45 protein-coding genes, 3 rRNA genes and 1 riboswitch (2 of these 49 only partly in view) are annotated in these 57,671 nt (G+C 71.6%); of the genes, 27 read left to right on the plus strand and 21 right to left on the minus strand.

Annotation, left to right across the window (positions count from 1 at the left end; genetic code table 11):
* On the plus strand, positions 1 to 10 hold the 3' portion of the coding sequence (locus tag CFP65_RS34040) for a gluconokinase (protein ID WP_104819789.1). Its footprint begins 539 nt before the window's first position; only the last 10 of its 549 coding nucleotides appear in the window; its start codon lies beyond the left edge, outside the window; it ends in the stop codon at positions 8 to 10.
* Positions 7 to 1,398, plus strand: coding sequence for a gluconate:H+ symporter (locus CFP65_RS34045; protein WP_104819790.1), 1,392 nt, complete (start codon positions 7 to 9; stop codon positions 1,396 to 1,398). The genes CFP65_RS34040 and CFP65_RS34045 overlap by 4 nt, the downstream gene beginning before the upstream one ends.
* A 55-nt stretch (positions 1,399 to 1,453) precedes the next feature.
* Here CFP65_RS34045 and CFP65_RS34050 read toward each other — a convergent pair whose 3' ends face one another.
* Complete coding sequence (locus CFP65_RS34050) at positions 1,454 to 2,644, minus strand: citrate/2-methylcitrate synthase (protein WP_104819791.1); 1,191 nt, start codon at positions 2,642 to 2,644, stop codon at positions 1,454 to 1,456.
* 134 nt (positions 2,645 to 2,778) lie between these two features.
* On the opposite strand from CFP65_RS34050, the gene CFP65_RS34055 reads away from it, so the two are divergent.
* Complete coding sequence (locus CFP65_RS34055) at positions 2,779 to 4,056, plus strand: citrate synthase (RefSeq protein WP_104819792.1); 1,278 nt, start codon at positions 2,779 to 2,781, stop codon at positions 4,054 to 4,056.
* A 49-nt stretch (positions 4,057 to 4,105) separates the two neighbouring features.
* Here the strand turns inward: CFP65_RS34055 and CFP65_RS34060 are convergent, their stop codons facing one another.
* The 7 genes from CFP65_RS34060 to mmuM all read right to left on the minus strand — a co-directional run bounded on the left by CFP65_RS34060 (position 4,106) and on the right by mmuM (position 12,363).
* Positions 4,106 to 4,897: a TSUP family transporter gene (locus CFP65_RS34060; protein ID WP_104819793.1), complete on the minus strand. Its 792-nt coding sequence runs from the start codon at positions 4,895 to 4,897 to the stop codon at positions 4,106 to 4,108.
* Entirely contained in the window at positions 4,894 to 5,844 is a 951-nt protein-coding gene (locus tag CFP65_RS34065) for a TauD/TfdA family dioxygenase (protein ID WP_104819794.1), read from the minus strand. Before CFP65_RS34065 ends, CFP65_RS34060 begins: the two co-directional genes overlap by 4 nt.
* 164 nt (positions 5,845 to 6,008) lie before the next feature.
* Positions 6,009 to 7,604 (minus strand): glycerol-3-phosphate dehydrogenase/oxidase, encoded by a 1,596-nt coding sequence (locus tag CFP65_RS34070; RefSeq protein ID WP_104819795.1) that lies wholly within the window; start codon positions 7,602 to 7,604, stop codon positions 6,009 to 6,011.
* Between the two features lie 153 nt (positions 7,605 to 7,757).
* Positions 7,758 to 9,284: a glycerol kinase GlpK gene (gene glpK, locus CFP65_RS34075; protein ID WP_104819796.1), complete on the minus strand. Its 1,527-nt coding sequence runs from the start codon at positions 9,282 to 9,284 to the stop codon at positions 7,758 to 7,760.
* A gap of 148 nt (positions 9,285 to 9,432) precedes the next feature.
* The gene (locus CFP65_RS34080) at positions 9,433 to 10,152 is read right to left on the minus strand and encodes an MIP/aquaporin family protein (RefSeq protein ID WP_104819797.1); all 720 of its coding nucleotides are present in this window, start codon (positions 10,150 to 10,152) and stop codon (positions 9,433 to 9,435) included.
* Positions 10,153 to 10,484: 332 nt separating this feature from the next.
* Positions 10,485 to 11,249: an IclR family transcriptional regulator gene (locus CFP65_RS34085; RefSeq protein ID WP_104819798.1), complete on the minus strand. Its 765-nt coding sequence runs from the start codon at positions 11,247 to 11,249 to the stop codon at positions 10,485 to 10,487.
* A gap of 187 nt (positions 11,250 to 11,436) precedes the next feature.
* The gene (gene mmuM, locus CFP65_RS34090) at positions 11,437 to 12,363 is read right to left on the minus strand and encodes a homocysteine S-methyltransferase (RefSeq protein ID WP_104821325.1); all 927 of its coding nucleotides are present in this window, start codon (positions 12,361 to 12,363) and stop codon (positions 11,437 to 11,439) included.
* A gap of 113 nt (positions 12,364 to 12,476) precedes the next feature.
* Between mmuM and CFP65_RS34095 the strand changes: the two genes are divergently transcribed.
* Both CFP65_RS34095 and CFP65_RS34100 read left to right on the plus strand, forming a co-directional pair.
* Positions 12,477 to 13,025: an NUDIX domain-containing protein gene (locus tag CFP65_RS34095; protein WP_104819799.1), complete on the plus strand. Its 549-nt coding sequence runs from the start codon at positions 12,477 to 12,479 to the stop codon at positions 13,023 to 13,025.
* A gap of 37 nt (positions 13,026 to 13,062) precedes the next feature.
* On the plus strand, positions 13,063 to 15,168 hold the full coding sequence (locus tag CFP65_RS34100; RefSeq protein WP_104819800.1) for an acetoacetate--CoA ligase: 2,106 nt from the start codon (positions 13,063 to 13,065) through the stop codon (positions 15,166 to 15,168).
* A 101-nt stretch (positions 15,169 to 15,269) separates the two neighbouring features.
* Here CFP65_RS34100 and ptsP read toward each other — a convergent pair whose 3' ends face one another.
* On the minus strand, positions 15,270 to 16,940 hold the full coding sequence (ptsP, locus tag CFP65_RS34105; RefSeq protein WP_104819801.1) for a phosphoenolpyruvate--protein phosphotransferase: 1,671 nt from the start codon (positions 16,938 to 16,940) through the stop codon (positions 15,270 to 15,272).
* 128 nt (positions 16,941 to 17,068) lie between these two features.
* A complete protein-coding gene (locus CFP65_RS34110; RefSeq protein ID WP_104819802.1) occupies positions 17,069 to 17,518 on the minus strand; it encodes a PTS glucose transporter subunit IIA in 450 nt (149 codons plus the stop codon).
* Between the two features lie 719 nt (positions 17,519 to 18,237).
* Here CFP65_RS34110 and CFP65_RS34115 point away from each other — a divergent pair.
* From CFP65_RS34115 to CFP65_RS34185, 15 genes are all read left to right on the plus strand, one after another.
* Positions 18,238 to 19,759: ribosomal RNA gene (locus CFP65_RS34115) — 16S ribosomal RNA — on the plus strand.
* A 279-nt stretch (positions 19,760 to 20,038) separates the two neighbouring features.
* Positions 20,039 to 23,161, plus strand: a 23S ribosomal RNA gene (locus CFP65_RS34120).
* An 87-nt stretch (positions 23,162 to 23,248) separates the two neighbouring features.
* Positions 23,249 to 23,365, plus strand: a 5S ribosomal RNA gene (gene rrf, locus CFP65_RS34125).
* The 16S, 23S and 5S rRNA genes sit together here, the layout of an rRNA operon.
* Positions 23,366 to 23,475: 110 nt before the next feature.
* Positions 23,476 to 24,084 (plus strand): CDP-alcohol phosphatidyltransferase family protein, encoded by a 609-nt coding sequence (locus tag CFP65_RS34130; RefSeq protein ID WP_104819803.1) that lies wholly within the window; start codon positions 23,476 to 23,478, stop codon positions 24,082 to 24,084.
* Positions 24,085 to 24,254: 170 nt separating this feature from the next.
* Positions 24,255 to 26,750, plus strand: a complete 2,496-nt coding sequence (locus CFP65_RS34135; RefSeq protein ID WP_104819804.1) for a mannose-1-phosphate guanyltransferase — start codon at positions 24,255 to 24,257, stop codon at positions 26,748 to 26,750.
* 121 nt (positions 26,751 to 26,871) lie between these two features.
* The gene (locus CFP65_RS34140; RefSeq protein ID WP_371682494.1) at positions 26,872 to 27,804 is read left to right on the plus strand and encodes a DUF881 domain-containing protein; all 933 of its coding nucleotides are present in this window, start codon (positions 26,872 to 26,874) and stop codon (positions 27,802 to 27,804) included.
* Positions 27,801 to 28,133, plus strand: a complete 333-nt coding sequence (locus tag CFP65_RS34145; protein ID WP_073927316.1) for a small basic family protein — start codon at positions 27,801 to 27,803, stop codon at positions 28,131 to 28,133. Before CFP65_RS34140 ends, CFP65_RS34145 begins: the two co-directional genes overlap by 4 nt.
* Positions 28,134 to 28,144: 11 nt before the next feature.
* Positions 28,145 to 29,092, plus strand: a complete 948-nt coding sequence (locus CFP65_RS34150) for a DUF881 domain-containing protein (protein ID WP_254552710.1) — start codon at positions 28,145 to 28,147, stop codon at positions 29,090 to 29,092.
* A 181-nt stretch (positions 29,093 to 29,273) separates the two neighbouring features.
* Positions 29,274 to 30,140 carry an FHA domain-containing protein gene (locus CFP65_RS34155; protein ID WP_174805599.1) on the plus strand — a complete coding sequence of 289 codons (867 nt, stop codon included), beginning with the start codon at positions 29,274 to 29,276 and terminating at the stop codon, positions 30,138 to 30,140.
* A gap of 110 nt (positions 30,141 to 30,250) precedes the next feature.
* Entirely contained in the window at positions 30,251 to 30,955 is a 705-nt protein-coding gene (locus tag CFP65_RS34160) for a MerR family transcriptional regulator (RefSeq protein ID WP_217368315.1), read from the plus strand.
* A 116-nt stretch (positions 30,956 to 31,071) separates the two neighbouring features.
* Complete coding sequence (locus CFP65_RS34165) at positions 31,072 to 31,542, plus strand: bifunctional nuclease family protein (RefSeq protein WP_104819807.1); 471 nt, start codon at positions 31,072 to 31,074, stop codon at positions 31,540 to 31,542.
* A 258-nt stretch (positions 31,543 to 31,800) separates the two neighbouring features.
* Complete coding sequence (locus CFP65_RS34170) at positions 31,801 to 32,490, plus strand: MerR family transcriptional regulator (RefSeq protein WP_254552711.1); 690 nt, start codon at positions 31,801 to 31,803, stop codon at positions 32,488 to 32,490.
* Positions 32,491 to 32,550: 60 nt separating this feature from the next.
* Positions 32,551 to 33,237: a vancomycin high temperature exclusion protein gene (locus tag CFP65_RS34175; RefSeq protein WP_104819808.1), complete on the plus strand. Its 687-nt coding sequence runs from the start codon at positions 32,551 to 32,553 to the stop codon at positions 33,235 to 33,237.
* Between the two features lie 29 nt (positions 33,238 to 33,266).
* The gene (locus tag CFP65_RS34180) at positions 33,267 to 34,700 is read left to right on the plus strand and encodes a DNA polymerase IV (RefSeq protein ID WP_104819809.1); all 1,434 of its coding nucleotides are present in this window, start codon (positions 33,267 to 33,269) and stop codon (positions 34,698 to 34,700) included.
* 97 nt (positions 34,701 to 34,797) lie between these two features.
* Positions 34,798 to 36,129 carry a serine hydrolase gene (locus CFP65_RS34185; RefSeq protein ID WP_104819810.1) on the plus strand — a complete coding sequence of 444 codons (1,332 nt, stop codon included), beginning with the start codon at positions 34,798 to 34,800 and terminating at the stop codon, positions 36,127 to 36,129.
* Between the two features lie 186 nt (positions 36,130 to 36,315).
* Here the strand turns inward: CFP65_RS34185 and CFP65_RS34190 are convergent, their stop codons facing one another.
* A complete protein-coding gene (locus CFP65_RS34190; RefSeq protein ID WP_104819811.1) occupies positions 36,316 to 37,785 on the minus strand; it encodes an MFS transporter in 1,470 nt (489 codons plus the stop codon).
* 191 nt (positions 37,786 to 37,976) lie between these two features.
* Complete coding sequence (locus CFP65_RS34195; protein WP_104819812.1) at positions 37,977 to 39,026, minus strand: PRC and DUF2382 domain-containing protein; 1,050 nt, start codon at positions 39,024 to 39,026, stop codon at positions 37,977 to 37,979.
* Positions 39,027 to 39,251: 225 nt separating this feature from the next.
* A riboswitch (glycine riboswitch) is annotated at positions 39,252 to 39,358 on the plus strand.
* Between the two features lie 236 nt (positions 39,359 to 39,594).
* Here CFP65_RS34195 and gcvP point away from each other — a divergent pair.
* Positions 39,595 to 42,480, plus strand: coding sequence for an aminomethyl-transferring glycine dehydrogenase (gcvP, locus tag CFP65_RS34200; RefSeq protein WP_104819813.1), 2,886 nt, complete (start codon positions 39,595 to 39,597; stop codon positions 42,478 to 42,480).
* Between the two features lie 132 nt (positions 42,481 to 42,612).
* Here gcvP and CFP65_RS34205 read toward each other — a convergent pair whose 3' ends face one another.
* Positions 42,613 to 42,807: a DUF5999 family protein gene (locus tag CFP65_RS34205; protein ID WP_104819814.1), complete on the minus strand. Its 195-nt coding sequence runs from the start codon at positions 42,805 to 42,807 to the stop codon at positions 42,613 to 42,615.
* Between the two features lie 253 nt (positions 42,808 to 43,060).
* Positions 43,061 to 43,822: a hypothetical protein gene (locus CFP65_RS34210; protein WP_104819815.1), complete on the minus strand. Its 762-nt coding sequence runs from the start codon at positions 43,820 to 43,822 to the stop codon at positions 43,061 to 43,063.
* Positions 43,823 to 44,170: 348 nt separating this feature from the next.
* Here CFP65_RS34210 and CFP65_RS34215 point away from each other — a divergent pair, with 348 nt between their 5' ends.
* Both CFP65_RS34215 and CFP65_RS34220 read left to right on the plus strand, forming a co-directional pair.
* Positions 44,171 to 45,670 carry a glutamate--cysteine ligase gene (locus CFP65_RS34215; RefSeq protein WP_104819816.1) on the plus strand — a complete coding sequence of 500 codons (1,500 nt, stop codon included), beginning with the start codon at positions 44,171 to 44,173 and terminating at the stop codon, positions 45,668 to 45,670.
* A gap of 107 nt (positions 45,671 to 45,777) precedes the next feature.
* Positions 45,778 to 46,563 carry a CPBP family intramembrane glutamic endopeptidase gene (locus CFP65_RS34220; RefSeq protein WP_254552712.1) on the plus strand — a complete coding sequence of 262 codons (786 nt, stop codon included), beginning with the start codon at positions 45,778 to 45,780 and terminating at the stop codon, positions 46,561 to 46,563.
* A 52-nt stretch (positions 46,564 to 46,615) separates the two neighbouring features.
* Here CFP65_RS34220 and CFP65_RS34225 read toward each other — a convergent pair whose 3' ends face one another.
* The 4 genes from CFP65_RS34225 to CFP65_RS34240 form a co-directional block, all read right to left on the minus strand.
* Positions 46,616 to 47,440, minus strand: a complete 825-nt coding sequence (locus CFP65_RS34225) for a PhzF family phenazine biosynthesis protein (RefSeq protein ID WP_104819818.1) — start codon at positions 47,438 to 47,440, stop codon at positions 46,616 to 46,618.
* A gap of 9 nt (positions 47,441 to 47,449) precedes the next feature.
* Positions 47,450 to 48,013 carry an HAD domain-containing protein gene (locus tag CFP65_RS39420; RefSeq protein ID WP_158702498.1) on the minus strand — a complete coding sequence of 188 codons (564 nt, stop codon included), beginning with the start codon at positions 48,011 to 48,013 and terminating at the stop codon, positions 47,450 to 47,452.
* On the minus strand, positions 48,010 to 49,260 hold the full coding sequence (locus CFP65_RS34235; protein ID WP_254552713.1) for an MFS transporter: 1,251 nt from the start codon (positions 49,258 to 49,260) through the stop codon (positions 48,010 to 48,012). The genes CFP65_RS39420 and CFP65_RS34235 overlap by 4 nt, the downstream gene beginning before the upstream one ends.
* A gap of 221 nt (positions 49,261 to 49,481) precedes the next feature.
* The gene (locus CFP65_RS34240; protein WP_104819820.1) at positions 49,482 to 50,741 is read right to left on the minus strand and encodes an NADH:flavin oxidoreductase/NADH oxidase family protein; all 1,260 of its coding nucleotides are present in this window, start codon (positions 50,739 to 50,741) and stop codon (positions 49,482 to 49,484) included.
* Positions 50,742 to 50,833: 92 nt separating this feature from the next.
* On the opposite strand from CFP65_RS34240, the gene CFP65_RS34245 reads away from it, so the two are divergent.
* Together CFP65_RS34245 and CFP65_RS34250 are read left to right on the plus strand one after the other, a co-directional pair.
* Positions 50,834 to 51,412: a TetR/AcrR family transcriptional regulator gene (locus CFP65_RS34245; RefSeq protein WP_104819821.1), complete on the plus strand. Its 579-nt coding sequence runs from the start codon at positions 50,834 to 50,836 to the stop codon at positions 51,410 to 51,412.
* Positions 51,409 to 52,383 carry an alpha/beta hydrolase gene (locus CFP65_RS34250; protein WP_104819822.1) on the plus strand — a complete coding sequence of 325 codons (975 nt, stop codon included), beginning with the start codon at positions 51,409 to 51,411 and terminating at the stop codon, positions 52,381 to 52,383. The genes CFP65_RS34245 and CFP65_RS34250 overlap by 4 nt, the downstream gene beginning before the upstream one ends.
* A 28-nt stretch (positions 52,384 to 52,411) precedes the next feature.
* On the opposite strand, the gene CFP65_RS34255 is transcribed toward CFP65_RS34250, so the two are convergent.
* The 3 genes from CFP65_RS34255 to CFP65_RS34265 all read right to left on the minus strand — a co-directional run bounded on the left by CFP65_RS34255 (position 52,412) and on the right by CFP65_RS34265 (position 55,295).
* Entirely contained in the window at positions 52,412 to 53,140 is a 729-nt protein-coding gene (locus CFP65_RS34255) for a dienelactone hydrolase family protein (protein ID WP_104819823.1), read from the minus strand.
* Positions 53,140 to 54,474, minus strand: a complete 1,335-nt coding sequence (locus CFP65_RS34260) for a sugar porter family MFS transporter (RefSeq protein ID WP_371682559.1) — start codon at positions 54,472 to 54,474, stop codon at positions 53,140 to 53,142. Before CFP65_RS34260 ends, CFP65_RS34255 begins: the two co-directional genes overlap by 1 nt.
* 224 nt (positions 54,475 to 54,698) lie before the next feature.
* Positions 54,699 to 55,295 (minus strand): helix-turn-helix domain-containing protein, encoded by a 597-nt coding sequence (locus tag CFP65_RS34265; protein ID WP_104821329.1) that lies wholly within the window; start codon positions 55,293 to 55,295, stop codon positions 54,699 to 54,701.
* Between the two features lie 134 nt (positions 55,296 to 55,429).
* On the opposite strand from CFP65_RS34265, the gene CFP65_RS34270 reads away from it, so the two are divergent.
* The gene (locus CFP65_RS34270) at positions 55,430 to 56,551 is read left to right on the plus strand and encodes an aryl-sulfate sulfotransferase (protein ID WP_104819825.1); all 1,122 of its coding nucleotides are present in this window, start codon (positions 55,430 to 55,432) and stop codon (positions 56,549 to 56,551) included.
* Positions 56,530 to 57,671 carry the 5' portion of a solute carrier family 23 protein gene (locus CFP65_RS34275; RefSeq protein WP_254552715.1) on the plus strand. The gene runs 190 nt beyond the window's last position, so 1,142 of the gene's 1,332 nt are visible here — the first part of the coding sequence; it begins with the start codon at positions 56,530 to 56,532; the stop codon falls past the right edge of the window. The genes CFP65_RS34270 and CFP65_RS34275 overlap by 22 nt, the downstream gene beginning before the upstream one ends.

Raw genomic sequence — 57,671 nt, forward strand, 5'->3', positions numbered from 1 at the left:
CCTCGCGTGACACTCCCCGCCCTGCTCGCGGCCGCCCCACCGGCCCTGCCGCACACCGGCAGCGACACCCAGCTGCTGGTCGCCACCCTGGTGGCGATCGGCGCCATCGTGCTGCTGATCACCAAGCTCAAGCTCCACCCCTTCCTCGCGCTCACCCTGGGCTCGGGGCTGCTCGCGGCGGTGGCCGGCGCGCCGTTCGACAAGCTGACCAGCAGCTTCGTCACCGGCTTCGGCTCCACGGTGAGCAGTGTCGGCCTGCTGATCGGGCTGGGCGCGATGCTCGGCAAGCTGCTGGCCGACTCCGGCGGGGCGAACATCATCGCGGACACCGTGCTGGCCCGGTCCTCCCGGCGGGCGCTGCCCTGGGCGATGGCGCTGATCGCGGCCGTGCTCGGGTTGCCGCTGTTCTTCGAGGTCGGCGTGGTGCTGCTGATCCCGATCGTGCTGCTGGTGGCCCGCCGGGGCGGGCTGCCGCTGATCCGGGTCGGCATCCCGGCGCTGGCCGGGCTCTCGGTGCTGCACGGCCTGGTGCCGCCGCACCCGGGCCCGCTGGTCGCCGTGGACGCGCTCAAGGCCGACCTCGGCGTGACGCTGGCGCTCGGCCTGCTGATCGCCGTGCCGACGCTGATCGTGGCCGGCCCGCTCTTCGCCCGGGTCGCCGAGCGCTGGGTCGGCCCGCTGGAGCTCCCGGCGGCGCCGGCCGAGGCGGAGCCCGCGAAGGGAGAGCGGCAGCCCTCGTTCGGCGCGGTGCTGGCCACCATCCTGCTGCCGGTGGTGCTGATGCTCGGCAAGGCGCTCGCGGACGTGGTGGTCGACGACCCCAAGGCCGGGATCCAGCGGGTGGCGGACTTCGTCGGCTCGCCGCTGATCGCGCTGCTCGCGGCGGTGCTGCTCGGCATGGTGACGCTGGGTCGGGCCGCTGGCTTCGACAAGGCGCGGATCTCCACCACGGTGGAGAAGTCGCTCGGCCCGATCGCCGGGATCGTCTTCATCGTCGGCGCGGGCGGCGGCTTCAAGCAGACCCTGATCGACGTGGGCGTGGGCAACGCGGTGAGCAGCTGGTCGGCCAAGTGGCACATCTCGGCCCTGCTGCTCGGCTGGCTGATCGCGGTCCTGATCCGCCTGGCCACGGGCTCGGCCACGGTGGCCACCATCACCGCCGCCGGGATCGTCTCCCCGCTCGCGAGTGGCATGAGCACCAGCCACGCGGCGCTGCTGGTGCTGGCGATCGGCGCGGGTTCGCTCTTCCTCTCGCACGTCAACGACGCCGGCTTCTGGCTGGTGAAGGAGTACTTCGGGATGAGCGTCGGCCAGACGCTGAAGTCCTGGTCGGTGATGGAGACGATCATCTCGGTGGTGGCGATCGCGCTGATCCTGCCGCTGAGTCTGGTGATCTAGGGCGACTCTCCCCGCCCCGCCCCGGCCGGTCGGCGCCGGGGCGGGGCGGACCTGTCTACGCCGCCGGGACCGGCTGGGGCACGGCCGGGCCGACGTAGCGGGCTGCCGGGCGGATGATCTTGCTGTCGCCGGCCTGCTCCAGGATGTTGGCGCTCCAGCCGATCGCGCGGGCGGCCGCGAAGGTGGGCGTGAACATCTCGCGCGGCAGACCGCACAGGTGCATCACCACGCCGGCGTAGAACTCGACGTTGGTGTGCAGCTCGCGGCCCGGCTTCAGTTCGGTCAGGATCGCCAGCACCTGTCGCTCCACCGCCACGGCGAACTCCACCAGCCCGCCGCCGAATTCCTCGGCGACTCCGCGCAGCATCCGCGAGCGCGGGTCCTCGGTGCGGTAGACCGGGTGCCCGAAGCCCATGATCCGGTCGCCGGCCAGCACCCGGGCGCGGATCCACGGGTCGATCCGGTCCGGCGTGCCGATCGCGTCCAGGGTGTCCAGAGCCCTGCTGGGGGCGCCGCCGTGCAGCGGCCCGGAGAGCGCGCCCAACCCGCCGACCAGGCAGGCGGCCAGGTCGGCGCCGGTGGAGGCGATCACCCGCGAGGTGAAGGTGGAGGCGTTGAAGCCGTGGTCGACGGTGGCGATCAGGTACTGCTCGATCGCCCGGGCCTCGGCCGGCCCCGGCTCGCGGCCGGTCAGCATGTACAGGTAGTTGGCGGCGTACGGCAGGTCCGTGCGGGGCTCGACGGGCTGCTCGCCGTGCTGCAGCCGGTGCACGGCGGTGAGGATGGTGGGCACCAGAGCGGTGGCGAAGAGCGCGTCCGCCAGCCGCTGCTCGGGTGCGGTGTCGTAGAGCGGGCGCAGGCCGCGGTCGGCGGCGGCGATGGAGAGCGCGGGGCCGAGTGCGGCCAGCGGGCCGGCCGGGGCGGTCGCCGCGGCGAGCGCGGGGAGCACGGCACGCAGCGCCTCGGGCAGCCGGCGCAGCGGGGCGGTGCGGGCCCGGAAGGCGGCGCGGGCGGCGGGGTCCGGCAGTTCGCCGAGCAGCATCAGGTGCCAGACGTCCTCCAGGGTGCGCTGCTCGGCCAGTTCGATCGCCGAGTACTGCCGGTAGTGGTAGAAGCCCTCCAGCCCGCGGACGTCGCTGAGCGCGGTCTCGGTGACCACGACGCCCTTGAGGCCGCGCGGCACCTCGATGCCCGCATCGGTGGGGGTGGCGAGGTTCGCCTGGGACGGGGTGGTCGCGGTCGACATGAGTACCTCCTCGGAACGGCTTGACAGTCAGTACTCTGCGATCATTGATTAACGTTGTCAATGTTGACTGGAATCAATGTGAGATACTGTGGCCAGCTCGCCGGGAGGTCGGCGGGCCTGATGGGAGGCCAGGGATGAGCGCCGGCAGGTTGACTACGCAGCAGGTCGCCGAGCTGCTCGGAGTCAAGGTGCAGACGGTGTACGCCTACGCCAGCCGCGGCCTGCTGAGCAGCGAGCGGGTGTCCGGCGGCAAGGGCAGCACCTTCGACGCCGCGGAGGTGGCGGCGCTGGCGGCGGGCCAGCGCCGCCAGCTGCCCCGGCCCGGCGGGGACGCGGCCGGCACCGGCGGGGCCGAGTGGTCGACCGAGCCGGTCACCGTGCTCACCGAGCTCACCCTGATCGAGGACGGCCGGCTCTACTACCGGGGCGTGGACGTGGTGCGGTTCGCCGAGCGGTACGGGTTCGAGGCGGCGATCGGGCTGCTCTGGGGCGTCGGCGCCGAACCCGGCCTGCGGCTCACCGCCGCCCCGGACCTGGTCGCCGCGCTGCGCCGGGCCGGCGACACGCTGCCGCCCGGCACCCGGCTGCCCGACCGGCTGCGGGTCACGGCGGCCGTCGCGGCCTCGCTGGACCCGCTCCGCTTCGACCTACGCCCGGAGAACGTGCGGGCCACCGGTGCGGCGCTGATCGCCGCCCTGGTGGAGGCGCTGCCGGAGGAGCCCGGCGGGGCGCGGGAGTTCGTCGGGACGGGCACCGAGGGTTCGCTGGCGGCCCGGCTGTGGACCCGGCTGGCCGCCGGGCCGCCGCCGGCCGGGGCCGTCGACTGCCTGGACCGGGCCTTGGTGCTGCTGGCCGACCACGAGTTGGCGGTCTCCACGGTCGCCGCCCGGGTCGCGGCCTCGGCGCGGGCCCATCCGTACGCGGTGGTCTCGGCCGGCCTGGGGGCGAGCGACGGTCCGCTGCACGGCGCCGCCAGCGCGCTGGCCCACCGGCTGCTCGACGAGGTGCTCGCCGCCGGGAGCGCGGTGCCGGTGGTCTCCGAGTACCTGCGCACCGGACGCCCGATCCCCGGCCTCGGGCACCGGCTCTACCCGCAGGGCGACCCCCGCGCGGCCGCGCTGCTCGCCGCGGTCGGCGATCTGCCGGGCGCCGGGCCGGTACTGGCCGCGGTCGAGGACCTGGTCCGGGCGGCCGGCGGACACCGGTCGCCGGCCGCCGAGACCGCCAACGTGGACCTGGCGCTGGCCGCCTTCGCGCACCTCGCCGGGATGTCCGTGGAGGCCGGCGAGGTGATCTTCTCGGTGGCCCGGACCGCGGGGTGGCTGGCCCACGCGATGGAGGAGTACCAGGCGCCGCCGCTGCGGATGCGGGCCCGCGGGGTGTACACCGGCCCGCCGCCGGAGCAGGGCTAGCCAGGGGCGGGCTGTCGGGAACGCGCCGGGCGGGTCCCCGACAGCCCGCCTAGTACCACTGGTCGTAGGCGAGCTTGAGGACCAGGCCCACCACCACGGTGACGAGCACGCCCCGGACGAAGCCCGCCCCCTGCTTGAGGGCCATCCGGGCGCCGAGGGTGCCGCCGGTGAGGTTGAAGAGGCAGAGCAGGGCGGCGAGGCGCCACTGGACGGTGCCCTGGTAGCCGAAGACGGCGAGGGCGCCGAGGTTGGTGCAGACGTTGACGATCTTCGTGGTGGCCGAGGCGTGCACCAGGTCGAGCTGGAGCACGGCGGCCAGCGCGATCACCAGGAAGGTGCCGGTGCCCGGGCCGATCAGGCCGTCGTAGAAGCCGATGCCGGTGCCGACCAGCAGGATCGCGGCGAGCACCCGCTGCCGGGTGACCGGTGCGCCGGTGACGGCGGTGCCGAAGGCGGGGCGCAGCAGGACGAAGGCGAGGACGAGCAGCAGCACCACCATGATGACCGGCCGCAGCACCGCGCTGTCGATCCCGGCGGCGAACGAGGCCCCGGCGAGCGAGCCCAGGGCGGCGGCCAGGCCGACCTTGAAGGCCGTCCGCAGATCGACCTTGGTGCGGCGGGTGTAGGTGAGGGCGGCGGCGCTGGTGCCGACGATCGAGACGGCCTTGTTGGTACCGAGCACGTACGCCGTCGGCAGCTGCGGCAGCCCGACCAGCAGTGCGGGCAGCTGGATCAGCCCGCCCCCGCCGACCACGGCGTCGATCCAGCCGGCGCCGGCGGCGGCCAGGCAGAGCAGCACCAGCGTGGTCGCGGAGAGGTCCGGTAGACCGAGCCAGCTCATGAGGTGGCGCCCAGCGCGTAGCAGCGGCGGAGCCAGCGGCCCGCGCCCGGGGCGGCGGGGGTGAAGGGCACCCGGCGGTGCAGCACCCGGCGGTTGTCGAAGACGTGGAAGTCCCCGGCGCCGATCAGCACCGAGCTGCCGTCCAGCCCGGCGATCCGGGTCTCGAACGCGGCCAGCGCCGCCTCGGCCCCCTCGGTCAGCCCGGTGACCCGCCCGGGCCCGTACCGCAGACCGGGGTGACCGCTCGGGAGGGTCCAGACCATCGGCACGGCCTCCCGGGCCGGCTCCTCCCCGTCCGAGGCGTACGACTCGGGGGCGGTGACCGCGTACTCGGGGCGGCGCAGCGCCTGGACCGTGGAGTCCGGCAGCGCGGCGAGCACCTCCTCGACCAGGAGCAGGTCGGTGGGCACGGACTCGGTGTTGCGCATGCCGTAGAAGGAGAGGTGGTGCGGGATGGCCTCGGCGGCGGGCGCCCCGGCGGTGTGGTCGAGCACGGAGTCGTCGGTGTGCCAGTCCAGCGGCTGGGCGTAGCCCCAGGAGGTCTGGGTGTCGGCGGCCTCGGCGCGCGGCGCCACGTTGCGGATCGGGCGGCCCTCGTTCTCCCACCGGTAGGCGACGGGGGAGAGGGCGAGCAGTCGGAGCAGGCCGAAGTGCACCAGGTTGGCGGTGCCGAGGGTGGCCTCGTCGCAGAAGCCGTCGAGCGGGGTGGGCAGGTGCCGGCCGGTGGCCGGCAGCCCGGTGACGGTCAGCCAGGGCGTGGGCTGGTGGCGCCAGTCGGCCAGGTCGGCGAGGAGCTGCGGCGGCAGGCAGTTGCGCAGCAGCTTGGCGCCGTGGTCGAGCAGGTGGTCGGTGTCGGCGCCGGGAGTCGGCGCGGCGGCGAAGGCAGCGGCCACAGCGGGCCGGGCCTCCTCGGGCAGGCTGAAGGTGGTCCCCGTTATGGAATGCACGTTCGAGAGCCTAGGCGACGATCGTCACTCCAAGATCACGTTCGGGGAAACCCGTGCGGGATCGGGAAACCGCCAGGGGCGCGGGGAACTGCGCGAGCTCGGAAGGCAACGACCTGTAGCCTTCCGCAGCGCGCAGTTCCCCGCGCCCCTGACCGTGCAACCGGCTACTTGGCGGCACGCTTCGCGAGGAAGGCGGCGACCTCTTCGCGGATCTCCGGGGTGTCCAGGCCGCGCACGGTCATGGTCGTACGGCGGCGCAGCACGTCGTCCGCGGTGTAGGCCCACTCGTTGTCGGCGGCGTAGGCGACCTGGGCCCAGACGTCCGGGCCGTCCGGGTGGATGGGCTCGCCGAGCTCGGGGTGCTCGGCGATCAGGTGGGCGATCTCGAAGGAGAGGGTGCCGTAGTGGCTGGCCAGGTGCTTGGCCACCAGCGGCTCCATGCGGGAGCCGGGCTCGCGGTCGATCAGCAGGCGGTGCGCGACGGCGTTCGGCGCGCCGACGCCGGGCAGCGGCACGGTGGCCGGGATCGCCGACATGTCCTCGGCCAGGCCGGTGCCGGGCACGTGGGCGAGCTTCTCGAGCACGGTGCGGCCGATGTGGCGGTAGGTGGTCCACTTGCCGCCGGCGACCGAGAGCATGCCGCCCCGGCCCTCGGTGACCACGGTCTCGCGCTTGGCGGCGGCGGTGTCGCCCGGGCCGCCGGGCAGCACGCGCAGGCCGGCGAAGGCGTAGGTGATCAGGTCGCGGTCCAGGTGCTCGTCCTTGATCGCGTGGCCGGCCTCGCCGAGGATCTGGTCGATGTCGGCCTCGGTGGCGCGCACGTCCTGCGGGTCGCCGGTGTACTCCTCGTCGGTGGTCCCGAGCAGGACGTGGTCCTCCCACGGGATGGCGAAGGAGACGCGGTACTTGTCGATCGGGATGGTCAGCGCGGCGCGCCAGGGCGAGCGGCGCTTGACGACGACGTGCGCGCCCTTGGAGAGGCGGATGGAGGGGGCGGCGCCCGCGTCCTCCATCTTGCGCAGGTGGTCGACCCAGGGGCCGGTGGCGTTGAGCACCAGGCGGGCGTTGACGCCGAACTCGGCGCCGTCCAGGCGGTCCTTGAGGTCGGCGCCGGTCACCCGGCCGCCGGTGAAGCGCAGCCCGGTCACCTCCGCGTGGTTGAGCACGACCGCGCCCGCGTCGACGGCGGCGCGCACCGTCATCACGGCCACGCGCGAGTCGTTCATCTGGTGGTCGCCGTAGACGGCGACCGAGCGCAGGCCCTCGGTGCGCAGCGCGGGCACCTGCTGGGCGGCGTGGGCGGCGGTGGAGACCCGGCCCATGCCGTCGCGGAAGGCGGAGAGCGCGGAGTAGAGGAAGACGCCGGCGCCGAGCTTGGTCGCGCCGTGCGGGCCGCCCTTGTAGACCGGCACGAAGAAGGTCAGCGGGTTGACCAGGTGGGGGGCCACGTCGGTGGCCAGCGCGCGGCGCTCCTTGTGGTTCTCGGCCACGAGCTTGACGGCGCCGGTCTGCAGGTAGCGCAGGCCGCCGTGCACCAGCTTGGAGGAGGCGCTGGAGGTGGCGCCGGCGAAGTCGCCCGCGTCCACCATGGCCACCTTGAGGCCGGCCTGTGCGGCCGTCCAGGCGGTGGCGGTGCCGAGGATGCCGCCACCGATGACCAGCAGGTCGTAGGTGGCCTTGCCGAGGAGCTCGCGGGTCTCGGCGCGGGAGGCGGTGCGGCCGGTGCTGCGTCCGGCGCCCAGGGTCGGGAAGGTTGCCATTGTGGTGTCCGGCTCCCGGTGTGGGCGGGCGCCGAGTCTCCTCTCGGGTGTGCGGTGCGGCCTCCGGGGGAGACCGGCCCCGGCCCTGGTCGGGGGCCGGGAAACGACTTCGCGCCGGCCGGGGCCACGGGGGCCCCGACCGGCGTTCGGGTGTTACTGCTGCTCGTCCTCCTCCACCCAGCCCATGGTGCGCTCCACGGCCTTGAGCCACTTCTTGTACTCGCGCTCGCGGGTGGCCTCGTCCATCCGGGGGGTCCACTCGGCGGCGCGGTGCCAGTTGGCCCGCAGGGTGTCCAGGTCGCTCCAGAAGCCGACCGCGAGGCCGGCCGCGTAGGCGGCGCCCAGCGCGGTGGTCTCGGCCACGTAGGGGCGCTCGACGGGGGCGGCGAGCACGTCGGCGATGTTCTGCATGAGCAGGTTGTTGCTGGTCATGCCGCCGTCGACCTTGAGCGCGGTGAGCTCGACGCCGGAGTCCTTCTGCATGGCGTCGACGACCTCGCGGGTCTGCCAGGCGGTGGCCTCCAGGACGGCGCGGGCCAGGTGGCCCTTGGTCACGTACCGGGTCAGACCGGCGATCACGCCGCGGGCGTCGGAGCGCCAGTACGGGGCGAACAGGCCGGAGAAGGCCGGCACGAAGTAGGCGCCGCCGTTGTCCTCGACGGTGGAGGCCAGGGTCTCGATCTCGGCGGCGGTGGAGATGATGCCGAGCTGGTCGCGCAGCCACTGCACCAGCGAGCCGGTGACGGCGATCGAGCCCTCGAGGGCGTAGACCGGGGCCTGGTCGCCGATCCGGTAGCCGACCGTGGTCAGCAGGCCGTGGTACGAGTTGACGATCTTCTCGCCGGTGTTGAGCAGCAGGAAGGTGCCGGTGCCGTAGGTCGACTTGGCCTCGCCCTCGTCGAAGCAGGTCTGGCCGAACAGCGCGGCCTGCTGGTCGCCGAGCGCGGAGGCGACCGGCACGCCCGCCAGGTCGCCGACGGCCTCGCCGTAGACCTCGGCGGAGGAGCGGATCTGAGGCAGGACGGCCAGCGGCACGCCCATCGAGTCGGCGATCTTCTCGTCCCAGGCCAGCGTGGAGAGGTTCATCAGCATGGTGCGCGAGGCGTTGGTGACATCGGTGATGTGCTTGCCGCCGTTCACACCGCCGGTGAGGTTCCAGATCACCCAGGTGTCCATGGTGCCGAACAGGATGTCCCCGGCCTCGGCGCGCTCGCGCAGGCCCTCGACGTTGTCCAGCAGCCAGCGGATCTTCGGGCCGGCGAAGTAGCTGGCCAGCGGGAGGCCGGTCTCGCGGCGGAAGCGGTCCTGGCCGACGTTGCGGCCCAGCTCGCGGCAGAGGCCCTCGGTGCGGGTGTCCTGCCAGACCAGCGCGTTGTGCACCGGCTGGCCGGTGTGCTTGTCCCACAGCACGGTGGTCTCACGCTGGTTGGTGATGCCGATCGCCCGGATGTCGTCCTTGGTGAGGCCGGCCTTCTCCAGGGCGCCGCGCACGACCGACTGCACGCGGGTCCAGATCTCGGCGGCGTCGTGCTCGACCCAGCCCGGCTGGGGGAAGATCTGCGAGTGCTCCTGCTGGTCGACCGCGACGATCCGGCCGTCCGCGCCGAAGATGATGCAGCGGCTCGACGTGGTGCCCTGGTCGATCGCGGCGATGTAGTTGGCGGTGGTGCCAGTGCTCATGGGGGTCCTCGGCTCGAATGAGGGTGGGTGAGGGCGGGACGGTCTCGTAAGTCCCGTATAGCGTGCCGGGGCAAACCCGGGCTAGAGAGAGCTGGAAGACGGCGTCAGAACGCTGCCCCGGTTCCGGCCGGAGCGCGGCCTCGACCGATCAGAACGCGGCCTTGTAGAGCAGGCCGGCCAGCAGACCGCCGACGAGCGGGCCGGCCACCGGGATCCAGGCGTACGACCAGTCGGAGCCGCCCTTGTTCGGGATCGGCAGCAGGGAGTGCATGATGCGCGGGCCCAGGTCACGGGCCGGGTTGATCGCGTAGCCGGTCGGGCCGCCGAGCGAGAGGCCGATGCCGACCACGGTGAACGCGGTGATCAGGACGCCCATGCCGGAGAGGCCGACGCCCTTGGTCAGGCCCTGGGTGAGGATGGCCATGCAGAGCACCAGGGTGCCGATGATCTCGGTGAGCAGGTTCTGCACCGGGTTCCGGACCTCGGGGCCGGTGGCGAAGATGCCGAGGGTGGGGTCCTCGTTGGCCTGGAACTGGCCGAGGTAGGTGACCCAGACCAGCGTGGCGCCGATCATCGCGCCGAGCAGCTGGGAGCCGAGGTAGACCGGCACCTTGCTCCAGTCGCCGCTCTCGACGGCGAGGGCCAGGGTGACGGCCGGGTTGAGGTGCGCGCCGGACTTGGGCGCGGTCATGTACGCGGCGATCATCACCGCGAAGCCCCACCCGAAAGTGATGGCGAGCCAGCCGGCGTTGACGGCCTTCGACTTCTTCAGCGTGACGGCGGCACAGACGCCGCCGCCCAGAAGTATCAGGGCGGCAGTGCCGAGGGTTTCGCCGACGAAGATGTCGCCGTTGGAGAACGCGGACACAGAGACTCCTTTGTCCGTAGGCCCGGAGCAGGTGGGGGAGGAGACGGTCAGGCGAGGGTGTTTCCCGTCCCTGGGTCGCACCCTGACGCCGTCGGCCGGTGAATCGCGTTCACCGTTCGACAATGTCGACCGTCATGCGGAAGAGCTTGCTATCTCGTCAGGACTACGTCAAGGGCGGGATGCCGAGCTGTGCCCCATCACTCGCTGTGAGCGGCGCGCTGCGGCGAAATTAGCAGTCGGACCGTCGCCGAACGTGACAAAACACCCTGGGGTGGACAGGCCTGTCGCCCGTCCACCCCAGGGTGGAATCACTCAGTGCTGCGGAAGGCGCCTCAGAACCGTCCGGCGCCCAGGTCCCGCGAGATGGCCCGGGCCGCGCTGCGCACCGAGGCCACCAGCGAGGGCTTCACGAACCCGTCCTCGCAGACCCGCTCCACCGCCCCGCTGATACAGACCGCCCCCACCGGATTGCGCCGGCGGTCCTGGATCAGCGCCCCGATCGAGGCCACGCCCTCCCAGGTCTCCTCCACCGAATCCGCCCACCCGCGCTCGCGGATCAGCGCGCACTCGGCGTCCAGCTCGTCGGCGTTGGTCAAGGTCCGGGCGGTGTACGACTCCCACGGCCCCTCGCCCAGCTCCCCGCGCGCCACCGGGTCGTACGCCAGCAGGACCTTGCCCAGGGCCGTGCTGTGCAGCGGCTGCATCGAGCCCACCTCCAGCACCTGCCGGGTGTCGTCCGGCCGGAAGACGTGGTGCACGATCAGCACCCCCTGCTGGTGCAGCACCCCCAGGTAGACCGTCTCCCCGCTGGCCCGGGCCAGGTCGTCCGCCCAGACCAGCGCCCGGGCCCGCAGCTCGTGCACGTCCAGGTAGCTCTGCCCCAGCCGGAGCAGCTCCGCCCCCAGCTGGTACTTCCCGCTCTCCGCGTCCTGCTCGACGAAGCCCTCCTGCTGGAGCGTGCGCAGGATCCCGTGCGCCGTCCCCTTCGCGAGGTCCAGCGAGGTCGCCACCTCCGACAGCCCCAGCCGCCGCTCACCACCCGCCAGCAGACGCAGGATCGCGGCAGCCCGGGACAGCGATTGGATCGGGCCGGGCATGCATGACCTCCGCAGACTGGCGTTCGACAATGTCGACCGTAGGGCTATCGCCAAGAGTGTAGTTGCACTATCAGGGGCGCGGGGAACTGCGCGGCCAGCCATGCACCCTGCTGTCGCCTTACGCGGATGCCCAATTGCACTATCCGTTGACGGTGCAAGTGGCTCCCGGTGCGAGATGACGACTCCGCTACTCCCGACCTCGCGCAGTTCCCCGCGCCCCCACCCACTCACTGAGCTCGCCGATCTGCGTGGGCCCCACCCGGCAGCAGCCCCCCACCAGCCGAGCCCCGTCCGCGAGCCACTCCTCGACCGCCGTCGCCTGGAAGCTCCAGCCGCCCGCCCAGTCGCGGGCCACCTCGTCCCACTTCTCCCCGCTGTTCGGGTAGACCACCACCGGCCTGCCCGTGACCGCCGCCGCGAGCCGCACCGCCGGGCCCGCGTCCTCGGGGGCGCAGCAGTTCACCCCCACCGCCACCACCTCCGGCACCTCGGCGGCCAGCGCAAACGCCTCCGCCAGCGGCTGACCCGCCCGGGTCCGGTCACCCGCGATGCTGTACGAGAGCCAGACCGGCACGCCCAGACCCCGGACCGCCCGCAGCAGCGCCTGCGCCTCCTCCGCGTCCGGCACGGTCTCCAACGCCAGCACGTCCGGCCCGGCCGCCACCAGCGCCTCCACCCGGGGGCGATGGAACCGCTCCAGCTCCGCCACGCTCAGCCCGTACCGGCCCCGGTACTCCGAACCGTCGGCCAGAACCGCGCCGTACGGCCCCACCGAGGCCGCCACGTACCGCTCCCCGCCGCCCGGCGCCCGCCGGGCGGCCTCGCGGGCCAGCTCCACGCTCAGCCCCAGCAGCCGGGCCGCCTCGGCCCGGCCCACCCCGCGCCGGGCGAAACCCTCGAAGCTCGCCTGGTAGCTGGCGGTGATCGCCACCTGCGCCCCCGCCGCGAAGTACCCCTCGTGCGCGGTGACCAGCGCCTGCGGATCGTCGGTGAGCAGCCGCGCCGACCACAACTCGTCGCTCAGATCCTGCCCCGCGTCGGCCAGCTGATTGGACAGCCCACCGTCCAGCACCAGCGGCCCCGCCGCCAGCGCCCCGACGAAATCCCTCACCACGACGACCTCCACACGACCACCGGTTACCACCCGCAGGGTAGGACTCCGCAGCTCAGCACCACCTTCGACGACCACCCACCGAGACACCCCCGCCCAGCACTACGATCCACCGCATGACCACACCCGAGGCCACCCGGCCCGCCGCCGTGCCGCACAGCCACTGCCACTGGTGCGGCACCCCCTACCCGCCCGGCACCGCCGCCTGGCCCCGGACCTGCACCGGCTGCACCGAGATCAGCTACCGCAACCCGCTGCCGGTCGTGGTCACGCTGCTCCCCGTCCGCCGCCCCGGCGCGGACCCCGCGCTGCTCGTCATCCGCCGCACCATCGAGCCCGGCTACGGCGAGCTCGCCCTCCCCGGCGGCTACCTCGACTACGGCGAGACCTGGCAGCAGGGCGCCGTCCGCGAACTGCGCGAGGAGACCGGCATCCACGCCGAGCCGGCCGAGGTCACCCTGGTCTCCACCGACTCCGACGCCGCCGGCGGTTTCCTCTGCCTCTTCGGCCTGCTGCCCGCCCGCGACCTCGCCGCGTTGCCGCCCTCGGTGCCCACCGAGGAGACCGACGGCTGGGAGCTCGCCACCCCCGGGACCAAGCTCGCCTTCCCCTTCCACACCCGCACCGCGGCCGCCTACTTCGCGGGGGAGTACACCCCGAGCTGACCGGCCACCAGGGGGCTCTGGCGCAGCGGACGATCACATGGCATGGTCTGGACCGTCAGAGCCACCCCCGGACGGGCCCTGCCACCACGCACTCCCGTCCCCCTTCGGCCGGGAGACCACCACCGTGAGCACCCCCATCCAGGACCAGCCCCTCTGGCGTCCCGACCCCGCCAAGGCCGCCGCCACCCAGTTGGTCGCCTTCCATGCCTGGGCCGCCGAGCACCACGGCGCCCCCGCCGCCCCGCTCGCGCCCACCGCGAGCGACCAGGAGGCCGCCGACCGGTACGCCGCGCTGCACGCCTGGTCCACCGAAGACCTGGAGCGGTTCTGGACGGCCGTCACCCAGTGGTTCGACGTCCGCTTCGACACCGCCCCCGAGGCCGTCCTCACCGAGGCCGGCATGCCCGGCGCCCGCTGGTACCCCGGCGCGAAGCTCAACTACGCCGAGCACGCCCTGCGCTTCGGCCTCGACCCGGCCCACGCGGATGAGCCCGCCATCCTCCACCTGGACGAGACCACCGAGCACCCCCAGCCGCTCAGCTGGGCCGAGCTCCGCCGCCAGGTCGGCTCGCTGGCCGCCGCCCTGCGCGCCGAGGGCGTCCGCCCCGGCGACCGCGTCGGCGCCTACCTGCCCAACATCCCGCAGGCCGTGGTCGCCCTGCTCGCCACCGCCGCCGTCGGCGCCGTCTGGACGAGCTGCGCCCCCGACTTCGGCGCCCGCAGCGTGCTCGACCGCCTGCAGCAGATCGAGCCCGTGGTCCTCTTCGCCATCGACGGTTACCACTACGGCGGCAAGGACCACGACCGCACCGAGATCGTCGCCGAGCTGCGCCGCGAGCTCCCCACCCTGCGCACCGTGGTGCACATCCCGCTGCTCGGCGGCCCCACGCCCGAGGGCGCCAAGCCCTGGGACGACCTGGTGGCCGCCGACGTCGAGCCCGTCTTCGAGCCCGTCCTCTTCGACCACCCGCTCTGGGTGCTCTACTCCTCCGGCACCACCGGCCTGCCCAAGGCCATCGTGCAGAGCCAGGGCGGCATCCTGGTCGAGCACCTCAAGCAGGTCGGCCTGCACATCGACCTCGGCCCGCAGGACCGCTTCCTCTGGTACACCTCCACCGGCTGGATGATGTGGAACTTCCTCGTCGCCGGCCTGCTCGTCGGGTCCACGATCGTCACCTACGACGGCAGCCCCGGCCACCCCGACACCGGCGCCTTCTGGTCCGTGGCCGCCCGCACCCGCGCCACCGTGGTCGGCACCTCCGCCGCGTACGTGGTCGCCAGCCGCAAGGCCGAGCTCCACCCCGGCCGTGACCTCGACCTCTCCGCCATGCGCTGCCTGGGCACCACCGGCTCCCCACTGCCCCCCGACGGCTTCCAGTGGATCTACGACGAGGTCAAGCCCGACGTCTGGCTCGCCTCCGTCTCCGGCGGCACCGACGTCTGCTCCTGCTTCGTCGGCGGCGTCCCCACCCTCCCGGTGTACCTCGGCGAGATCCAGGCCCCCTGCCTGGGCGCCGCCGTCGAGTCCTGGGACGTCCAGGGCGAGCCGCACCGCGACCAGGTCGGCGAACTCGTGGTCACCAAGCCGCTGCCCTCCATGCCCACCGGCTTCTGGAACGACCCCGAGGGCACCCGCTACCACGACAGCTACTTCGACACCTACCCCGGCATCTGGCGCCACGGCGACTGGATCACCGTCACCGCCCGCGGCACCGTGGTCATCCACGGCCGCTCCGACTCCACGCTCAACCGCCAAGGCGTCCGGATGGGCTCCTCGGACATCTACGAGGTGGTCGAGCGCCTCCCCGAGATCGCCGAATCCCTGGTCATCGGCCTCGAGGAGCCGGGCGGCGGCTACTGGATGCCGCTCTTCGTCGTCCTCGCCCCCGGCGCCACCCTGGACGACACCCTGATCGGCCGCATCCGCACCTCGCTGCGCACCGAACTCTCCCCCCGCCACGTCCCCGACGAGGTGATCGCCGTCAAGGGCCTCCCGCACACCCTCACCGGCAAGCGCATCGAGGTCCCGGTCAAGCGCCTCCTCGCCGGCACCCCGCTCGACCAGGCCGTCAACCCGGGCTCGGTCGACAACCTCGACCACCTCCGCTTCTTCGAGCAGCTGGGCGCCTCTCGCCGGGCGTGAGCCAAAGCCAGGGGCGCGAGGAACTGCGCTGCCAACCACGCACTCCCGTGCACCGGTTCACGCAGCGGTAAGTTCCTCGCGCCCCTGGCCAACTGGGGAGGTCACTCCCCGGAAAGCACCTGCTGCGCCGCCGCCCGCGCCTCCTCCGCCGTGTCGGCCGCCCGAGCGGCCTCCGCGGCGCGCCGGCACTGCGCCAGCGTCACCTTCGCGAGAGCGCTCCGCACGTACGGGATCGAAGCCGCGCCCATCGACAGGCTGGTCACCCCGAGGCCGGTCAGCACGCAGGCCAGCACCGGATCGGAAGCCGCCTCGCCGCAGACCCCACAGCTCTTGCCCTCGACCCGCGCCGCCTCCGCCGAGAACGCCACCAGGTCGAGCAGCGCCGGCTGCCACGGATCCTGCAGCCGGGCCAGCGCACCGACCTGCCGGTCGGCGGCGAAGGTATACTGCGCCAGGTCGTTCGTCCCCAGCGAGAGGAACTCGACCTCCTGGAGGATCGAGCGGGCCCGCAGCGCGGCCGAGGGGATCTCCACCATCGCGCCGTACTTGGCCTGCAGCCCGGCCTCCCGGCAGGCCTCGGCGAAGGCCCTCGCGTCCACCCGGTCCGCCACCATGGGGGCCATGACCTCGAGGTGGACCGGCAGACCCTCGGCCGCCTTGGCCAGCGCGGTCAGCTGGGTGCGCAGCACCTCGGGGTTCTCCAGCAGCGTGCGCAGACCGCGGACGCCCAGCGCCGGGTTCGGCTCGTCGGCCGGGGTGAGGAAGTCCAGCGGCTTGTCGGCCCCGGCGTCCAGCGCCCGGACCACCACGCGGCCCTCCGGGAAGGCCTCCAGCACCTTGCGGTACGCCTCGATCTGCTTCTCCTCGCTCGGCGCCTTCGCCGAGTCGTCGAGGAAGAGGAACTCGGTGCGGAACAGCCCGATGCCCTCCGCGCCGGCGTCCAGCGCGGCCGGCAGGTCACCCGGGCCGCCCACGTTCGCCAGCAGCGGCACCTTGTGCCCGTCCGAGGTCTGCCCCGGCCCGGAGGAGGCGGCCAGCGCGGCCTTCCGCTCGGCGGCCTGCTGCCGCAGCCGCGCCTGCTTCTCCTCGCTCGGCTCCACCGACACGTCACCGGTGCTGCCGTCCACGGCCACCAGCACGCCCTCGGCCACCTCGCCCGCACCGGGCAGCGCGACGACCGCCGGCACACCCATCGCCCGCGCCAGGATGGCGCTGTGGCTGGTCGGCCCGCCCTCCTCGGTCACGAAGCCGAGCACCAGGGTCGGGTCCAGCAGCGCGGTGTCGGCCGGCGCCAGGTCACGGGCGAAGAGCACGTACGGCTCGTCGCTGTCCGGCACACCCGGCATCGGCACGCCCAGCAGCCGGGCCACGATCCGGTTCCGCACGTCGTCCAGGTCGGCGACCCGCCCGGCCAGGTAGTCCCCGGCCGCCGCGAGCAGCGCCCGGTAGGCGGCGAAGGCGTCGTAGACGCCTCGCTCGGCGCTGCTGCCGACGGCGATCCGGCGGTTGACGTCGGCCAGCAGCTCCGGGTCCTGCGCCATCAGCGCCTGGGCCTCCAGCACCGCCTGCGCCTCGCCACCGGCCAGGTTGCCCCGGGCGATCAGGTCGGCCGCGACGGCGTCGACGGCAGCCTGCGCCCGGGCCTGCTCACGGGGAGCGTCCTCGGTCGGGATCTGCGTCGCCGGCGGCTCGAGCACCGCAGTGCCCATGTGCCGCACCTGGCCGATCGCGACACCGTGGCTGACACCAACGCCGCGCAGCACCTGTTCCATCTCTGCTGTTCCTTTCACCCGGTTGCCTCCGGCCGGTCGCCGGGCTGGACTCGTCCGTTCAGTACGCAACCGTCCCACGCGGGTGGTGGGACGGTGCAGGTTCGGCGCGAACGCCTCGTGCGGGGCCGTCAGTTCCAGACGAAGAGCTCGCCACCGGCGGGCACCTCGCCCGACTCGGCCACGCCACTGAGCGCCTCGGGAGCCGCCTCCAGCGCCACGATCGGCGAGATCGGCGACTTGCCGGCCGCCTCGACGGCCGCCGGGTTCCACCGGATCACCGGCTCGCCGCGCTTCACGGTGTCGCCCTTGTTGACCAGCAGCTCGAAGCCCTCGCCGTTCAGCTGCACGGTGTCGATCCCCAGGTGGGTCAGCACCCCGTGCCCGTCCTGGTCCACGACCACGAACGCGTGCGGGTGCATCGACACGACCTGCCCGTCGATCGGAGCGACCGCCTCGGTCACCTCGCGCACGGGATCAATGGCAGTACCGGGCCCGACCATCGCGCCGGCGAAGACGGGGTCGGGCACATTGGCCAGCCCGACGGCGCGACCGGCCAGCGGCGAGGTGACAGTGGTCATGGGTGAGCCTCCCAGGTGCGGAGTACAAGGTGTGCGGCCACGGCCCCGCCGAGCAGCAGAGCAGTAGTTGAGGACCATCGACTGAAGCCTAAATCATGTCAACTACGGACATATCGCAACTGGCCCGCAGCGCGGCCGAGGTGCCCCACAAGCACCACCGGCTCACCTCCAGGGGCCGACAGCCCTGTCGTACCAACGGCAGTGCGCCCGCGCCGCGACAAGTGGTCTAGTCCTCTTGGTCGATGCGCCGCACTCTACGGCATAGGAGTGAGCAGGCACGATCAGCTCGCCCCCGCCGGAGGAACGCCCTCGAGTAGCCCGACCGGGTGACGGCCCGTGCGCCCCGATTAGGCACTCGCGCCGGGAGCGGCTATGGTTTGTCGAGTCGCCGCGACACAGCGGTGAACAACGGGTGACAGTTTCAAAAAGCTTCGGTTAACACCGAGCAAACGAATCTGATAAGCTCGAATCACGAACGAAACGAAGCCCGGAGAGCCTCGCCGGAAGGCGGCTCGAAGGAAGCGTCCGTTCCTTGAGAACTCAACAGCGTGCCAAAAGTCAACGCCAGATATGTTGACATCCCCGGCCTGAACCGATCGGTTCGAGTTGGAGATTCCTTTAGTAACAAAACACAGCGAGGACGCAGTGCGCGGGGCCACCCTATTCCGGTGATTGCCGCGCCGCTCAACGCGAGTGTCTCTCCCGATTACGGGAAAACATTCACGGAGAGTTTGATCCTGGCTCAGGACGAACGCTGGCGGCGTGCTTAACACATGCAAGTCGAACGATGAAGCTCTTCGGAGTGGATTAGTGGCGAACGGGTGAGTAACACGTGGGAAATCTGCCCTGCACTCTGGGACAAGCCTTGGAAACGAGGTCTAATACCGGATATGACCTTCCTCCGCATGGGGGTTGGTGGAAAGCTCCGGCGGTGCAGGATGATCCCGCGGCCTATCAGCTTGTTGGTGGGGTAACGGCCCACCAAGGCGACGACGGGTAGCCGGCCTGAGAGGGCGACCGGCCACACTGGGACTGAGACACGGCCCAGACTCCTACGGGAGGCAGCAGTGGGGAATATTGCACAATGGGCGAAAGCCTGATGCAGCGACGCCGCGTGAGGGATGACGGCCTTCGGGTTGTAAACCTCTTTCAGCAGGGAAGAAGCGCAAGTGACGGTACCTGCAGAAGAAGCACCGGCTAACTACGTGCCAGCAGCCGCGGTAATACGTAGGGTGCGAGCGTTGTCCGGAATTATTGGGCGTAAAGAGCTCGTAGGCGGCCTGTCGCGTCGGATGTGAAAGCCCGGGGCTTAACCCCGGGTCTGCATTCGATACGGGCAGGCTAGAGTGTGGTAGGGGAGATCGGAATTCCTGGTGTAGCGGTGAAATGCGCAGATATCAGGAGGAACACCGGTGGCGAAGGCGGATCTCTGGGCCATTACTGACGCTGAGGAGCGAAAGCGTGGGGAGCGAACAGGATTAGATACCCTGGTAGTCCACGCCGTAAACGTTGGGAACTAGGTGTTGGCGACATTCCACGTCGTCGGTGCCGCAGCTAACGCATTAAGTTCCCCGCCTGGGGAGTACGGCCGCAAGGCTAAAACTCAAAGGAATTGACGGGGGCCCGCACAAGCAGCGGAGCATGTGGCTTAATTCGACGCAACGCGAAGAACCTTACCAAGGCTTGACATATACCGGAAACGGCTAGAGATAGTCGCCCCCTTGTGGTCGGTATACAGGTGGTGCATGGTTGTCGTCAGCTCGTGTCGTGAGATGTTGGGTTAAGTCCCGCAACGAGCGCAACCCTTGTTCTGTGTTGCCAGCATGCCTTTCGGGGTGATGGGGACTCACAGGAGACTGCCGGGGTCAACTCGGAGGAAGGTGGGGACGACGTCAAATCATCATGCCCCTTATGTCTTGGGCTGCACACGTGCTACAATGGTCGGTACAAAGGGCTGCGATGCCGCGAGGCGGAGCGAATCCCAAAAAGCCGGCCTCAGTTCGGATTGGGGTCTGCAACTCGACCCCATGAAGTTGGAGTTGCTAGTAATCGCAGATCAGCATGCTGCGGTGAATACGTTCCCGGGCCTTGTACACACCGCCCGTCACGTCACGAAAGTCGGTAACACCCGAAGCCGGTGGCCTAACCCTTGGGAGGGAGCCGTCGAAGGTGGGACCAGCGATTGGGACGAAGTCGTAACAAGGTAGCCGTACCGGAAGGTGCGGCTGGATCACCTCCTTTCTAAGGAGCACACAGCAGCTCGGAGCGAATGTCTTCGAGTGCTAGCTCATGGGTGGAACGTTGACTATTCGGCACACTGGGTGATGGTTCGTTAGTACTGCTTCGGCGTGGAAAGCGTATCCAGAGTCTGGTGGGTCGGGCACGTTGTTGGGTCCTGAGGGAACGGCTTGATGTCGTTGCTTCAGTGATCGCCGGTCTCACTTGAGAGCCGCCTTGTGCGGGTCGAGGGTGGGGGACTGGTCGTTGTTTGAGAACTGCACAGTGGACGCGAGCATCTGTGGCCAAGTTTTTAAGGGCGCACGGTGGATGCCTTGGCACCAGGAACCGATGAAGGACGTGGGAGGCCGCGATAGTCCCCGGGGAGTCGTCAACCAGGCTTTGATCCGGGGGTTTCCGAATGGGGGAACCCGGCAGTCGTCATGGGCTGTCACCCGCACCTGAACACATAGGGTGTGTGGAGGGAACGAGGGGAAGTGAAACATCTCAGTACCCTCAGGAAGAGAAAACAACCGTGATTCCGGGAGTAGTGGCGAGCGAAACCGGATGAGGCTAAACCTTGAGCGTGTGAGACCCGGCAGGGGTTGCGCTCAAGGGGTCGTGGGAAAGTTCTTCAGCTGTCTGCCGGCAGTTGGGCGAGTCAGAAACCGTATGGATAGTCGAAGGACATGCGAAAGGTCCGGCGTAGAGGGTAAGACCCCCGTAGATGAAATCTGTACGGCTCGCTTGAGCTTCTCCCAAGTAGCACGGGGCCCGAGAAATCCCGTGTGAATCTGGCGGGACCACCCGCTAAGCCTAAATATTCCCTGGTGACCGATAGCGGATAGTACCGTGAGGGAATGGTGAAAAGTACCGCGGGAGCGGAGTGAAATAGTACCTGAAACCGTGTGCCTACAAGCCGTGGGAGCGTCGGACATGCAGCTTGCTGTGTGTCTCGTGACTGCGTGCCTTTTGAAGAATGAGCCTGCGAGTTTGCGGTGTGTAGCGAGGTTAACCCGTGTGGGGTAGCCGTAGCGAAAGCGAGTCCGAATAGGGCGGTTGAGTTGCACGCCCAAGACCCGAAGCGGAGTGATCTAGCCATGGGCAGGTTGAAGCGCGGGTAAGACCGTGTGGAGGACCGAACCCACCAGGGTTGAAAACCTGGGGGATGACCTGTGGTTAGGGGTGAAAGGCCAATCAAACTCCGTGATAGCTGGTTCTCCCCGAAATGCATTTAGGTGCAGCGTCACGTGTTTCTTGCCGGAGGTAGAGCACTGGATAGGCGATGGGCCTCACCGGGTTACTGACCTTAGCCAAACTCCGAATGCCGGTAAGTGAGAGCGTGGCAGTGAGACTGTGGGGGATAAGCTCCATGGTCGAGAGGGAAACAGCCCAGAACACCGACTAAGGTCCCTAAGCGTGTGCTAAGTGGGAAAGGATGTGGAGTCGCAGAGACAACCAGGAGGTTGGCTTAGAAGCAGCCACCCTTGAAAGAGTGCGTAATAGCTCACTGGTCAAGTGATTCCGCGCCGACAATGTAGCGGGGCTCAAGCACACCACCGAAGTCGTGTCATTACAGCATTAACCCCCAACGGGGGCTGTGATGGGTAGGGGAGCGTCGTGTGCCGGGTGAAGCAGCGGAGGAATCCAGTTGTGGACGGTTCACGAGTGAGAATGCAGGCATGAGTAGCGATACAAGAGTGGGAAACTCTTGCGCCGATTGACCAAGGGTTCCTGGGTCAAGCTGATCTGCCCAGGGTAAGTCGGGACCTAAGGCGAGGCCGACAGGCGTAGTCGATGGACAACGGGTTGATATTCCCGTACCCGCTTTGAAGCGCCAACGGCGAACCTCTGAATGCTAAAGCCGTGAAGCCGGCCCGGAGTCTTCGGACGATGGGACGTGGTGGAGCCGCTGACCCAACAGGGTAGTAGCTGAGCGATGGGGTGACGCAGGAAGGTAGTCCAGCCCGGGCGGTGGTTGTCCCGGGGTAAGGGTGTAGGACGCAAGGTAGGCAAATCCGCCTTGCACATAGTCTGAGACCTGATGCCGAGCCGATTGTGGTGAAGTGGATGATCCTATGCTGTCGAGAAAAGCCTCTAGCGAGTTTCATGGCGGCCCGTACCCCAAACCGACTCAGGTGGTCAGGTAGAGAATACCGAGGCGTTCGGGTGAACTATGGTTAAGGAACTCGGCAAAATGCCCCCGTAACTTCGGGAGAAGGGGGGCCGGAACTGGTGATCGGATTTACTCCGTGAGCTGGGGCCGGCCGCAGAGACCAGCGAGAAGCGACTGTTTACTAAAAACACAGGTCCGTGCGAAGCCGTAAGGCGATGTATACGGACTGACGCCTGCCCGGTGCTGGAACGTTAAGGGGACCGGTTAGTCAACTTTCGGGTTGGCGAAGCTGAGAACTTAAGCGCCAGTAAACGGCGGTGGTAACTATAACCATCCTAAGGTAGCGAAATTCCTTGTCGGGTAAGTTCCGACCTGCACGAATGGCGTAACGACTTCTCGACTGTCTCAACCATAGGCCCGGTGAAATTGCATTACGAGTAAAGATGCTCGTTTCGCGCAGCAGGACGGAAAGACCCCGGGACCTTTACTATAGCTTGATATTGGTGTTCGGTTCGGCTTGTGTAGGATAGGTGGGAGACTGTGAAGCCGTGACGCCAGTCATGGTGGAGTCATCGTTGAAATACCACTCTGGTCGTGCTGGATGTCTAACCTGGGTCCGTGATCCGGATCAGGGACAGTGTCTGGTGGGTAGTTTAACTGGGGCGGTTGCCTCCTAAAGAGTAACGGAGGCGCCCAAAGGTTCCCTCAGCCTGGTTGGCAATCAGGTGTTGAGTGTAAGTGCACAAGGGAGCTTGACTGTGAGACCGACGGGTCGAGCAGGTGCGAAAGCAGGGACTAGTGATCCGGCGGTGGCTTGTGGAAGCGCCGTCGCTCAACGGATAAAAGGTACCCCGGGGATAACAGGCTGATCTTCCCCAAGAGTCCATATCGACGGGATGGTTTGGCACCTCGATGTCGGCTCGTCGCATCCTGGGGCTGGAGTAGGTCCCAAGGGTTGGGCTGTTCGCCCATTAAAGCGGTACGCGAGCTGGGTTTAGAACGTCGTGAGACAGTTCGGTCCCTATCCGCTGTGCGCGTAGGAATATTGAGAAGGGCTGTCCCTAGTACGAGAGGACCGGGACGGACGAACCTCTGGTGTGCCAGTTGTCCTGCCAAGGGCATGGCTGGTTGGCTACGTTCGGGAGGGATAACCGCTGAAAGCATCTAAGCGGGAAGCCTGCTTCGAGATGAATGTTCCCACCTCCTTGAGAGGGTAAGGCTCCCAGTAGACGACTGGGTTGATAGGCCGGATGTGGAAGCCCAGTAATGGGTGGAGCTGACCGGTACTAATAGGCCGAGGGCTTGTCCTCAGTTGCTCGCGTCCACTGTGTTGTTCTGAAACAACGACCCTACGCAGGGAAAGACATGCGTGGTGCGGTCGGATAGTTTCATAGTGTTTCGGTGGTCATAGCGTGAGGGAAACGCCCGGTTACATTCCGAACCCGGAAGCTAAGCCTCACAGCGCCGATGGTACTGCAGGGGGGACCCTGTGGGAGAGTAGGACGCCGCCGAACAATCATTCCGAAAGGGCCCCATCCGGGAACGGATGGGGCCCTTTTGTGTTGTATGGTCAGTGCCGCAGAGTTGTCGCACCACGTCGCACCACGGAGCAGGAGGCCCCCAGGTGGAGGTCCAGGAGACGCGTGTCCAGACCGACCGTGTCCTCACCATTCCCAATCTGTTGAGCATGGCGCGGTTGGCCGGGGTGCCGGTCTTTCTCTGGTTGATCCTCTGGCCGAAGTTCGGCGGGCCGAATGCCGACGGCTGGGCGATTCTGGTGCTGATGTTCAGTGGGGTCAGTGACTACCTGGACGGGAAGCTGGCTCGGCGGTGGGGGCAGATCAGCCGGCTGGGGCAGATCCTGGATCCGGCGGCGGACCGGTTGTACGTGCTGTCGACGTTGTTGGGGCTGACCTGGCGGGAGATCCTGCCGTGGTGGGTGACGGCGATCCTGCTGGCGCGGGAAGTGTTCATCGCGGGGCTGTTGCCGGTGTTGGCCAAGTACGGGTACGGGCCGTTGAACGTGAGCTTTCTGGGGAAGGCGGCCACGTTCAATTTGATGTACGCGTTCCCGCTGCTGCTGATCGGGGCCGGGGACAGCTGGATCGCGACGCCGGCGCTCGTGGTGAGTTGGGCGTTCATCTGGTGGGGGACCACGCTTTACTGGTGGTCCGCCATCCTGTACGCGATCCAGGTACGGCAGATCGCCAAGGGGCGTGTTGCGGCAGCGTGAAGAGTTGGAGACGGCTGCTCCGGTTCGGGGCCGGCGGGGGTGGCCAGTGTGAATGAGGTGACACGTAACGGGGTGCGGTGAGTCGCGCGGGCACATCCGGGTAGAGGAGCACTGGAACGGTTTGATGGACCCCAAGGGGGTTCACCACCGCTAAGGAGGACCTACCCGTAATGAAAGCCGTTGTGATGGCAGGGGGCGAAGGCACGCGCCTCCGCCCGATGACTTCTAGCATGCCCAAGCCGCTGCTTCCGGTGGCCAACCGGCCGATCATGGAGCACGTGCTGCGGCTGCTGAAGCGGCACGGCCTTACGGACACCGTCGTCACCGTGCAGTTCCTGGCTTCGCTGGTCAAGAACTACTTCGGGGACGGTGAAGAGCTGGGGATGCACCTCACCTATGCCAACGAGGAGACCCCGCTCGGCACCGCCGGGAGTGTGAAGAACGCCGAGGACGCGCTCAAGGACGACTCGTTCCTGGTGATCTCGGGTGACGCGCTGACCGACTTCGACCTCTCCGACCTGATCGCCTTCCACCGGGAGAAGGGGGCGCTGGTCACGGTCTGCCTGACCAGGGTGCCCAACCCGTTGGAGTTCGGGATCACGATCACGGACGAGGAGGGGAGGGTCGAGCGGTTCCTGGAGAAGCCGACCTGGGGGCAGGTCTTCTCGGACACCGTGAACACCGGGATCTACGTGATGGAGCCCCAGGTCTTCGACTACGTCGCGGCCGGGGAGTCGGTGGACTGGTCGAGCGACGTCTTCCCTCAGCTGCTGAAGGAGGGCAAGCCGGTCTACGGGTACGTGGCCGAGGGCTACTGGGAGGACGTGGGCACCCACGAGAGCTACCAGAAGGCCCAGGCCGACGTGCTGGAGGGCAAGGTCGAGGTCGAGCTGGACGGGTTCGAGATCTCGCCCGGGGTCTGGGTGGCCGAGGGCGCCGAGGTCGACCCGGGGGCGGTGCTGCGGGGGCCGCTGTACATCGGTGACTACGCCAAGGTCGAGGCCGGGGTCGAGTTGCGGGAGCACACCGTGCTCGGCTCGAACGTGGTCGTCAAGCGCGGGGCGTTCCTGCACAAGGCCGTGGTGCACGACAACGTGTACATCGGGCCGCAGAGCAACCTGCGCGGGTGCGTGGTCGGGAAGAACACCGACGTGATGCGGGCCGCCCGGATCGACGACGGGGCGGTGATCGGGGACGAGTGCCTGATCGGCGAAGAGTCGAGCATCTCGGGCAACGTGCGGGTGTACCCATTCAAGACGATCGAGGCCGGCGCCTTCGTCAACACGAGCGTGATCTGGGAGTCCCGGGGCCAGGAGCACCTCTTCGGGCTGCGGGGCGTCTCGGGGATCCTGAACGTGGAGATCACCCCCGAGCTGGCCGTGCGCCTGGCCGGGGCGTACGCGACCACCCTGAAGAAGGGGGCGACCGTCACCATTGCGCGTGACCACTCGCGTGGTGCACGTGCGCTCAAACGGGCGATGATCTCTGCCCTCCAGACCAGTGCGATCGACGTCCGCGACCTGGAGAACGTGCCGATGCCGGTGGCCCGGCAGCACACCGCGCGCGGCAGCGCCGGCGGGATCTTCCTGCGGACCACGCCCGGGGTGCCGGATTCGCTGGACATCCTCTTCTTCGACGAGCGCGGGGCCGACCTCTCGCAGGCCGGCCAGCGCAAGCTCGACCGGGTGTACGCGCGGCAGGAGTACCGCCGGGCCTTCCCGGGGGAGATCGGTGACCTGACCTTCCCGTCCAGCGTGTTCGACAGCTACGCGGGCAACCTGCTGCGGGCCGTGGACACCACCGGGATCCGGGAGGCCGGGCTCAAGGTGGTGGTGGACACCGCGCACGGCTCGGCCGGCCTGGTGCTGCCCAGCATCCTCGGGCGGCTCGGGGTCGAGGCGCTCACCGTCAGCGGCGGCCTGGACGAGGCGCGGCCGACCGAGGACGCCGACGCCCGGCAGGCCGGCCTTGCCCGGCTCGGTGAGCTGGTGGCCTCCTCGCGGGCGGCCTTCGGCGTGCGGTTCGACCCGGTGGGCGAGCGCGTCTCCTTCGTGGACGAGCTCGGGCGGGTGATCCAGGACGACCGGGCGCTGCTGGTGCTGCTCGACCTGGTCGCCGCCGAGCGGCGCAGCGGGCAGGTGGCGCTGCCGGTGACCACGACCCGGATCGCCGAGCAGGTGGCCGCGTACCACGGCACCCAGGTGCGCTGGACCACCACCTCGCCGGACGACCTGGCGAAGGCGGCCGCCGCCGAGGAGACGATCTTCGGCGGGGACGGGCGCGGCGGGTTCGTGGTGCCGGAGTTCAGCGAGGTGCTGGACGGGGCCGCGGCCTTCGTCCGGCTGCTGGGCCTGGTGGCGCGCACGCAGCTGACGCTGAGCCAGATTGACGCGCGAATCCCGCAGGCGCACATCCAGCGGCGGGACATCGCCACGCCGTGGGCGGCCAAGGGCATGGTGATGCGCTCGGTGGTGGAGGCGGCCGGCAACCGGCGGCTGGACACCACGGACGGCGTGCGGGTGGTGGAGCCCGACGGGCGGTGGACGCTGGTGCTGCCGGACCCGGCCGAGGCGATCACCCACCTGTGGGCCGAGGGGCCGGACGACGCGGCCACCGAGGCGCTGCTGGACGAGTGGGCCGCGGTGGTGGACGGCGCCGGTCGCTGACGCTCCGTCGGGAAGGCGATGAGGGGCGGGCGGAGCACCGAGGTGCTCCGCCCGCCCCCGTGCGCCTGCCGGGCCGGGGGGTGTGCGTTCGGCGGGTGGGCGACGTGGGACGATGTACCGCATGCCAGCATCCACGACGCCGAGTGACCGGGACGGTCGGTACTCCCGGCCGGACGCCTCGATGTCCCTGCTGACCACCGTGATGGAACACAGCCTGGACGACGGCTACGCGGAGGCGGCTCGGGCCAGGGGCGAGGAGGGCAGCAGCAGGCTGCCCGGCTCGCTGCGGGGCCGGGTGATGCTCGGGGTCGGGCTGGCGCTGGCGGCCGGGGTGGTGACGGTCGGCGCGGTCAACGCGCACGTGGCCGAGCCGGTGCTGGCCAAGGAGCGGGACGCGCTGGTGCAGCGGGTCAACGACTCGACCACGGCGGCCGACAGGCTCCAGAAGCAGGTCCAGGACCTGCGGCACCAGGTGGACGAGGCCCAGCAGCGCGCGCTGCACGCCGGGAACGACCAGGGGCCGGCTGAGCTGGCCGGGCGGGTCGGCACCGGCGAGGTGACCGGCCCGGGCTTCAAGCTGGTGCTGGACGACGCCTCGGGCACCGGGGCGGGTGGTTCGGTGAACGACCCGCGGCAGGCCGACGGCTTCCACGACAGCGGGCGGCTGCGCGACCGGGACCTCCAGCTGGTCGTCAACGGGGTCTGGCTCTCCGGGGCCGAGGCCGTCTCGATCAACGGTCAGCGGCTCACCGCACTGTCGGCGATCCGGGCCGCCGGCGACGCGATCCTGGTGGACAACCGGCCGCTGGTGCCGCCGTACACCGTGCTGGCGCTGGGCGACGGCCCGGCGATGGGTGCGGCCTTCGGCGCGGCGGAGGCCGGACACTACCTGAAGATCATCCAGGACAGCTACGGGATCAAGTCCACGCTCTCCGTACAGAAGAAGCTCACGCTGCCCGCAGCCGTGGGCATCACGCTGCGGTACGCGCAGCCGCTGACTTCGGGGGCGCCGAGCGCGTCCCCGACCACAGGGACAGGAGCACCAAAGCAGTGATTGCCGTACTGGGTCTCGTGATCGGAGTGGTGGTCGGCCTCTTCGTGCAGCCCGAGGTGCCCGACGCCGTGGTGCCGTACCTGCCGATCGCGGTGGTCGCGGCGCTGGACGCGGTGTTCGGCGGGGTGCGGGCGATGCTCGACGGGATCTTCGACGACAAGGTCTTCGTGGTGTCGTTCCTCTCCAACGTGGTGGTGGCGGCGCTGATCGTCTTCCTCGGTGACCAGCTGGGCGTCGGATCGCAGCTCTCCACCGGCGTGGTCGTGGTGCTCGGCATCCGGATCTTCTCGAACGCCGCCGCGATCCGTCGGCACGTGTTCCGGGCCTGAGGAGGACGCTGGTGGACGAGGAGAAGCAGCCCGAGCGGGCGGGGGATGCGGGCGACACGCCCGAGCCGGATGTGAAGAAGATCGCTCCGGAGGAGCCGGCGCCCGAGCCGGAGGCCGTGGTGGAGCCGGAGGCGGAGCAGGAACCGGAGGTGGAGACGGAGCCGGCGCCCGAGCGGGAGCCGGAACCGTCGGTGGTGCCCGAGCCGGTGAAGCCGGCCTCGGCCGCGGCCGAGCCGGCGGACCCGCGGAAGCGGCTGAAGGCCGCGCTCTGGCCGCTGCGGATCTCGCGCGGGCAGCTGGTGGTGGCCCTGCTGCTGTTCTCGCTGGGTCTGGCGCTGGCCATCCAGGTACGGTCGACCAACGACCACAGCCAGCTCCGCGGGGCGCGCCAGGAGGACCTGGTGCGCATTCTCGACGAACTGGACAGCCGTCAGCAGCGTCTCCAGCAGGAGAAGTCGCAGTTGGAGCAGTCCCTGGCGCAGTTGGAGAACAGCTCCAACCAGGCCAAGGACGCCGAGGAGCAGACCAAGAAGAAGGCGGCGGAGCTCGGGGTGCTGGCCGGCACGGTCAAGGCCACCGGTCCGGGCATCGTACTGACGGTCGATGACCCCCAGGGGCAGGTGAAGGCCGATATGCTGCTCGACACCCTGCAGGAACTCCGAGCGGCGGGGGCGGAGGCGATTCAGATCAACGATGTCCGAGTGGTGGCGAGCACCTCGTTCACCGACCAGACGAACGGGGGCGTGCAGATCGACGGCAAGACGGTCGCGCAGCCGTTCAAGTTCACGGTGGTCGGGCACCCGCAGGACCTGACGCCCGCGCTCAACATCCCCGGGGGTGTCGTGCGCACGCTGGAGAAGGACCAGGCCAAGGCGACCATCACGGAGCAGCAGAACGTGGTGGTGGACGCGCTGGCGGCCCCGAAGACCCTCCAGTACGCCAAGCCGGCGGCGAAGTGACGGGCCGGTTCCCGTACGGTCCGTCAGCCGCGGGGCGACCCGGGGGCCGTCGCTGCCCCGCCGATCAGCGACACTGGTACGTATCACCGGCCCGGACCTGGCAGGATGCCGGGGTCGGTGCCTGTCCGAGATTCGCACCCTGCCCCGCGGGCGGGTCTGTCACACGCAAGGGGATTCGCCCGTGAGTCTGTTCTCGAAGCTGTTCGGCCGCAACAACCGACGCGCTGCGGCCGTCGAGGCCCCGACCGCGCGCCACCGCCGGGGCGAGGAAGAGGCCGGCGTGCCCGGCATGCGGCCCGCGCCGGAGCAGGGCGGCTATGACGACCGTCCGCTCTTCCGGGACGGCGCGGGCGCCCAGGTCGGCGGCAATTCCGCGGGTTACGGCGCGTCGGCCGACGGTTCGGGCGCTCCGCGCATAGGTTTCCAGTCAGGACCCTCAACCTCTGGTGGAGGGTTTGCCCCGAACCCCTACACCGGTCACGCCTCGGCGGGCGTGCCGCGCCAGGAGGCTGCGTCCATGGCCACTCCGTGCCCCCGGTGCGGTAACCAGAACCAGGCCATGGCCCGGTTCTGCTCCAACTGCGGGACGGCGCTGCGCGGCGGCATCCCCGAGGGCGCGGCCGAGACCACCTCGACCATCTCGATCTCCGGCCTGGAGTCGTACGACCCCAACGCCACCACCGGCACCGGCGCCACCCCGGCTCTCTCGGCCGAGGTGCTGCAGGCGATCGACGCGCTGCCGCCGGGCTCGGCCCTGCTGATCGTGCAGCGCGGCCCGAACTCGGGCAGCCGCTTCCTGCTGGACGCGGACGTCACCACGGCGGGCCGTCACCCCGAGGGCGACATCTTCCTGGACGACGTCACCGTCTCGCGCCGGCACGTGGAGTTCCGGCGTCAGCAGGTCGGCTTCACCGTGGCCGACGTGGGCAGCCTGAACGGCACCTACGTCAACCGGGAGCGGATCGACGAGGTGGCGCTCAACAACGGCGACGAGGTGCAGATCGGCAAGTACCGGCTGGTCTTCTTCGCCAGCCACCGGGGGTACTGACCAGCACGACGACAGGAGCCCGCGTGACCTCGCACAGCCCGTCCGCCGCCGAGACCGCGCCCGTCCCCGGCTCCCGCCGGGCGGGCGAGGTCAGGCGGCGCGGTGACGAACTGCTCAGCATCGGCGCCGTGCTCGCCCACCTGCGGGACGACTTCCCCGAGGTCACCATCTCCAAGATCCGCTTCCTGGAGGCGGAGGGGCTGGTGGAGCCGCAGCGCACCCCCTCGGGCTACCGGAAGTTCAGCCCGGCGGACCTGGAGCGGCTGGCGTACGTGCTGCGGGTGCAGCGGGACCACTACCTACCGCTGCGGGTGATCCGGGAGCACCTGGACGCGATCGAGCGCGGCGAGGCCCCTCCCGCGCTGCCCGGGCCCGAGCAGCGGCCCGGGCCGCTGGAGGAGGCCGACCGCGAGCTGGTGGCCGCCTCCGGGGCCGCGCCGGGGGTACGGCTCGGCCGGGCCGAGCTGCTGGCCGCCGCCGAGGCGGGCGAGGGCGAGCTGGCCGAGTGGGAGGCCTACGGGCTGCTGGCCCCCGGCCCGGACGGCGGCTACGACGGCGAGGCGCTGCAGATCGCCCGTCTGGTGGCCGAGATCGGCCGCTACGGCCTGGAGCCGCGCCACCTGCGCGCGATGAAGGCCGCCGCCGACCGCGAGGTCTCACTGGTCGACCAGGTGGTCGCCCCGCTGCGGCGCCACCGCAACCCGCAGACCAGGGCGCACGCCGAGACCACCGCCAGGGAGCTGGCCACCCTCTCGGTGCGGCTGCACGCGGCGATGGTGCAGGCGGGCCTGCGAGCCCGTCCGGCCGGCGGCTGAGGGGCGGCCGGACAGGCCCTCGTCGGGGCAGGCATCGGGCCTGTGCGGGGGTCCTTGAGGTCCGTGGGACGGGGCTGCGCTTTCATATCCGGGGCCAGGGTCATAGGGTTGCGAGTGTGAATGAGCTCGACGTCGTGGGTGTCCGGGTGGAGATGCCTTCCAACCAGCCGATCGTGCTGCTGCGGGAGGTAGGGGGCGATCGGTACCTGCCGATCTGGATCGGTCCTGGTGAGGCGACCGCGATCGCGTTCGCGCAGCAGGGGATGACTCCGGTGCGGCCGCTGACGCACGACCTGTTCAAGGACGTGCTGGACGCGTTGGGGCAGCAGCTGACCGAGGTGCGGATCAGCGATCTGCGCGAGGGCGTGTTCTACGCCGAACTGGTCTTCTCCGGCGGGGTCGAGGTGAGTGCCCGGCCCTCCGACGCGATAGCGCTGGCGCTGCGGACCGGCACGCCGATCTACGGGAGCGAGGAGGTGCTCGCCGAGGCGGGCATCGCGATCCCGGACGAGCAGGAGGACGAGGTGGAGAAGTTCCGCGAGTTCCTCGACCAGGTCTCGCCCGAGGACTTCGGCGGCCAGCAGTAGGGCCGGTCGTAGGCCGACCGTAGGGCTGAGCCCTTCTCAGGTTCCTCCGTCACCCGCAAGTCGGGTTTTGCCAAAGTGCGTCTGCGTACCCACACTGGGGGCACGAAAAACCACTCCTTGGAGTGACACTGTGCGCGAGCCCCGGCGTGGCGATCGTTGACGGGTCCAGGGCGACTGCTTACCGTCAGGAGTGGCTCCCGGGGTGTCACTCCGGGTGGGCTTTCGATGGCGGACCGGGACCAGCGGACGGAGGTTGGCATGAGTGGCATCGGCGAGGAGACGGCGGTCGGTTCCCTGTGCTCCGTGCACGTCCCGCGCGCGGCACGCCCCGTGCCGGAGTTGGCCAGGGTGGGCCAGTTCCCGGCCGTCCAGGCCGCCCAGCCGGCGATCGAGCGGCTGCCGGCCGAGCGGTCGGCGGTCGAGCGGTCGGCGGTGGAGCGGCTGGCGCCCACCTCCGGCCTGGTGGGCTACCGCGGGCCGACGGCCTGCGCCGCCGCCGGGATCACCTACCGGCAGCTGGACTACTGGGCGCGCACGGGCCTGCTGGAGCCGAGCGTGCGCTCCGCGTACCCCGCGAACAGCCAGCGGCTCTACAGCTTCCGCGACATCCTGCTGCTGAAGATCGTCAAGCGGCTGCTCGACGCCGGGGTCTCGCTGCAGAACATCCGGGTGGCCGTCACCCACCTGCGCGCGGCCGAGTCGACCGACCTGACCGGCCTCACCCTGTTGAGTGACGGGGCGACGGTCTACGAGTGCACCTCGCCCCAGCAGGTGGTCGAGCTGCTCGGCAGCGGCCAGGGCGTCTTCGGGATCGCGGTGGGCGCCGTCTGGCAGGAGCTGGAGTCGGCCCTCGGCCGCCTCCAGGCCGAGCGCACCGACACCGGCGAGACGCTGCACGGCCACGACCCGGCCGACGAGCTGGCCCAACGGCGCAACCGCGCGGGCTGACCCGGTCGTCCTCCGGACCGGTGAGTGGATCACCGGACGAACGGAGGGACGGGGGCAGGCATGCGCATACGGACTCTGCTGAGCGGTAGACGGCGGCAGCGGCGGGTGTACCAGGCCGTGGTGGTGCTGGCGGCGCTCGGGCTCGCGCCCAGCGCCTGGCTCTTCCTCGGGGCCGACGACCGGGTCGGCACGGTGGCCGAGGCCCCGTCGGCGCCGGTGGCGGTGGTCTTCGGGGCCGGCCTCTTCGACGGCAAGCCCTCCCCGTACCTGGCGCACCGGCTGGACGCGGCGCTTGAGCTCTACCGAGCGGGCAAGGTCGAGGCCTTCCTGGTGACCGGGGACAACGGCCGGAGCAGCTACGACGAGCCGGACGCGATGCGCACCTACCTGCTGGAGCACGGGGTGCCTTCGGTACGGGTGGTCCGCGACTACGCGGGCTTCGACACCTGGGACTCCTGCGCCCGTGCCAAGCGGGTCTTCGGGGTGGACCGGGCGGTGCTGGTGAGCCAGGACTTCCACGTCCGGCGGGCGCTGGCGCTCTGCGAGGCGGCCGGCATCGACTCTTACGCCGTCGGGGTGGACGAGCCGCACGACGCGACCTGGTACTACGGCGGCCTGCGGGAGATCCCGGGCGCCGGGAAGGCCGCCTTCAACGCGCTGCTGACGCCGGATCCGAAGTACCTGGGCGTCAAGGAGCCGGGCATCGCCGCCGCGCTGGCCGACGCCGCGCACCCCGCCGGGGGGTGATTGTCAGTGGGCTGAGGGATGATCAGCGGGTGCGATCACTGCCGAGCATCCTCCACCTCGACATGGACGCCTTCTTCGCGGCGGTGGAGCAGGCGGCCAAACCGAGCCTGCGCGGGAAGCCGGTGATCGTCGGCGGGGTCGGCGGCCGGGGCGTGGTCGCCACCGCGAGCTACGAGGCGCGCAAGTTCGGCGTGCACTCGGCGATGCCGATGGCCCAGGCCCGTCGGCTGGCGCCGAACGCGGCCTTCCTCTCCGGCCGGTTCAGCGCGTACCGGGCGGTCAGCGAGCAGGTGATGGCCCTGCTGCGGCAGCTCTCGCCGCTGGTCGAGCCGCTCAGCCTGGACGAGGCCTTCGTCGACCTGCAGGCCGGCCCGTACGGCCCGGCGCTGGCCGCCGTGCCGCCGGCCGAGGGCGCCGAGCTGGTGACGGCCATCGGGGAGGACCTGCGGGCCGACATCCGCCGGGTCACCAACCTGACCGGGTCGGTCGGCCTGGCCGGGTCGAAGCTGATGGCCAAGATCGCCTCCGAGCAGGCCAAGCCCGACGGCCTGGTGATGATCGGGGTCGGTTCGGAGCGATCGGTGCTCGGCCCGATGTCGGTCCGGGCGCTGCCCGGGATCGGGCCCGCGACGGAGCAGGTGCTGCGGCGCTCAGGCTTCATGACGGTCGAGGACTTGGCCGAGGCCGGCGAGACGGAGTTGGTCCAGCTGCTGGGCAGGGCGCACGGGGTCGGCGTCCACCAGATGGCCCTGGGCCTGGATTCGCGGCCGGTGGTGGCCGACCGGGACGCCAAGTCGGTCTCGGTGGAGGACACCTTCGCCGTCGACCTGCTGGACCGGGACCGGATCCTGCACGAGATCGACGTGCTGACGGCGCGGTGCGTGGCCCGGCTGCACGCGACCGGGCGGTCGGGGCGGACGGTGGTGCTCAAGGTGCGGCGCTTCGACTTCTCGACGCTGACCAGGTCGGAGACGCTGAAGGGCCCCACGGACGACGCGGCGGTGATCGGCGAGACGGCGCGGCGGCTGGCGCTCCAGGTCAACACGGCCGGTGGGGTGCGGCTGCTGGGCGTCGGGGTCTCGCAGCTGGCGGATTTCACCCAGGAGGACCTGTTCGCGCAGGCGGCCGCGGCTGAGGCCGAGGCCGAGGCCGAGGCTTCCGAGGCGGTGGCGGAGCAGCTTCCGGTCGAGGAGGAGGAGACGGCGCTGCGGTCCGGGGTGGGGGCGGCCGAGCGGAGCGTGGGCGGGGCGCCGGAGGGGGCCGTGCGGCAGTGGTACCCCGGGCAGGACGTGGCGCACGCCGCGTACGGGCCGGGGTGGGTGCAGGGCAGCGGGGTCGGGCGGGTGACCGTGCGGTTCGAGACGCCGGACAGCCTGCCCGGGCGGGTGCGGACCTTCTCGATCGAGGATCCTGAGCTGAGCCCGGCGGAGCCGCAGCCGCTGCGGCGGCTGACGGAGGAGTAGGGGGAGGGGGCCGGCCGGGGGAGTATTCGGGAGCGCCCGGGGCGGTTGGTCGGCTACGTTCGGATCCGTTGGAGTACGGGGGATTCGGGGTACGGGCGTGGACGCGTTCTGTGGGATCGACGTGGCGGAGTTGCTGCGGGAGTACGGGGTGCCGGGGTGTTCGGTGGCCGTGCTGGAGGGCGGGGAGGTCGTCGAGCGGCGGGGGTTCGGGGTCCGCTCGGTCGGCGGTGGGGCGGTCACCGGGGAGACGCTGTTCCAGGCGTGCTCGGTGAGCAAACCCGTCTCGGTGCTGGGGGTGCTGCGGCTGGTCGAGCGGGGCCTGTTGGAGCTCGACGGCGAGGTGGACGGGCGCTTGGTGGGGTGGCGGCTGCCCGCGAACGGGGGCTGGCGACCCAGGGTGACGCTGCGTCAGCTGCTTAGCCACACCGGGGGGTTGAGTCCGGGGGGATTCGGTGGGTACCCGGCGGGGGCGGTGGTGCTCTCGCTGGTGGAGGTGCTGACGGGCAGTGGGGCGGCGAACTCGGCCGGGGTGCGGGCGGAGGGCGTGCCGGGGCTGGGCTTCCGGTACTCGGGCGGGGGCACCACGGTGCTCCAGCTGCTGCTGGAGTCGGTGACCGGCCGCGGGGTGACGGAGCTGCTGGACGAGCTGGTGCTGGGCCCGTTGCGGATGGTGGGCAGCACCTTCGGGCAGCCGCTGGCGAAGCCGTACCGGCCGGTCGCCGCGCACGGGCACCGGGCGGGGGCGGTGCCGGTGGCCGGCGGCTGGCACACCTACCCCGAGCAGTGCGCGGCCGGGCTGTGGACCACGCCCGGGGACCTGCTGCGGTACGTGCGGGGGGTGCAGGTGGCCTGGGCGGGGCGGGGCCTGCTGGGGCCCGAGCTCGCCCGGGAGATGCTGCGGCCGCAGGTGGCGCTCGGCCCGGGCGGCGGGGTGGTCGGCGGGCTGGACCACGTGGGGCTCGGGCCGTACCTGCGGATGGTGGACGGGGAGCCGGCCTGGTTCGGGCACACGGGGGCCAACGAGGGATACCGCTGCCAGTTCCTCGGCAGCGTGACGGGTGGCCGGGGCGCGGTGGTGATGACCAACGGCGATGCCGGGCAGGCCGTGGTGGGGCGGGTGCTGCGGGCCGTCGCGGCGGCCCACGGCTGGTCGGACCTCGACTTCGGCCGGGTGTACACCCCGGCCCGGGCGGCGGAGGCGTTCGCGGGCCGCTACCGCGCGCGGGACGGCCGGGCGGTGGAGATCGTGGCGGCGGCGGGCGGGCCGGTGCTGCTGGTCGCGGGGCAGGAGCCGCTGCGGTGCTTCGCGCTCTCCGAGCAGGAGTTGGTGGCGGAGGAGCTGGCCCTGGCGGTCCGGCTGGACGAGCGCGGCGGGGTGCGGCTGGAGCAGGGCGGCACGGTGCTGGAGTACGCCCGGGTGGGGGAGTAGCCGGCCGCCTGCCGCACGCCGGGCGGGCGACCGCCCGTTCGCGGCGGGGATGCCCGAAGGCCCCGCACCCGTGTGTGGGTGCGGGGCCTTCGGGGCCGGGCCCGGGGCTGGTCGCGATGCCCTCGTCGACCGCTGGGTCCCGGTGCCCGCGCGCCCTGTCCCTTGGCGCGCGGGGTGGGCGTCTCGTCAGACGCCGGCCTTGGTGGGCTCCGGGGTGCTGGCCGGGGCCGGGGTGGGGAGGGCGGGCTTGATGCGGCGGATGGCGAAGGGGACCAGGCCGGCGATCAGGCACATGACGCCCGCCGTCCAGAACGCGCTCTTGTAGGCGTCCAGGGTGGGCAGCGGGATCGGCAGGCCCTTGATGGTGTCACCGGTGAGGATGGCGGCCATCACGGCGGTGCCGATGGCGCCACCGACGGTGCGCAGCACGGCGTTCATGCCGTTGGCGATGCCGGACTGCTCGGCCGGGACGGCGCCGTTGATGTAGGCGGGCATGGCCGCGTAGGCCAGGCCGACGCCGAGACCGAACACCGCGGAGGCGAGGTAGATGTCGCCCTCGGCGCTGTGGCGCAGGGCCAGGTAGGCCATCGAGACCGCGCCGAGCGCGCCGCCGAGCACCAGCGGCAGACGCGGGCCGCGGCGGCCGATCAGCAGGGCACCGACCGGGGCGGCGAGCATCGAGCCGACGGCGGAGGGCAGCAGCATGACGCCGGCGTGCAGCACGGTGGCGGTGAAGCCGTAGTGGGTGAACTTCTGCGGGGTCTGGGCGAAGTTGCTGATGACCATGAAGGAGCCGTACATCCCGAAGCCGATCAGCAGGCCGGAGATGTTGGTGAAGGCGACGGCCGGGCGGGCCATCATCTTCATGTCGACCAGCGGGTGCTTGACCTTGACCTCGATGATGATCCAGACCAGCGCGACGACGGCCGCGACGGCGAACAGGCCGAGGGTCTTGGTGGCCGTCCAGCCCCACTCGTTGCCCTGGCTGACGGCGATCAGCAGCGCGGAGAGCCAGCCGGCCAGGGTGATCGCGCCGAGCGGGTCGGCGCCGCCGTCCTTGTCGACGACCGGGTCCTTCGGGACGCGCAGGGCGACCAGGGCCACCGCGACCAGGCCGAAGATCAGGCCCATCCAGAAGATGGACTTGTAGCTCCAGTGCTCGAGCAGCAGACCGGTGGCGACCAGGCCGAGGCCGGAGCCGACGCCCATCGAGGCGGAGATGGCGGCGACGCCGCCGGTGACCTTCTCGCGGGGCAGCTCGTCGCGGACGATGCTGATGGCCAGCGGCAGCACGCCACCGCCGGCGCCCTGCAGGACGCGGGCGACGACCAGCCAGGTGAAGGAGTGGGTGCCGACCGCGAGGGCGGAGCCCGCGACCAGGCCGGCCAGCGAGATCAGCAGCATCGGCTTGCGGCCGCGCAGGTCGCCGAAGCGGCCGAGCAGCGGGGTCAGCACGGCGGCGGAGAGCAGGTTGGCCGTCATCAGCCAGGTGATGTTGGAGCCGGTGACGTTCAGCTCCTTGGCCAGCGAGGGCAGGATCGGGACGACCGCGGTCTGCACCACGCTGAACGCCAGCATGGCCAGGATCAGGGCCGGGAGCACGCGGGTGCTGCTCGGCTTGGCGGCCGCGGCGGTGGGCTGTGGTGCCTCACTCACGGTGGTTTCCTCCGGTTCGAGCCCGCCGTCGGTGGTCGATTCAGACGGGCAATGGTGAATGAACTGAAGTAACCATGCACCCCGATAGTTCAGTGTGTCAAATATCGACCGGTGAACCTTCGAGGCGCACCGCTGAGGACACGTCACGGGCCCCGGCCCCGCCGAAGCGGGGCCGGGGCCCGTGGGGTGGATCAGCCCAGGTGGCCGGGGTCGGTCGGCGGCGGGGAGTCGGCCAGCTGGCCGAAGTCGGCGCCCGGGTCGTCCTGGATCTCCACCTGCTCGCGGCGGAGCTCCTCGCGGACCACGTGGTCGTCGGTGTAGCGCTCGACCACCAGGCGCACCCGCTCGATCGGCACCAGGTACTTGTGCACCACCGGCCGCTCCTCCTGAAGGGTCACCTCCTCGACCGCCTCGGCGATCTCCTCCTGGGTGAGCGCGTCGCGCTCGCCGTCGCTGACCGGCACCCGCTCGACCCGGACGCGCTCGCGGACCACGGGCACGTGCCGCTCGACGGTCTCGCTGGTGACGTACTTGCGCAGCCGGGCGGTGTAGGTGACCTGCCACTCGGTGGTGATGTCGAGCCGCTCCTCGCGGCAGGTGATCTCCACCGGGCCGCTCGGGGCGCTGGTCGCCGCCGAGGGCGCGGGGGCCGCCGGGCGTTCGAGGGTGGGGGAGGCGGTGGAGTTGACCGGCCGCATCGGGGCGGCGGGGGCGGTCTTGTCGTGGTCGCGGACGGGGGTGGTGAACGCCATGGGGGTCGCCTCGGGCATCAACGGAGCGGGTGAAGGAGTAGGGGGCGGGGGAGTCGGGGCGGCGGCGGGAGCCGGGGCCTGGGTGGTGGCCGCAGCGGCGGCGGCGGTCCTGACGGTGCCGAAGTCGTGGTCGGCGGCCGGGGTGCCGTTCGCGGCGGGGGGAGCGGCGGGGGTGCCGGTGGTCTCCAGCCCGTAGTAGCGGTAGAGCTGGAGCTCCTGGGCCGGGGAGAGGTGCTGGCCCACGCCGAAGTCGGGCGACTCCTTGATCAGGGCCTTGTCGTACGGGACCTTCAGCTCCTCGCCGGAGAACTCACTGGTGGTCAACGGGACGAAGGCGTCCCGGCCGAAGATCCCGGTCCGGACCGCGGCCCACTCGGGCTCGCCGGTCGCGTCGTCGAGATAGACCTCGTCGACCGTGCCGATCTTGTCACCGTTCCGGTCGACCGCCTTGTGTCCGATCAGGTCGCGCGGATCGATATCGGTCTGCACGTTGTCCTCCAGTACGGGTGCTCCTGGCGAAACTCACTCGGAGGGCGGCCGGCGGAGCTGTCCGACTGCCATCTCATACGAAAAGCCATCAAACGGGTGGCAGCGACCCGGATACCGCCGTCCGGGCAAGGGTTGGGCCGTCCGGGGACAGTGGCGAAAGCCCTCCGCAGACCTGACGGGGCCGGTGATCGCGGCGTGTCGCGCTGGTACCCTGGGCGCGACCGCCGAGCCCGCTCGGGAGAGTCCCCGAACCCCGTGAACTGCGGAGATCGAGGCGCCGAAGGAGCAAACCCTCCCCGGAATCTCTCAGGCATCCGTACCGTGTGGGATAGGTCACTCTGGAAAGCAGGGCAGTGTCGACGGCCAGGGAGCCGACGCCACTACCCTCACCGACGGTGCAAGCCGACGGGGCGCTCCGGCGCCGCGTGCGGGCGAAGCTCTCAGGTACCGATGACAGAGGGGGAGGCCTGTCGGGTCGTACCCGGAGAGCCGTCGCTGCCCCACAGCGGCAATGGGCCCTCAGGTGTGCGCACCCCCGCCGGTCCGTGACCAGGAGGCCCCGCCCCCCATGAACGCCCAGCCGACCACCGCAGCGACGCTCACCGAGCTCGAGCAGGCCAGCCCCTTCGAGTCCCGCCACATCGGCCCCGACGCCGCCGCGCAGGAGAAGATGCTGGCGTTCGTCGGTTACGGCTCGCTCGACGAGCTCGCCGACGCCGCCGTCCCCGAGGCCATCCGCAGCCTCACCGCGCTCGACCTGCCCGCCGGCCGGAGCGAGGCCCAGGTCCTCGCCGAGCTGCGCGAGCTCGCCTCCCGCAACACCGTGCTCCAGCCGATGATCGGCCTGGGCTACTACGGCACCTTCACCCCGCCGGTGATCCTGCGCAACGTGCTGGAGAACCCGGCCTGGTACACCGCCTACACCCCGTACCAGCCGGAGATCTCCCAGGGCCGCCTGGAGGCGCTGCTCAACTTCCAGACCCTGGTCGCCGACCTGACCGGCCTGGCCACCTCCGGCTCCTCGCTGCTCGACGAGGGCACCGCCGCCGCCGAGGCGATGGCGCTTGCCCGCCGGGTGACCAAGGTCAAGGGCGGGGTCTTCCTGGTCGACGCCGACACCCTGCCGCAGACCGTCGCGGTGATCAACACCCGCGCGGTGCCCACCGGTGTCGAGGTGGTCGTGGCCGACCTCTCCGCGGGCATCCCGGCCGAGATCGCCGAGCGCGGCGTCTTCGGCGTGCTGCTCCAGTACCCGGGCGCCTCCGGCGCCGTCCGCGACCTCGCCCCGGTGATCGAGCAGGCCCACGGCCTCGGCGCGGTCGTCGCGGTGGCCGCCGACCTGCTGGCGCTCACCCTGCTCAAGTCGCCCGGCTCGCTCGGCGCCGACATCGCCTGCGGCACCTCGCAGCGCTTCGGCGTGCCGATGGGCTTCGGCGGCCCGCACGCCGGCTACCTGGCCGTCCGCGCCGAGTACGCCCGCAACCTGCCCGGCCGCCTGGTCGGCGTCTCCGTGGACGCCGACGGCAACCGCGCCTACCGCCTGGCCCTGCAGACCCGCGAGCAGCACATCCGCCGCGAGAAGGCCACCTCCAACATCTGTACCGCTCAGGTGCTGCTGGCCGTGATGGCCTCGATGTACGCCGTCTACCACGGCCCCGACGGCCTGGCCGACATCGCCCGCCGCACCCACCGCTACGCGGCCGCGCTGGCCGAGGGCCTGCGCGCCGGCGGCGTCGAGCTGACCAGCGGCGAGTTCTTCGACACCGTCACCGCGCGGGTGCCCGGCAAGGCCGCCGAGGTCGCCGCCGCCGCCCGTGCCAACGGCGTCAACGTCTACCAGGACGGCGCCGACCTGATCTCCGTCTCCTGCGACGAGACCACCACCCGCGAGCACCTGGCCGCCGTCTGGGCCGCCTTCGGCGTGGCCGCCCCGGAGGTCGCCGAGACCGCCGACGCGCTGCCCGCCGCGCTGCTGCGCCAGGACGAGTACCTGACCCACCCGGTCTTCCACAGCCACCGCTCCGAGACCGCCATGCTGCGCTACCTGCGCCGTCTGTCGGACCGGGACTACGCGCTGGACCGCGGCATGATCCCGCTGGGCTCCTGCACCATGAAGCTCAACGCGACCACCGAGATGGAGCCGGTCACCTGGCCCGAGTTCGCCCAGCTGCACCCCTTCGCGCCGATCGACCAGGCGGAAGGTTTCCTCTCCCTGATCCGCGGCCTGGAGCAGCAGCTCGTCGAGGTCACCGGCTACGACGCCGTCTCGATCCAGCCGAACGCCGGCTCCCAGGGCGAGCTGGCCGGCCTGCTGGCCGTCCGCGCCTACCACCACGCCAACGGTGACACCCAGCGCGACGTCTGCCTGATCCCCTCCTCGGCGCACGGCACCAACGCCGCCTCCGCCGTGATGGCCGGCATGCGCGTGGTCGTGGTCAAGACCCTGACCGACGGCGACGTGGACGTCGAGGACCTCAAGGCCAAGATCGAGCAGCACCGCGACCAGCTCTCGGTGCTGATGGTCACCTACCCGTCCACCCACGGCGTGTACGAGACCGAGATCACCAACATCTGCGCCCTGGTGCACGAGGCCGGCGGCCAGGTGTACGTGGACGGCGCCAACCTGAACGCCCTGGTCGGCCTCGCCAAGCCGGGCAAGTTCGGCGCGGACGTCTCGCACCTGAACCTGCACAAGACCTTCTGCATCCCGCACGGCGGCGGCGGCCCGGGCGTCGGCCCGGTCGCGGTGCGCGAGCACCTCGCCCCGTACCTGCCCAACCACCCGCTGCAGCCGGAGGCCGGCCCGGCCACCGGTGTCGGCCCGATCTCGGCCGCCCCCTGGGGCTCCGCCGCGATCCTGCCGATCTCCTGGTCGTACGTGCGCCTGATGGGCGGCGAGGGCCTCAAGCACGCGACCCAGGTCGCCGTGCTGAACGCCAACTACATCGCCAAGCGCCTGGCCCCGCACTTCCCGGTGCTCTACACCGGCCCCGGCGGCCTGGTGGCGCACGAGTGCATCATCGACCTGCGCCCGCTCTCCAAGGAGACCGGCGTGACGGTGGACGACATCGCCAAGCGCCTGATCGACTACGGCTTCCACGCGCCGACCATGTCCTTCCCGGTGGCCGGCACCCTGATGATCGAGCCGACCGAGTCCGAGGACCTGCACGAGATCGACCGCTTCTGCGACGCGATGATCGAGATCCGCGGCGAGATCGAGAAGGTCGGCTCGGGCGAGTGGGCCGCCGAGGACAACCCGCTGCGCAACGCCCCGCACACCGCCGCCACCCTGGCCGGCGAGTGGGCGCACGGCTACTCGCGCCAAGAGGCCGTCTTCCCGGCCGGCGTGAACCCGGCCGACAAGTACTGGCCGCCGGTGAGCCGGATCGATGGCGCGTACGGCGACCGCAACCTGGTCTGCTCCTGCCCGCCGCTGGACGAGTACGGCGTCTGAGCGAGGCGCGGTAGTACCCGCTAGCGCCCGGTAGTACGCGGAAGGCCCCGGAGGTGATCACCTCCGGGGCCTTCTCCTCGTTCGGGGCTCGCTCGCTCCGGGCTCGGGGCGTGAAGCCGACTGCCTCGAGCGTCAGCCGGCCGCGAGGGCGGGCTGGCGGCGCGGGGCGATGACCCGGCCGTCGGGCAGGAGTTCACCGGTGTCGTCGAAGAGCAGCACACCGTTGCAGAGCAGGCTCCAGCCCTGCTCGGGGTGGCGTGCCACGGGCACGGCCGCCTCACGGTCGTTCGACTCGGCCGACGGACACTCCGGACGGTGCTGGCACATAGCTCGTACCCTCGCTTCGCTCTCACCGGCTCTGGTTTGGGCCGGCACCATGGCGGGTAGGGCCTGTTGCTCCCCCGCGTCTCCCAGTCTCTGCCTCCCGGACGCGCCGCGCAGCGATTTGGTGATTTGCGACACAACTGATCGCACGGACCACCCGTTCGGGCGGCCGTGCGATCGGGTGGGTGCCGGAAGGGTCATTCCTCGCATGACCCGGACGAGTCAGGCGGGCTGACCCGTCCGGGCAGCGCGGCGGCTAGGAGGGCACGCCGAGGGCGAGCGGGGCCGGGGCGGTGGCGCGCTCGAGGAGGGCGAGCAGCTCGGCGGCCGGGTAGACCCGGTGGGCGGTGACGCCCAGCGGGGCCGGGGCCAGCGGGATGAGCAGGTCGGTGGCCGGGCCGGGCTGGGGGTGGTGCAGCCAGAGGGCCGTCGCGTAGTGGCCCGGCATGGAGAGCAGCCGGGGCAGGTGGCGCGAGCGGGAGGCCTGGGCCAGCTGCCAGGCCTGGCGCAGCGCGCGGACGGTGGAGTCCAGGTATGGGCCGGCCGTGAAGTGCGAGAACGCGTGCCCGTCCGGCGTCTCGACCACCTCGGCGGCGGCCACCGCGGCCGGCACGGGGGCGGGGTGGGCCAGGCCTGCGGCCGGGGCGCCCTGGAGCAGGTCCGGCTTGGTCTGGTGCGTCTGGTGGGTCTGGGTCGGATGGGTCTGGGTGGGGTGGGTCGGGGCTGGATGGGTCTGGGCCGGATGGGTCTGGGCCGGATGGGTCTGGGTGGGGTGGGTCGGGGCTGGATGGGTCTGGGCCGGCTGGATCAGGAAGCGCCAGCCGGTGCGGGGTGCGGTGTGGAGGTCGGCGCCCGGGCCGCTCAGCACGTGCACCGCGAGTGGGTGCGCGGGCAGCAGCGGGCCATCGGCGAGGCGCAGGGCGGCTGCGGCGGGTTGGCGCAGTGCGGCCTCGGAGTCGAGTGCCGCGAGCACCGCGCGCAGGGCGCTCGGCGGGGGCTGGGGAGTCTGAAGAGTCATGGCGGGGCGCCTCTCCGTGCTAGATAGGCGTGCGAGTGCGGCATACCGGCTGGCATTGGTGTGACGGGAACCTGGGCCGTGTCCGGTTGGGCATGATCGCGGTGCTGGCGGGAGCCTGCCGCCGAGGACAACACGGGCGGCGCGGCACCGGGCAGAGCGCAGTGCGAATTCTAGTCGAACAAGCGCACAGGGTGACCTTCATATCACGTTCGGTGTGGGGTGGCAAGTCGGGGAACTGCTGACTGATCGTCAGAACTCTTGTGTCGTCAAGATGTTCGGCCATTGGGGTATGGATCTTTTGGCCGGGCATCATGCAGGCCGGGCTTTTCCTAGGTGTAAGGGGCACCCATGGGCGAGAAGGTCATCGCGACACGGGCGGAGCTCTCCGACCGCCAGCTCTACCGGCGCAAGCTCCAAGGCTGTCTGGACGCGTTGGAGCGGATGCTCCGGGACGGCCGGTTCGACCGCCCGCGCGCCATGATGGGCCTGGAGATGGAGCTCAACCTGGCCGACGAGCAGGGCCTGCCGCTGATGACCAACGAGCAGGTGCTCGCCGCCATCGCCTCCAGCGACTTCCAGACCGAGCTCGGGCGGTTCAACATCGAGCTCAACATAGCCCCCCGGCGCCTGGGCGGCCACGTCTTCGAGGACCTGCGGGAGGAGCTGGACACCGGTCTGCGCTACGCCGACCGGCAGGCCGCCGCGACCGGGGCGAGGATCGTCATGGTGGGCATCCTGCCGACCCTCGACCTGGACCACACCGGCCTGGAGGCGATGTCCAGCAACGACCGGTACACCCTGCTCAGCGACCAGATCCTGGCCGCCCGCGGCGAGGACATCGCCCTGGACATCGAGGGGGTGGAGCGCCTCGCGGTGGAGTCCGTCTCGATGGTCGCCGAGGCCGCCGCGACCTCGCTCCAGATCCACCTGCAGGTCACCCCCGAACGGTTCGCCCCGGTCTGGAACGCGGCCCAGGCGATCTCCTCCGTCCAGGTGGCGCTGGGCGCCAACGCGCCGTTCCTGTTCGGCCGGGAGCTCTGGCGCGAGACGCGCCCCGTGCTCTTCCAACAGGCCTGCGACACCCGTTCGGCCGAGCTCAAGGCGCAGGGCGTGCGCCCGATCACCTGGTTCGGGGAGCGCTGGGTGGACTCCGCGCTGGACCTGTTCGCCGAGAACCTGCGGTACTTCCCCGCGCTGCTGCCGATCTGCGACGACGAGGACCCGGGCAAGGTGCTCGCCTCCGGCGGGGTGCCCCGGCTCTCCGAGATGCGGCTGCACAACGGCACCATCTACCGCTGGAACCGCCCGATCTACGACGTGGCCGGCGGCGTCCCGCACCTGCGGGTGGAGAACCGCTGCCTGCCGGCCGGCCCGACGGTGGCCGACACGCTGGCCAACGCCGCGTTCTACTACGGCCTGGTCCGCTCGCTGGCCGAGCAGCCCCGGCCGGTCTGGAGCCGGCTGCCGTTCGCGCTGGCCGACGAGAACTTCCACCACGGCGCCCGGTACGGCATCGAATCGGTGCTGCACTGGCCCCGGCACGGGCGCGGCGCCCGCGGCACGCACTCCGTGCCGGTCACCGAGCTGGTGCTGAACGAGCTGCTGCCGCTCGCCCACCAGGGCCTGGACGAGTGGGGCATCGAGCCCGGCGACCGCGACCGCTACCTCGGCATCATCGAGCAGCGCTGCCTGCGCCGCACCAACGGCGCCGCCTGGCAGGCCGCCACCGTGCACCGGCTGCGCGAGCAGTACGGGATGGACCGGGCCGCGTCGATCGCGGCCATGACGCGGCGGTACATGGAGCACTCGCGCAGCGGGGAGCCGGTGCACACCTGGCCGGTGGGGTAGCGGGGCACCACCGGGTTCTCAGGAGGGTGTGCGAGGATGATCGGCCCGGTGGCGGGGGCTGCCGCCGGGTCTCGACCGCCCGCGTTGGAGAGCATCCGGTGACAGCTGTGACGACGACCGAACCCGAGACCACCACCGCGATCCCGCGCCGGCTGCTCGCGGTCGAGCTGCTGGTCGTGCTCGGGCTCTCGCTCGGCGCGAGCGGGGTCTCGGCACTGATCAGCTTCACCGGTTCGCTCACCGCGCCCACCGCGCTCGGCCACCAGGTGGCCACCCTGAACGCCTCCCAGGCCCCCGGCCGCCCCTGGCTGGACCTGGCCTGGCAGCTCTACTACGTGCTGCGCGGCCTGATGCCGGTCGCGCTGGTCGGCTACCTGCTGGTGCGCGAGGGCACCTCGCTGCGGGTACTGGGCTTCGACCTGCGGCGCACGTGGTCCGACCTCGGGCGGGGCGCGGCCGTCGCCGCCGCGATCGGCGGCTCCGGCCTGCTGCTCTACCTCGGCGCGCAGGCCTTCGGCGTCAACCTCACCGTCGCCCCCTCCGGGCTGCCCGACGTCTGGTGGCGGGTCCCGGTGCTGATCGGCTCCGCCTGGCAGAACGCCATCCTGGAGGAGGTGATCGTCCTCGGCTACCTGCTGCGCCGGCTCGGCCAGCTCGGCTGGGGCTGGCCCGCGATCCTGATCGCCAGCTCGGTGCTGCGCGGTTCGTACCACCTCTACCAGGGCGTCGGCGGGCTGATCGGCAACATGGTGATGGGCGCCGTCTTCTGCCTGCTCTACCGGCGCTGGGGCCGGGTGATGCCGCTGGTGGCCGCGCACGCGCTGATCGACACGGTCGCTTTCGTGGGGTACGCGCTGCTGGCCGGGCACGTCAGCTGGCTGCCGACGGGCTGAGCAGCCCTTCGCCCGGGCCGGTTGCCGACGGGCCGAGCCCGCTGGTTTCGCGTCAGCCGGCGGCGGGCGGGGTGAGCGCTCCGTCCAGGACGGTGACGGCCCGGCCGGAGAGCAGGACCCGGTCGGCGTTGAGTTCGCAGCGCACCGAGCCGCCGCGAGGCGAGGCCTGGTAGCCCGTCAGCTCGGTGCGGCCCAGCCGTTCGGCCCAGTACGGGGCGAGGGCGGTGTGGGCGCTGCCGGTCACCGGGTCCTCCGGGATGCCGCAGGCCGGGCCGAAGAAGCGCGAGACGAACTCGTACGGCCCGGCCGGGTCGTCGGCCGCGGCGGTGGCGATCACGCCGCGGATGGGCAGGTTGGCGATCGCGGTCAGGTCCGGGCGCAGGCCGCGGACGGTGTGCTCGCTGCGCAGCACCACCAGCAGGTCACCGAGCTCGCCGGTCCCGTACGCGGCGAGCACCTCGGCGCCGAGCGCCTCGGCGAGGCCGGCCGGGGTCTCGGTGGCCTGCGGCGGATTCGCCGGGAAGTCGAGGGTGATCGAGCCGTCGGCCTCCGGGCGGGCCAGCAGCTCCCCGCTCATGGTCGCGAAGCGGGCCCACTCCCCGTCCGCCACCAGCCCGTCGGCGCGCAGCGCGTGCACGGTGGCCAGGGTGGCGTGGCCGCAGAGCGCCGCCTCCTCGGTCGGGGTGAACCAGCGCAGTGCCCAGCCGCCCTCGGCCGCGAGCCTTCGTACGTACGCCGTCTCGGAGAGGTTCAACTCGGCGGCCACCCGCCGCATCCACCGCTCCTCGGGCCACTCGGGCCCGTCCAGCACGCAGACGGCGGCGGGGTTGCCCGCGAACGGGCGGTCGGTGAAGGCGTCGACGATTCGGATCCTCATGCCCCGACTCTAGGGGCCGCTGTCGCGGCGCAGCCAGGGCCACCTGACGGAAGGTGGACCGACCAGGCGTGAGGGCCGGGGCGGGTGGGCCAGGAGGCGGTCGACGTGGTGGCGTTGGAGGCCCTCGGTCGGGGCGATGCGGAGGAGGAGGCGGTCGCGGCGGAGGAAGGAGCGGCGGCGGAGGCTGGCCGGGATGATGTCGTCGATCCAGGCGAAGGGGCGGCCCTCGGCGTGGTGGAGGAGAGGGGCCCACTTGGCGGCGCGGATCAGGTCGAGGGTGGGGATGCGGGGGTCGCCGGGTTGTGGACGGTAGCCGGTGAAGCGGACCACCGGGAGGTGGGGGAGGCCGAGGAGGGGGGTGAGGTGGGTGTTGGCGTGCTGCTCCCAGGTGGTGGCCCAGGTCAGGTCGTAGGTGCCGGCGAGTTCGCGGAGCCAGTCGCCGTGCCGGGGCGAGAGGTGGACATCGAGGTCGAGCAGGCGGTGGGTGGTGAACCCGGGGGTGGGGTGGTCGGGGTTGAGCACGCCGTCCACGTCGACGTAGAGGAGGGGCTTGGGGCCGGCGGGGTGCTTCAAGGGGCCTCCGTGGGGGTGGGTTCGGTGCGGGCGAGGGTGCGGACCTCGGGGGCCAGCAGGGCGAGGGCGGCGAGGAGGAAGGTGGTGAGGGCGCAGGTCCAGAGGGCGCCGTCGAGGGTGAGGGCGGTGGCGGCGGGGCCGGCCAGGACGGTGCCGAGGGGAGTGAGGCAGATCGAGCCGAGGCTGTCGTAGGCGGAGACCCGGGAGAGCAGGGCCGGGGGGATCTCCTGCTGGAGGGCGATCATCCAGTTGACGCCGAACAGGGTGACGCCCGCGCCGGAGGCGAACATCGCGGTGGCGATCAATGGGAGGGAGAGGTGGAGGGCGAGGGCCAGCGCCGGGCAGGCGAAGAGGAAGACGCCCCAGTTGCCGGCGAGGAGGATGCGGCGGGGCCGCCAGGCGGTCATCGGTATGCCCGTCAGCACCATGCCGAGGCCGAACGCGGCCATCGCGAGCCCCCAGGCGGAGGCGCCGCCGAGGCGCTGCTCGGCCACCACCGGCCCGTACACGGTCTCGGCGGCCTCGACGCAGGCCGTCACGATGCCGAACTGGACGACGATCGCCCAGAGCCACTGCCGTCCGATGAACTCCCGCCAGCCCTCGCGGAGCTCGGTGAGGATGCCCGTACCGCCGTGGCCGCTGCCGGCCTCCTCGGCGGGGATGAGCAGCCGGAGGGCGGCGGCCACCGCGAAGCCGAGGGCGTCGATCGCGAGGACCCAGCCCGGGCCGACGGCGGCGGTCAGGGCGCCGCCCAGGGCTGCGCCGCCGATCTGGGCGGCGTTCTGGGCCATCCGGTAGAGGGAGAAGGCACGGGTGGAGTGTTCGGGGGCGATGCTGGCCATGATCACGCCCTGGGAGGCCGGGCCGTAGAAGGCCTGGCCGATGCCGCCGGCCGCCGAGAGCACCAGCAGAGCCCAGAGCCCGGCGTGGCCGGAGAGGACGAGGGCGGCGAGCAGGGCCTGGGTGAGGGCGTTGAACCCGTTGGCCGCGACCATCACGCGGTGGCGGGGCAGGCGGTCGGCGAGGGCGCCGCCGAGGAGGAGGAAGAGCACGGTCGGCAGCAGGCGGGCCCCGGTCACGTACCCGACCTCGGCCGTGCCACCACCCCCGGCCAGCACCGCGAAGGCGGTGGCGATCGGGGCCGCGGCGTTGCCGAGGCCGCTCACCACCGTCGCTGCGGTCTGGACGCGGTAGGTCCGGGTCGCCCAGGAGGCGGCGGGCGGGGCGGTGAGCTGCTCTGTGGTCACCAGCGGACTATGGCGAAGGGCTGATGATCTGTCGACCGATTAAACGGCTGGTGGGGAGGGAGGCGGCGGCGAGCAGGGGAAGGGAGGCGGGTCGGAAGGGAGGCGGGTCGGTGGGAGGGGGCCCGGTGGGGAGGCGGGCCGTGGGGAGTGGGAGGGCAAGGGGGCTGGCCGGAGCGGTGGCGAGCAGGGGAAGGGAGCCGAGGGCCGGGTGGGGCGTGGGGTCAAGAGGAGGGGTGGCGGGTGGGGAGCCAGGTGCGGTAGCGGTGGAGGGCCTTGCGTTGGGCGAGGTGTTCGGTGAGGAGGGCGAGGGCTGGGTGGGTGGTGGGGCGGGGGGCGGTGCCGCGGGCGAGGCGGCGGAGTTGGTGGCGGACCTGGGCCATGGTGGCGGCGGAGGCGAGGGTCTTGTCCTGCCAGGTGACCGGGCGCAGCTGGTGGTCGGCTTCGCGGCCGGCGAGCCAGCGGGCGGGGAGGTCGGGGGTGACGGCGAGGGCGGTGCCGATGCCGACCAGGGCGACGCCGGCGGTGAGGACCTGGTCGGCGGTGGGGCGGCGGGTGATGCCGCCGGTGAGCATCAGGGGGAGGGGGCTGGTGGTGACCAGTTGCTCGGCCAGTTCGAGGAAGTACGCCTCGCGGGCCCGGGTGCGGGCGTCGGCGCTGCGGGCGTCGGCAGGGCGGCCGGTCATGGCGGGGCTCTCGTAGCTGCCGCCGGAGAGCTCGACCAGGTCGACGCCGAGCGGGGCGAGCCATTCGATCACCTGGCGGGCGTCCTCGGCCTCGAAGCCGCCGCGCTGGAAGTCGGCGGAGTTGAGCTTCACGGCGACGGTGAAGGCGGGGGAGACGGCGGCTCGGACGGCTCGGACGGTGTCCAGGAGCAGCTTGGCCCGGTGGGCCAGTGGGCCGCCCCAGGCGTCGGTGCGGCGGTTGACCAGCGGGGAGAGGAACTGGGAGAGCAGGTAGCCGTGGGCCGCGTGGATCTCCACGCCGTCGAAGCCGGCCTGCTCCGCGCGGGCGGCGGTGACGGCGAAGCGCCGGACGGTGGCGGCGATCTGGTCGGGCGTCATCGCGGTGGGGCGGCCGAAGCGGCCGCTGTGCCGGCCGAGCTCGACGCCGAGGTCGGAGGGGCCCCAGACCACGCCGGGCATGTCGGAGGCGACCTGGCGGCCGGGGTGGTTGATCTGCATCCAGACGGCGCCGCCGCCGGATTTGGCGGCCTCGGCCCAGGCGGCGAAGGGGGCCAGTGGGGCGGCCTCGTCGAGCACGACCCCGGCCGGGCCGGTCAGGGCCTCGGCGTGGACCATGACGTTGCCGGTGATCAGCAGCCCGGCGCCGCCGGCGGCCCAGCGCCGGTAGAGCTCGATCAGCTGCCGGTCGGGGAGCTGGCCGGGGCCGGCCAGGTTCTCCTCCATGGCGGCCTTGGCGATCCGGTTGGGCAGCACCGCGCCGGAGGCCAGGCGCAGCGGGGTGAACAGTTCGCCGGTCATCGGGTGGTCCCTCGTTCCTGTCGGCTAGAATGTATGCACTGTTCACATTAGGGCGCCGATGTATGCGGTGCAAACATCGGAGTGGGTGACCCATGCCACAGGCGAACGCCTCGTACCACCACGGCGATCTGCGCGCCGCATGCCTGCGCGCCGCGCGGGAGCTGTTGGAGGAGGACGGCAGCGCGGGCCTGTCGCTGCGGGCGGTGGCTCGGCGGGCGGGGGTGTCGGCGACCGCGCCGTACCGGCACTACGCGGACCGCGAGGCGCTGGTCTCGGCGGTGGCGGCGGAGGGTTACGTGGAGCTCGGCGCGCAGCTGGCGGCCGTGCACTCCGCTCCGGCCACGCCCGAGGAGCTGGCGGAGGTCGCGGTCGCCTACGTGCGGTTCGCGCTGGACCGTCCGGCGCTGTTCCGGGTGATGTTCGCCGAGCCCTGCGACCCGGGCAACGAGGAACGGGCGGCGGCGACCGCCGCCATGCGGGAGTACGTCCGGGGCATCGTGCACCGGGTCTTCCCGGCCGCGGAGGTCGAGGCCCTGGCCACCGGGGTGTGGGCCGTGGTGCACGGGCTGGCCTTCCTCCACCTGGACGGGAAGCTGGACGCCGCCACCCCCGAGCTGGTGGCCGGTCAGGTGCGGGGCGCCGTCCGGGCGCTGCTGGCGGTGTCGCCGTGACCGCGCTGCCCCCGCCGATCACGCCCCGCCTGGAGTCCGCCGCGCGGGCGCTGGTGGAGGCCGCCGCCGCGCACCCGCAGATCCACCGGGTGGCGCCCGAGCGGGGGCGGGAGATCCTGCTGCGCCTGCAGTCGAAGCCCGGGGTGCCCAGGCCCGAGGTGGACGAGGAGTGGGTGGTGGTCGACGCCGGGGAGTGGGGCACCGTCCGCGTTCGGATCATCCGGCCGAAGGGAGCCACCGGCGTGCTGCCGGTGGTGTTCCACATCCACGGCGGCGGCTGGGTCTTCGGGGACGACCGCACCCATGACCGGCTCTTCCGCGAACTGGCCGTCGGGGCGGGCGCCGCCGGGGTCTTCCCCGTGTACGACCGCGCGCCGGAGGCGAGGTACCCCACCCAGGTGGAGCAGGTCCACGCCGTCGGCCGGTGGCTGGCGGAGCACGGGGCGGAGCACGGCCTGGACGCCTCCCGGACGGCCGTCACCGGCGATTCGGCCGGCGGGTGCCTGGCTGCCGTCTTCGCGCTGATGAACAAGGAGCGCGGCGGCCTCGGCCTCAAGGCGCAGGTGCTGCTCTACCCGGTGACCGACGCCGACTTCGACACCCCCTCCTACCTGCGGTTCGCGGAGGGCTGGTACCTCACCCGCGAGGGCATGCGGTGGTACTGGGACGCCTACACCGCCGACCCCGCCCGGCGGGCCGAGCACCACGCCGCCCCGCTGCGGGCCTCGCTCGAGCAGCTCCGGGGCCTCCCCGCCACCCTGGTGGTCACCGCCGAGGCCGATGTGCTGCGGGACGAGGGCGAGCGGTACGCCGACCGGCTGCGCGAGGCCGGGGTCGAGGTGACCGCCGTGCGGGTGGCGGGGACGGTCCACGACTTCCTGCTGCTGGACGGCCTGCGCCACACCCGCGCCGCCCGCCTCGCCCGCGAGCTCGCGGTCGACGCGCTCCGGACGGCGCTGCACGAGGGCTGAGCGCCGCCGCAGGGAGCCGTCGGGGCCGTCAGCCGAGGTGGGCCCAGAGGAAGCTGAGGGTGCGCTGCCAGGCGATCCGGGCCTGGAGGCCGTCGTAGTTGCCGAGCGGGTTCTCGTCGTTCATGAAGGCGTGCCCGGCCGGGTAGAAGTGGATCTCGGGGCGGAGGTCGGTGGCCTCGCCGATCCGGATGGCGGCCTCGTCCACGGCGGCGACGGGGAGGGTGCGGTCGCGTTCGGCGAAGTGGCCGAGCACGTGGGCGGTGAGGCCGCGGTAGTCGAAGTCGGGGTCGCCGGGCAGGCCGTAGAAGGGGACGGCGGCGGCCACCCTGTCGCCCTGCTGGGCGGCGAGGGTGAGGGCGAAGCCGCCGCCCATGCAGAAGCCGACCACGCCGACCGCGTCGCCGACCGTCTCGGGCAGGTCGAGCAGGAAGTCGACGGCGCCGGCCAGGTCGCGGGCGGCCCGCTCGACCGGGAGGGTGCGCTTGAGCTCGGCGGCCCGGGCGCCGTCGTGGGTGGTGGTGCCGCCGTAGAGGTCCGGGGCCAGGGCGACGAAGCCCTCGGCGGCGAAGCGCTCGGTCATGGTGGCGATGTGGCTGGTGAGGCCCCACCACTCCTGGATCACCACCAGGCCGGGGCCGAGCTTGCCGGGCGGCAGCGCGAGGTGGCCGTGGGCCGTGCCGCCGCCGCTGGGGAAGGTGACGTTCTGTCGGGGGTTCGGGTCGGGGAGTTGGTCGGTGCCCTGGGCGGCGTCGGTCATCAGCCCATCTCCTCCAGCGCGCGGCCCTTGGTCTCCTTGATGCAGAAGGCCACGAACGGGATGGAGAGCAGCGCGAAGGCCGCGTAGATGACGTAGGTGGCCGAGAGGTTCCAGTCGGCGAGGTCCGGGAAGGTGACGGTGATCGCCCAGTTGGCGATCCACTGGGCCGAGGCGGCCACCGAGAGGGCCAGGGCCCGGATCTTGTTCGGGAACATCTCGCCGAGCAGCACCCAGACCACCACGCCCCAGGAGAAGGCGAAGCAGAGCACGAAGACGTGGGCGGCGACCAGGGCGGTGGTCGCGTAGCTGTTGGCCAGGGTGGCGGTGTCGCCGGTGCCGACCCGGTGCGAGAAGGCCCAGGCGGCCAGGCCGAGCGAGAGGGCCATGCCCACCGAGCCGGCCAGGGCGAGCGGCTTGCGGCCGATCCGGTCGACCAGGGCGATCGCGATCACGGTGCCGATCACGTTGACGATCGAGGTGGAGAGGCTGATCAGCAGCGAGTTGGACTCGTTGATGCCCACCGACTGCCAGAGGAAGGAGGAGTAGTAGAAGATCACGTTGATGCCGACGAACTGCTGGAAGACCGAGGCGCCGATGCCGATCCAGACGATCGGCAGCAGGCCGAACCGGCCGCCGAGCAGGTCCTTCAGGCGCGGCTTGTGCGCGGTGTCGAGCACCGAGCGGATCTCCGCCACCCGGGCGGTCAGGTCGACGCTCTCGCCCTCCACGTCGCGCAGCACCTTGCGGGCCTGCGCCTCACGGCCGTTGGCGATCAGGAAGCGGGGCGACTCGGGGATGGCGAGCGCGAGGCCGCCGTAGACCAGGGCCGGGATGGTCTCCACGCCGAGCATCCACTGCCAGGCCTGGATGCCGCCGAGGTGGCCGGTGGAGTCACCGCCGGCCGCCTGGTTGAGCGCGTAGTTGGCCAGCTGGGAGACGGTGATGCCGAGCACGATGGCCAGCTGCTGGAAGGAGGCGAGCCGGCCGCGGTAGGCGGTCGGGGCCACCTCGGCGATGTAGGTGGGGGCGATCACCGAGGCGATGCCGATGGCGACACCGCCCATCACCCGCCAGAATCCGAGCACCTGCACGCTGGGCGGGAACATCGAGCCGACCCCGCTGATCGCGAACAGGGTGGCGGCCAGCAGCATGGTGCGGACCCGGCCGAACTGGTCGGCCAGCTGGCCGGCCACCACCGCGCCGGCCGCCGAGCCGAGCAGGGCGATGGCGACCACGAAGGCGGTCTCGCCGTTGCCCACGCCGAAGTGCTTCTGGATGCCCGTCACCGCGCCGTTGATCACGGCGCTGTCGTAACCGAACAGGAAGCCGCCCATGGCGGCGGCGGCCGAGATGAAGACGACGTGGCCCAGATGGGCCTCCGCACCCGACCGGGTTGGGGAGAAGGTGGACACGGCGAGCTCCTGACGGTGCGGCGGCCCACCCTCTCGGCCGGATGGACAAGGCTCCGGCCTCCCATTGCAGCAGCCTGACACCCCGTCCGCGCGCCGGGCCGCCGCGGCCTGCCCCCGTTTTACCCGGACGGCCCACCGACCCGGGGTCAGGCGGTGGGCGGAGCACCGGGAGCGTGGTCGGAGACCGCGACCAGCAGGATCCGGGTGTCGGGGTCGGTGCTCCGCCAGCGGTGCCGCACTCCGCCCGCCAGGTAGAGGGTGTCGCCCCGGTGCAGCTGGTGGTGGTGCCCGTCGGCCTCGACCTCGGCCGAGCCGTCGGCGACGTACATCAGCTCGTCGCCCTCGTGGCGGAACTCGCGGTCGCCCGGGTGGCCGCCGGTGAACTCCAGGGCGTGCAGGCGGCGGCGGCCGCGCACCAGCGGCCGGACCCCGGCCTCCGGGGCCAGGCCCGCCTGTTCCCCGGACCGGACCAGGTCGACCCCGCGGTCGACCTCCTCGGCGGCGGCCAGGAGTTCGACCGCGGTGGTCTCCAGCCCGTCCGCGATCAGTTGGAGGGAGCGCATGCTCGGGCGGGCCCGTTCGTTCTCCACCTGGCTGAGGAACGGCGCGGACAGCCCGGTGCGCCCGGCCACCTGGTCCAGCGTCAGTTCGAGCGCCCGCCGTCGGCGGCGGACCGCCCCGCCGAGCCGCGGCTGCTTCGGCCCGCCCCCGGTGGCCCGCGCTCCAGGCTCCGCACTGCTCATGATCACGCCCCTTCCCGCCGCCACCCTACGTCGCCCCGGGCAGGTTTCGTACGGCTGCAACAGGCCCGTCACATGACGCTCCTACGATCAAAAAAACTTTGATTTCATCAAAAGAACTTTGACAGGAGTGATCGATGCCCCGCGTCGACCAGAACCAGCGCCGCCGCCGGGGGACGGGGCTGATCGCCCTGGACCCGGATGCCGCGTTCCCCGGCTACACCCTCTACGCCCCGCTGACCGGCGGCGGCGAGGTCCACCTGGTGGACCTGCACGGAGTGACCGCCCACCGGTGGCGCCTGCCCTACCGGCCCGGGCGGCACGCCCGGCTGCTGGGCGGGGCGCTGGCCTACAACGGCGTCCTCCCGGGGGAGGACTCGCTCTTCCCGATGTGGCACAAGTACCGGGGCGGGGTGATGCTCCGCGCCGCACCCGACGGCACGGTGCTGTGGGAGCACCGCGACCCGCGCCAGCACCACGACGCGCAGCACCTCGACGGCGGCGGGGTGCTGTACGCCGGGGTCGAGCCGCTGCGGGGGCCGGCCGCGGAGTCCGTCCTCGGCGGCGTCCCCGGCTCGGAGGCCGGCGGCACGACGGTGTGGGCCGACACCATCACGGAGGTGGGGGAGGACGGCGCCGTGCGCTGGCACTGGCGGGCCGCCGACCACCTGGACCGGGCCGAGTACCCGCTGCACCCCGACTACGCCCGGGAGCACTGGCCCCTGGTCAACAGCGTGACCCCGCTGGCCGACGGCAACGTGCTGGCCAGCCTGCGCAGCGTCTCGGCGGTGGTGGTGATCAGCCGGGCCACCGGGGAGGTGCTCTGGCGCAGTGCGCCCGGCACCCTCGCGCAGCAGCACCACCCCACCGAGCTGGCCGACGGGCGCTTGCTGGTCTTCGACAACGGCGTCTTCCGCCCCGGCCACGACGTGCCCTTCTCCCGGGTGGTCGAGATCGACCGGGAGAGCGGCGAGGTGGTGTGGGAGTACCAGGACCCGGCCCGGGAGTCCTTCTTCGCGCCCTTCATGGGCTCCGCCCAGCGGCTGGCCAACGGCAACACCCTGGTGACCGACTCGCCGGCCGGGCGCCTCTTCGAGGTGACCCCGGAGGGCTACCTCTGCTGGGAGTACGTGATCCCGCAGTTCGGCGCCTACACCGAGAACGAGGTCCGCAAGCTCTTCCCCGCCGAGCCGAACGCCGTCTTCCGCGCCTACCGCTACGCCCCCGAGGAGATCCCGTGGCTGACGGGCCGTCCGTGACCGCCGAGCAGCGCCCGGCCGTGGCCGCCGCCGAGGTGCGGCCGCCGCTGCGGCGGCTGCTCCCGCTCGCCCTCCAGCACGTGCTCGCCATGGCGGCGGCGCCGGTGGCGACCGTGTTTCTGATCGCGGCTCCGCTGCACCTGACGCCGAGCCAGACCTCCTCGCTGCTGGGCGCCGCGCTGGTGCTCTCCGGGGTGGGGTCGGTGCTCCAGTCGCTGGGTGTGCGGGGCTTCGGCGCCCGGCTGCCGTTCGTGATGCTGCCGGGCGGGGCCGCCACCGCGCTGTTCGTCCAGATCGGGCGCGACCACGGGCCGGCCGTCGCCTCCGGCTCGGTGCTGCTGGCGGCGGCCCTGCTGCTGGCCGTCACCCCCTGGTACCGCTGGGTGGTCCGCCTCTTCCCGCCGGCCGTCATGGGCGTGACCGTCCTGCTGGTGGGGATCTCCATGGTGCGGGTCACCGCGCAGCTGCTGACCGGCCCGGGCGGCAGCGCGGCCCCCCGGACCCTGGGCGCGGCGGCGCTCACGGTGGCGGTCATCCTGCTGGCCCACCGCTGGCTGCGCGGCGCCTGGCGGCAGTCGGCGGTGCTGATCGGCCTGGTCGGCGGCACCGGGCTGACGGTGGCCCTCGGGCTCGGCAGCTTCGCCCCGGCCACCGGCGCGGGAGCGGCGCTGCCGCGGCTGATGCCGTTCGGCACCCCGGTGCTGGACCTGCCGGCGGCCCTGCCGCTGCTGCTCTTCAGCCTCACCTCGCTGGCCGAGGCCACCGGGCAGACCGTCCTCAACAGCGAGGAGCCGGACCTGCGCCGGGACGTCCCGAGGCTCGCCCGCGCCGATGCGCTGGTCTCCCTGCTCGGCGGGTTCCTCGGGACGCCGACCATGGTGACCAGTGCCGAGAACATCGGGATCAACCGGCTCACCGGAGTCCGCAGCCGCCACGTGACGGCCGGGGCCGGCTGCCTGCTGATCGTCGCGGGTCTGATCCCGCCGCTGTCGCGGCTGGTGGCGGGGCTGCCGCCGGCCGTGGTGGCGGGAGCGGCGCTGGCCGTCTACGCCGTGATCACGGTGATGGGGGTGGAGATGCTCGGCAAGGCCCGCTGCTGGGAGGGCCCGGACGCGCTGAT

The sequence above is a fragment of the Kitasatospora sp. MMS16-BH015 genome (assembly GCF_002943525.1).
Taxonomy (GTDB): Bacteria; Actinomycetota; Actinomycetes; order Streptomycetales; family Streptomycetaceae; genus Kitasatospora.

What these genes read in the sequence shown, in the direction of transcription:
- CFP65_RS34215 (WP_104819816.1), top strand. Translation starts at nt 44,171, where the DNA reads ATGGGCGAGAAGGTCATCGCGACACGGGCGGAGCTCTCCGACCGCCAG.
- CFP65_RS34070 (WP_104819795.1), bottom strand. Translation starts at nt 7,604, where the DNA reads ATGGCAACCTTCCCGACCCTGGGCGCCGGACGCAGCACCGGCCGCACC.
- CFP65_RS34135 (WP_104819804.1), top strand. Translation starts at nt 24,255, where the DNA reads ATGAAAGCCGTTGTGATGGCAGGGGGCGAAGGCACGCGCCTCCGCCCG.
- CFP65_RS34100 (WP_104819800.1), top strand. Translation starts at nt 13,063, where the DNA reads ATGGCATGGTCTGGACCGTCAGAGCCACCCCCGGACGGGCCCTGCCAC.
- CFP65_RS34060 (WP_104819793.1), bottom strand. Translation starts at nt 4,897, where the DNA reads ATGAGCTGGCTCGGTCTACCGGACCTCTCCGCGACCACGCTGGTGCTG.
- CFP65_RS34050 (WP_104819791.1), bottom strand. Translation starts at nt 2,644, where the DNA reads ATGTCGACCGCGACCACCCCGTCCCAGGCGAACCTCGCCACCCCCACC.
- CFP65_RS34085 (WP_104819798.1), bottom strand. Translation starts at nt 11,249, where the DNA reads ATGCCCGGCCCGATCCAATCGCTGTCCCGGGCTGCCGCGATCCTGCGT.
- CFP65_RS34170 (WP_254552711.1), top strand. Translation starts at nt 31,801, where the DNA reads ATGAGTGGCATCGGCGAGGAGACGGCGGTCGGTTCCCTGTGCTCCGTG.
- gcvP (WP_104819813.1), top strand. Translation starts at nt 39,595, where the DNA reads ATGAACGCCCAGCCGACCACCGCAGCGACGCTCACCGAGCTCGAGCAG.
- CFP65_RS34095 (WP_104819799.1), top strand. Translation starts at nt 12,477, where the DNA reads ATGACCACACCCGAGGCCACCCGGCCCGCCGCCGTGCCGCACAGCCAC.
- CFP65_RS34175 (WP_104819808.1), top strand. Translation starts at nt 32,551, where the DNA reads ATGCGCATACGGACTCTGCTGAGCGGTAGACGGCGGCAGCGGCGGGTG.
- CFP65_RS34245 (WP_104819821.1), top strand. Translation starts at nt 50,834, where the DNA reads ATGCCACAGGCGAACGCCTCGTACCACCACGGCGATCTGCGCGCCGCA.
- CFP65_RS34140 (WP_371682494.1), top strand. Translation starts at nt 26,872, where the DNA reads ATGCCAGCATCCACGACGCCGAGTGACCGGGACGGTCGGTACTCCCGG.
- glpK (WP_104819796.1), bottom strand. Translation starts at nt 9,284, where the DNA reads ATGAGCACTGGCACCACCGCCAACTACATCGCCGCGATCGACCAGGGC.
- CFP65_RS34270 (WP_104819825.1), top strand. Translation starts at nt 55,430, where the DNA reads ATGCCCCGCGTCGACCAGAACCAGCGCCGCCGCCGGGGGACGGGGCTG.
- CFP65_RS34225 (WP_104819818.1), bottom strand. Translation starts at nt 47,440, where the DNA reads ATGAGGATCCGAATCGTCGACGCCTTCACCGACCGCCCGTTCGCGGGC.
- CFP65_RS34265 (WP_104821329.1), bottom strand. Translation starts at nt 55,295, where the DNA reads ATGAGCAGTGCGGAGCCTGGAGCGCGGGCCACCGGGGGCGGGCCGAAG.
- ptsP (WP_104819801.1), bottom strand. Translation starts at nt 16,940, where the DNA reads ATGGAACAGGTGCTGCGCGGCGTTGGTGTCAGCCACGGTGTCGCGATC.
- CFP65_RS34260 (WP_371682559.1), bottom strand. Translation starts at nt 54,474, where the DNA reads ATGGGCGGCTTCCTGTTCGGTTACGACAGCGCCGTGATCAACGGCGCG.
- CFP65_RS34240 (WP_104819820.1), bottom strand. Translation starts at nt 50,741, where the DNA reads ATGACCGGCGAACTGTTCACCCCGCTGCGCCTGGCCTCCGGCGCGGTG.
- CFP65_RS34210 (WP_104819815.1), bottom strand. Translation starts at nt 43,822, where the DNA reads ATGACTCTTCAGACTCCCCAGCCCCCGCCGAGCGCCCTGCGCGCGGTG.
- CFP65_RS34205 (WP_104819814.1), bottom strand. Translation starts at nt 42,807, where the DNA reads ATGTGCCAGCACCGTCCGGAGTGTCCGTCGGCCGAGTCGAACGACCGT.
- CFP65_RS34055 (WP_104819792.1), top strand. Translation starts at nt 2,779, where the DNA reads ATGAGCGCCGGCAGGTTGACTACGCAGCAGGTCGCCGAGCTGCTCGGA.
- CFP65_RS34110 (WP_104819802.1), bottom strand. Translation starts at nt 17,518, where the DNA reads ATGACCACTGTCACCTCGCCGCTGGCCGGTCGCGCCGTCGGGCTGGCC.
- CFP65_RS34255 (WP_104819823.1), bottom strand. Translation starts at nt 53,140, where the DNA reads ATGACCGACGCCGCCCAGGGCACCGACCAACTCCCCGACCCGAACCCC.